The sequence below is a fragment of the Kitasatospora sp. NPDC059160 genome (assembly GCF_042755465.1).
Lineage (GTDB): Bacteria > Actinomycetota > Actinomycetes > Streptomycetales > Streptomycetaceae > Kitasatospora.
The window spans coordinates 1-55,389 of sequence record NZ_JBHZCN010000048.1; the positions used below are offsets into that span (position 1 = coordinate 1).

Annotated in this window: 54 protein-coding genes (1 of these 54 only partly in view); 27 read left to right on the plus strand and 27 right to left on the minus strand. The window is 75.1% G+C overall.

Annotated elements, in window-relative coordinates:
* Positions 1–374 precede the first annotated feature (374 nt).
* Positions 375–1,754, plus strand: a complete 1,380-nt coding sequence (locus ACFXOZ_RS21260; RefSeq protein WP_380592035.1) for a streptophobe family protein — start codon at positions 375–377, stop codon at positions 1,752–1,754.
* A gap of 32 nt (positions 1,755–1,786) precedes the next feature.
* Here the strand turns inward: ACFXOZ_RS21260 and ACFXOZ_RS21265 are convergent, their stop codons facing one another.
* The 4 genes from ACFXOZ_RS21265 to ACFXOZ_RS21280 all read right to left on the minus strand — a co-directional run bounded on the left by ACFXOZ_RS21265 (position 1,787) and on the right by ACFXOZ_RS21280 (position 6,335).
* A complete protein-coding gene (locus tag ACFXOZ_RS21265; protein ID WP_380526417.1) occupies positions 1,787–2,161 on the minus strand; it encodes a DUF1304 family protein in 375 nt (124 codons plus the stop codon).
* Entirely contained in the window at positions 2,158–3,231 is a 1,074-nt protein-coding gene (locus ACFXOZ_RS21270) for a serine/threonine-protein kinase (RefSeq protein WP_380592037.1), read from the minus strand. The genes ACFXOZ_RS21265 and ACFXOZ_RS21270 overlap by 4 nt, the downstream gene beginning before the upstream one ends.
* On the minus strand, positions 3,228–3,824 hold the full coding sequence (locus tag ACFXOZ_RS21275; protein WP_380592039.1) for a hypothetical protein: 597 nt from the start codon (positions 3,822–3,824) through the stop codon (positions 3,228–3,230). The genes ACFXOZ_RS21270 and ACFXOZ_RS21275 overlap by 4 nt, the downstream gene beginning before the upstream one ends.
* A gap of 108 nt (positions 3,825–3,932) precedes the next feature.
* Positions 3,933–6,335, minus strand: a complete 2,403-nt coding sequence (locus ACFXOZ_RS21280; RefSeq protein ID WP_380592041.1) for an FHA domain-containing protein — start codon at positions 6,333–6,335, stop codon at positions 3,933–3,935.
* 137 nt (positions 6,336–6,472) lie between these two features.
* Here ACFXOZ_RS21280 and ACFXOZ_RS21285 point away from each other — a divergent pair, with 137 nt between their 5' ends.
* On the plus strand, positions 6,473–7,822 hold the full coding sequence (locus ACFXOZ_RS21285; protein ID WP_380526425.1) for an acyltransferase: 1,350 nt from the start codon (positions 6,473–6,475) through the stop codon (positions 7,820–7,822).
* Between the two features lie 186 nt (positions 7,823–8,008).
* On the opposite strand, the gene ACFXOZ_RS21290 is transcribed toward ACFXOZ_RS21285, so the two are convergent.
* The 11 genes from ACFXOZ_RS21290 to ACFXOZ_RS21340 form a co-directional block, all read right to left on the minus strand.
* Positions 8,009–8,977: an alpha-ketoacid dehydrogenase subunit beta gene (locus tag ACFXOZ_RS21290; RefSeq protein ID WP_375886904.1), complete on the minus strand. Its 969-nt coding sequence runs from the start codon at positions 8,975–8,977 to the stop codon at positions 8,009–8,011.
* On the minus strand, positions 8,974–9,963 hold the full coding sequence (locus ACFXOZ_RS21295) for a thiamine pyrophosphate-dependent dehydrogenase E1 component subunit alpha (RefSeq protein ID WP_375887049.1): 990 nt from the start codon (positions 9,961–9,963) through the stop codon (positions 8,974–8,976). The genes ACFXOZ_RS21290 and ACFXOZ_RS21295 overlap by 4 nt, the downstream gene beginning before the upstream one ends.
* A gap of 56 nt (positions 9,964–10,019) precedes the next feature.
* Positions 10,020–10,934, minus strand: coding sequence for a phytanoyl-CoA dioxygenase family protein (locus ACFXOZ_RS21300; RefSeq protein WP_375886906.1), 915 nt, complete (start codon positions 10,932–10,934; stop codon positions 10,020–10,022).
* Positions 10,935–10,960: 26 nt separating this feature from the next.
* The gene (gene hppD, locus ACFXOZ_RS21305; protein ID WP_380526430.1) at positions 10,961–11,971 is read right to left on the minus strand and encodes a 4-hydroxyphenylpyruvate dioxygenase; all 1,011 of its coding nucleotides are present in this window, start codon (positions 11,969–11,971) and stop codon (positions 10,961–10,963) included.
* Between the two features lie 81 nt (positions 11,972–12,052).
* Positions 12,053–13,318 (minus strand): beta-ketoacyl-[acyl-carrier-protein] synthase family protein, encoded by a 1,266-nt coding sequence (locus tag ACFXOZ_RS21310; protein WP_380592042.1) that lies wholly within the window; start codon positions 13,316–13,318, stop codon positions 12,053–12,055.
* On the minus strand, positions 13,315–14,946 hold the full coding sequence (locus ACFXOZ_RS21315; protein ID WP_380592044.1) for a class I adenylate-forming enzyme family protein: 1,632 nt from the start codon (positions 14,944–14,946) through the stop codon (positions 13,315–13,317). The genes ACFXOZ_RS21310 and ACFXOZ_RS21315 overlap by 4 nt, the downstream gene beginning before the upstream one ends.
* Positions 14,947–15,163: 217 nt before the next feature.
* A complete protein-coding gene (locus ACFXOZ_RS21320; RefSeq protein WP_380592046.1) occupies positions 15,164–15,682 on the minus strand; it encodes a hypothetical protein in 519 nt (172 codons plus the stop codon).
* 18 nt (positions 15,683–15,700) lie between these two features.
* A complete protein-coding gene (locus tag ACFXOZ_RS21325) occupies positions 15,701–16,897 on the minus strand; it encodes a beta-ketoacyl synthase N-terminal-like domain-containing protein (RefSeq protein WP_380526438.1) in 1,197 nt (398 codons plus the stop codon).
* Complete coding sequence (locus ACFXOZ_RS21330; protein WP_380526440.1) at positions 16,894–17,175, minus strand: acyl carrier protein; 282 nt, start codon at positions 17,173–17,175, stop codon at positions 16,894–16,896. Before ACFXOZ_RS21330 ends, ACFXOZ_RS21325 begins: the two co-directional genes overlap by 4 nt.
* Positions 17,172–17,447 (minus strand): acyl carrier protein, encoded by a 276-nt coding sequence (locus ACFXOZ_RS21335; RefSeq protein ID WP_360243150.1) that lies wholly within the window; start codon positions 17,445–17,447, stop codon positions 17,172–17,174. The genes ACFXOZ_RS21330 and ACFXOZ_RS21335 overlap by 4 nt, the downstream gene beginning before the upstream one ends.
* 55 nt (positions 17,448–17,502) lie before the next feature.
* Positions 17,503–18,936, minus strand: a complete 1,434-nt coding sequence (locus ACFXOZ_RS21340) for a class I adenylate-forming enzyme family protein (protein ID WP_380592048.1) — start codon at positions 18,934–18,936, stop codon at positions 17,503–17,505.
* A gap of 188 nt (positions 18,937–19,124) precedes the next feature.
* Between ACFXOZ_RS21340 and ACFXOZ_RS21345 the strand changes: the two genes are divergently transcribed.
* The 4 genes from ACFXOZ_RS21345 (at position 19,125) to ACFXOZ_RS21360 (ending at position 23,470) form a co-directional block, all read left to right on the plus strand.
* Positions 19,125–20,225 (plus strand): alpha-hydroxy acid oxidase, encoded by a 1,101-nt coding sequence (locus tag ACFXOZ_RS21345; protein ID WP_380526445.1) that lies wholly within the window; start codon positions 19,125–19,127, stop codon positions 20,223–20,225.
* A gap of 42 nt (positions 20,226–20,267) precedes the next feature.
* On the plus strand, positions 20,268–21,074 hold the full coding sequence (locus ACFXOZ_RS21350) for a class I SAM-dependent methyltransferase (RefSeq protein ID WP_380526447.1): 807 nt from the start codon (positions 20,268–20,270) through the stop codon (positions 21,072–21,074).
* Between the two features lie 114 nt (positions 21,075–21,188).
* Positions 21,189–22,124: an alpha/beta hydrolase gene (locus ACFXOZ_RS21355; protein WP_380526449.1), complete on the plus strand. Its 936-nt coding sequence runs from the start codon at positions 21,189–21,191 to the stop codon at positions 22,122–22,124.
* The gene (locus ACFXOZ_RS21360; RefSeq protein WP_380592050.1) at positions 22,121–23,470 is read left to right on the plus strand and encodes a PLP-dependent aminotransferase family protein; all 1,350 of its coding nucleotides are present in this window, start codon (positions 22,121–22,123) and stop codon (positions 23,468–23,470) included. The genes ACFXOZ_RS21355 and ACFXOZ_RS21360 overlap by 4 nt, the downstream gene beginning before the upstream one ends.
* 79 nt (positions 23,471–23,549) lie before the next feature.
* Here ACFXOZ_RS21360 and ACFXOZ_RS21365 read toward each other — a convergent pair whose 3' ends face one another.
* The 4 genes from ACFXOZ_RS21365 to ACFXOZ_RS21380 form a co-directional block, all read right to left on the minus strand.
* Positions 23,550–24,314, minus strand: coding sequence for an ABC transporter permease (locus ACFXOZ_RS21365; RefSeq protein ID WP_375886935.1), 765 nt, complete (start codon positions 24,312–24,314; stop codon positions 23,550–23,552).
* Positions 24,315–24,356: 42 nt separating this feature from the next.
* Positions 24,357–25,331 (minus strand): ATP-binding cassette domain-containing protein, encoded by a 975-nt coding sequence (locus ACFXOZ_RS21370; protein WP_375886937.1) that lies wholly within the window; start codon positions 25,329–25,331, stop codon positions 24,357–24,359.
* A gap of 161 nt (positions 25,332–25,492) precedes the next feature.
* Entirely contained in the window at positions 25,493–26,677 is a 1,185-nt protein-coding gene (locus tag ACFXOZ_RS21375) for a glycosyltransferase (protein WP_380592052.1), read from the minus strand.
* A complete protein-coding gene (locus tag ACFXOZ_RS21380) occupies positions 26,674–26,973 on the minus strand; it encodes a hypothetical protein (RefSeq protein WP_380526454.1) in 300 nt (99 codons plus the stop codon). Before ACFXOZ_RS21380 ends, ACFXOZ_RS21375 begins: the two co-directional genes overlap by 4 nt.
* 220 nt (positions 26,974–27,193) lie before the next feature.
* Between ACFXOZ_RS21380 and ACFXOZ_RS21385 the strand changes: the two genes are divergently transcribed.
* The 5 genes from ACFXOZ_RS21385 to ACFXOZ_RS21405 all read left to right on the plus strand — a co-directional run bounded on the left by ACFXOZ_RS21385 (position 27,194) and on the right by ACFXOZ_RS21405 (position 32,029).
* The gene (locus ACFXOZ_RS21385) at positions 27,194–28,126 is read left to right on the plus strand and encodes a 3-oxoacyl-[acyl-carrier-protein] synthase III C-terminal domain-containing protein (protein WP_375886944.1); all 933 of its coding nucleotides are present in this window, start codon (positions 27,194–27,196) and stop codon (positions 28,124–28,126) included.
* A gap of 92 nt (positions 28,127–28,218) precedes the next feature.
* Positions 28,219–28,509 carry a phosphopantetheine-binding protein gene (locus ACFXOZ_RS21390; RefSeq protein WP_375886946.1) on the plus strand — a complete coding sequence of 97 codons (291 nt, stop codon included), beginning with the start codon at positions 28,219–28,221 and terminating at the stop codon, positions 28,507–28,509.
* A 4-nt stretch (positions 28,510–28,513) separates the two neighbouring features.
* Complete coding sequence (locus tag ACFXOZ_RS21395; protein ID WP_380592054.1) at positions 28,514–29,344, plus strand: hypothetical protein; 831 nt, start codon at positions 28,514–28,516, stop codon at positions 29,342–29,344.
* Positions 29,341–30,018, plus strand: coding sequence for a 4'-phosphopantetheinyl transferase family protein (locus tag ACFXOZ_RS21400; protein WP_380592056.1), 678 nt, complete (start codon positions 29,341–29,343; stop codon positions 30,016–30,018). Before ACFXOZ_RS21395 ends, ACFXOZ_RS21400 begins: the two co-directional genes overlap by 4 nt.
* A gap of 100 nt (positions 30,019–30,118) precedes the next feature.
* Positions 30,119–32,029, plus strand: a complete 1,911-nt coding sequence (locus ACFXOZ_RS21405; protein ID WP_380592058.1) for a condensation domain-containing protein — start codon at positions 30,119–30,121, stop codon at positions 32,027–32,029.
* A gap of 29 nt (positions 32,030–32,058) precedes the next feature.
* On the opposite strand, the gene ACFXOZ_RS21410 is transcribed toward ACFXOZ_RS21405, so the two are convergent.
* Both ACFXOZ_RS21410 and ACFXOZ_RS21415 read right to left on the minus strand, forming a co-directional pair.
* Positions 32,059–32,727 (minus strand): hypothetical protein, encoded by a 669-nt coding sequence (locus tag ACFXOZ_RS21410; RefSeq protein ID WP_380526463.1) that lies wholly within the window; start codon positions 32,725–32,727, stop codon positions 32,059–32,061.
* 95 nt (positions 32,728–32,822) lie between these two features.
* The gene (locus tag ACFXOZ_RS21415; protein WP_380592060.1) at positions 32,823–33,371 is read right to left on the minus strand and encodes an RNA polymerase sigma factor; all 549 of its coding nucleotides are present in this window, start codon (positions 33,369–33,371) and stop codon (positions 32,823–32,825) included.
* 306 nt (positions 33,372–33,677) lie between these two features.
* Between ACFXOZ_RS21415 and ACFXOZ_RS21420 the strand changes: the two genes are divergently transcribed.
* From ACFXOZ_RS21420 to ACFXOZ_RS21445, 6 genes are all read left to right on the plus strand, one after another.
* Positions 33,678–34,481 (plus strand): SAM-dependent methyltransferase, encoded by an 804-nt coding sequence (locus ACFXOZ_RS21420; RefSeq protein WP_380592062.1) that lies wholly within the window; start codon positions 33,678–33,680, stop codon positions 34,479–34,481.
* 177 nt (positions 34,482–34,658) lie between these two features.
* Positions 34,659–35,546, plus strand: a complete 888-nt coding sequence (locus ACFXOZ_RS21425; protein ID WP_380592064.1) for a hypothetical protein — start codon at positions 34,659–34,661, stop codon at positions 35,544–35,546.
* A 79-nt stretch (positions 35,547–35,625) separates the two neighbouring features.
* Complete coding sequence (locus ACFXOZ_RS21430) at positions 35,626–36,432, plus strand: SDR family NAD(P)-dependent oxidoreductase (RefSeq protein ID WP_380526470.1); 807 nt, start codon at positions 35,626–35,628, stop codon at positions 36,430–36,432.
* Positions 36,429–37,208: a polysaccharide deacetylase family protein gene (locus ACFXOZ_RS21435; protein ID WP_380592066.1), complete on the plus strand. Its 780-nt coding sequence runs from the start codon at positions 36,429–36,431 to the stop codon at positions 37,206–37,208. Before ACFXOZ_RS21430 ends, ACFXOZ_RS21435 begins: the two co-directional genes overlap by 4 nt.
* A 65-nt stretch (positions 37,209–37,273) precedes the next feature.
* Positions 37,274–37,465 (plus strand): hypothetical protein, encoded by a 192-nt coding sequence (locus ACFXOZ_RS21440; RefSeq protein ID WP_380526474.1) that lies wholly within the window; start codon positions 37,274–37,276, stop codon positions 37,463–37,465.
* Positions 37,466–37,660: 195 nt separating this feature from the next.
* Positions 37,661–38,164: a hypothetical protein gene (locus ACFXOZ_RS21445; RefSeq protein WP_380592068.1), complete on the plus strand. Its 504-nt coding sequence runs from the start codon at positions 37,661–37,663 to the stop codon at positions 38,162–38,164.
* A 7-nt stretch (positions 38,165–38,171) separates the two neighbouring features.
* Here the strand turns inward: ACFXOZ_RS21445 and ACFXOZ_RS21450 are convergent, their stop codons facing one another.
* The 3 genes from ACFXOZ_RS21450 to ACFXOZ_RS21460 all read right to left on the minus strand — a co-directional run bounded on the left by ACFXOZ_RS21450 (position 38,172) and on the right by ACFXOZ_RS21460 (position 41,422).
* Positions 38,172–39,251 carry a hypothetical protein gene (locus ACFXOZ_RS21450; protein ID WP_380592069.1) on the minus strand — a complete coding sequence of 360 codons (1,080 nt, stop codon included), beginning with the start codon at positions 39,249–39,251 and terminating at the stop codon, positions 38,172–38,174.
* 13 nt (positions 39,252–39,264) lie between these two features.
* Entirely contained in the window at positions 39,265–40,209 is a 945-nt protein-coding gene (locus tag ACFXOZ_RS21455) for an NAD-dependent epimerase/dehydratase family protein (protein WP_380528584.1), read from the minus strand.
* 88 nt (positions 40,210–40,297) lie between these two features.
* Positions 40,298–41,422: a DegT/DnrJ/EryC1/StrS family aminotransferase gene (locus ACFXOZ_RS21460; RefSeq protein ID WP_375886979.1), complete on the minus strand. Its 1,125-nt coding sequence runs from the start codon at positions 41,420–41,422 to the stop codon at positions 40,298–40,300.
* A 390-nt stretch (positions 41,423–41,812) separates the two neighbouring features.
* Between ACFXOZ_RS21460 and ACFXOZ_RS21465 the strand changes: the two genes are divergently transcribed.
* The 4 genes from ACFXOZ_RS21465 to ACFXOZ_RS21480 all read left to right on the plus strand — a co-directional run bounded on the left by ACFXOZ_RS21465 (position 41,813) and on the right by ACFXOZ_RS21480 (position 47,180).
* Positions 41,813–44,029 (plus strand): MMPL family transporter, encoded by a 2,217-nt coding sequence (locus tag ACFXOZ_RS21465; RefSeq protein ID WP_375886981.1) that lies wholly within the window; start codon positions 41,813–41,815, stop codon positions 44,027–44,029.
* Positions 44,030–44,280: 251 nt separating this feature from the next.
* A complete protein-coding gene (locus ACFXOZ_RS21470) occupies positions 44,281–45,744 on the plus strand; it encodes a sensor histidine kinase (RefSeq protein ID WP_380592071.1) in 1,464 nt (487 codons plus the stop codon).
* On the plus strand, positions 45,741–46,415 hold the full coding sequence (locus ACFXOZ_RS21475) for a response regulator (protein WP_380592073.1): 675 nt from the start codon (positions 45,741–45,743) through the stop codon (positions 46,413–46,415). Before ACFXOZ_RS21470 ends, ACFXOZ_RS21475 begins: the two co-directional genes overlap by 4 nt.
* 111 nt (positions 46,416–46,526) lie before the next feature.
* Positions 46,527–47,180 (plus strand): hypothetical protein, encoded by a 654-nt coding sequence (locus tag ACFXOZ_RS21480; protein ID WP_380406600.1) that lies wholly within the window; start codon positions 46,527–46,529, stop codon positions 47,178–47,180.
* Between the two features lie 86 nt (positions 47,181–47,266).
* On the opposite strand, the gene ACFXOZ_RS21485 is transcribed toward ACFXOZ_RS21480, so the two are convergent.
* Positions 47,267–48,016 (minus strand): DUF4097 family beta strand repeat-containing protein, encoded by a 750-nt coding sequence (locus ACFXOZ_RS21485; protein WP_375886988.1) that lies wholly within the window; start codon positions 48,014–48,016, stop codon positions 47,267–47,269.
* 177 nt (positions 48,017–48,193) lie between these two features.
* Positions 48,194–49,024: an SAM-dependent methyltransferase gene (locus tag ACFXOZ_RS21490; RefSeq protein WP_380592076.1), complete on the minus strand. Its 831-nt coding sequence runs from the start codon at positions 49,022–49,024 to the stop codon at positions 48,194–48,196.
* A 244-nt stretch (positions 49,025–49,268) separates the two neighbouring features.
* Between ACFXOZ_RS21490 and ACFXOZ_RS21495 the strand changes: the two genes are divergently transcribed.
* The 6 genes from ACFXOZ_RS21495 to ACFXOZ_RS21520 all read left to right on the plus strand — a co-directional run bounded on the left by ACFXOZ_RS21495 (position 49,269) and on the right by ACFXOZ_RS21520 (position 54,766).
* Positions 49,269–49,616, plus strand: coding sequence for a PRC-barrel domain-containing protein (locus ACFXOZ_RS21495; RefSeq protein WP_375886992.1), 348 nt, complete (start codon positions 49,269–49,271; stop codon positions 49,614–49,616).
* 99 nt (positions 49,617–49,715) lie between these two features.
* A complete protein-coding gene (locus ACFXOZ_RS21500; RefSeq protein WP_030553044.1) occupies positions 49,716–49,982 on the plus strand; it encodes a metal-sensitive transcriptional regulator in 267 nt (88 codons plus the stop codon).
* A gap of 311 nt (positions 49,983–50,293) precedes the next feature.
* Positions 50,294–51,727 (plus strand): endonuclease/exonuclease/phosphatase family protein, encoded by a 1,434-nt coding sequence (locus tag ACFXOZ_RS21505; protein ID WP_380592078.1) that lies wholly within the window; start codon positions 50,294–50,296, stop codon positions 51,725–51,727.
* Positions 51,728–51,741: 14 nt separating this feature from the next.
* The gene (locus ACFXOZ_RS21510; protein WP_380592080.1) at positions 51,742–53,742 is read left to right on the plus strand and encodes a phosphocholine-specific phospholipase C; all 2,001 of its coding nucleotides are present in this window, start codon (positions 51,742–51,744) and stop codon (positions 53,740–53,742) included.
* A gap of 96 nt (positions 53,743–53,838) precedes the next feature.
* Positions 53,839–54,312, plus strand: coding sequence for a VOC family protein (locus ACFXOZ_RS21515; RefSeq protein WP_380528569.1), 474 nt, complete (start codon positions 53,839–53,841; stop codon positions 54,310–54,312).
* A gap of 4 nt (positions 54,313–54,316) precedes the next feature.
* On the plus strand, positions 54,317–54,766 hold the full coding sequence (locus ACFXOZ_RS21520) for an SRPBCC domain-containing protein (protein WP_375887002.1): 450 nt from the start codon (positions 54,317–54,319) through the stop codon (positions 54,764–54,766).
* Positions 54,767–54,822: 56 nt separating this feature from the next.
* Here ACFXOZ_RS21520 and ACFXOZ_RS21525 read toward each other — a convergent pair whose 3' ends face one another.
* Positions 54,823–55,389 carry the 3' end of an aromatic acid exporter family protein gene (locus ACFXOZ_RS21525; RefSeq protein ID WP_380592083.1) on the minus strand. It continues 672 nt past the right edge of the window, so the window shows 567 of its 1,239 coding nt (coding positions 673–1,239); its start codon lies off the right edge, out of view; the stop codon is at positions 54,823–54,825.

Below are 55,389 nucleotides of genomic sequence, written 5' to 3' on the forward strand. Positions count from 1 at the left end.
CCCGCCCCGCGCCCGGCCGCGCCGGGGCGCGGGGCCGCGCGCGGGGGCGGGGGGGGGGGGGACTCGCCCGCCGCCGCGCTCCCCGCCCCCCCCGACGGGGGGCCGGCCAGCGGGCCGGACGGGGGACCGGAGGGCGGGCCGTAGGGCGGCTCGCTCGGCGGGCCGGACGGGGGCGGTTGGGAACTCATCGAGGCTCCGTTTCGCAGGTGGCCGACAGGAACGGTCGGCACGGGAAGCTCCTGCCACTGGGTTCCATTTCTCCCCCGGTGCCCCGTTCGCCGCAACAGCAGGTGGCCCCGCCGTCGCCGAGCGTGCCCCGCGGCGGTCGGTCACCCTGGGAACGGACCAGGCCCGTTCGAGCAGAGGGAGGCGGCATGCAGCAGCCCACCACCGGGGCCGCCGGCCCGCCCGGAGCCGTCCGCGGCTGGCTGGACGCGCTCGCCGTGGTGCTGGCCGGACTCGTCGCGATGGCGGCGGTGGCCGCGCTGGGCCTCTGGCTGGCCGGGGCGAGCGACCTCCCGGAGGGCGGCTTCCCGCCGGTGCTCGCCGCGACGCTGGCGCTGGCCGTCGGCGGCTCGGTCCAACTCGACGGCGGCGCGGGCAGTTTCGCGGCGGTGGACGCCGGGGTCAGCGCGATGCCGCTGAGCGTCTCGCTGGTCGGCGCGGTGGTGATCGCCGAGGTGTTCCTGCGTCAACTGCGCTTCCGCGCGGTCGCGGGAGGCGGTGAACTGCTGGGCCGGATCGCCCGGACGGTGGTGCTCTGGCTGATCGCCCTGGTGGTGATCACCGTCACCGCCAAGCACACCTTCGTGATCCAGCTCGGCGGCAGCCTGGTGGAGACCATCGGCGGCGCGCTCGGGCTCACCCCGGAGGTCGGCTTCCACGCGGACGGCGCCACCACCATCGGCGTCGGGCTGGCCTGGCTGCTGCTGGTGTTCGCCGCGGTCTTCGCGGTCTCCCGCCGGGCGCCGCTGCCGCGCGGCCTGTTGCGCTACCAACTCGCCGTCCGCCCGGCCGCGTTCGCGCTCTGGACGGTCCTGCTCGGGTACGTCGCGATCGGCGCGGTGGCCGGGGTCGTCACCGCGCTCGTGCACGGCAACGCCCGCTCGACCATGGCGGTGCTGCTGCTGGCCCTGCCCGACCTGGTCTGGCTGGCCTTCGGCCTCGGCCTCGGGGCCGTCTGGCACGGCCGGCTGGTCGGCGCGCTCGGCCTGCCCGTGCCCCAACCGCTCAGCGCGGTGCTGCGCGCCCCCGGTGGGGGGTCGGCGACCATCGACCTCGGCACCCTGGCCGAGCACGACGCGCGCAGCTGGTGGCTGCTGCCGGTGGCCGCCGTGCTGCTGACCGCCGCCGCCTTCCTCGCCGCCCGCCGCTCACCGCGCCGCGTCCGGCTCTGGCAGCACTCCGTCCGCTTCGCGCTGGCCACCGCCGTCACCGTGCTGCTGGTGGGCCTGTGGACCCGGATGGACGCCGACTACGGGCTGTCCGTGCTGGGTGTCGGCCTCGGCCAGGGCGGACTGGGGGACCTGCTCGGCGCGGTGCTCGGCGGGGACAACCCGGTGTCGGCGCTGGGCAGCGGCAGCCTGACGCTGCGCCCGGAGCTGTGGACGGAGGTGCCGCTGGCGGCCGGTTGGGGACTGCTGACCGGACTGCTCGGGGCGCTGTTGGCGGCCCGGGTGCGGCACCCCGGGGAGGTCACCGGGGAGCTCGCCGGGGAGGGCGCGGAGAGTACCGGAGCGGGCACCGGCGGCTGAACCCGGAGCGGGCACCCGTACCCGCCCCGGGCTCAGAGCAGTTCGGCGAGCAGGACGGCCGCCGCCGGGACGGCCTGGGCGAGCGCGCCGCGCCACAGCTTCGGCTCCGAGACGAACAGGGTGGTCCCGCCGGCCACCAGGAAGGCCGCGATGTAGAGGATCACCGGCCGCCCCGCCCCGGAGTGCCCGGTGTGCAGCAGGACCAGCCCGGCGACCAGCCCGAGGGCCAGGAACAGGTTGTAGAAACCGACGTTGAACCGCCACAGCCGGACCTCCGGGGCGTCCGCCGTGCTGCCGGTGAGCAGGTAGCGCACCCTCGGGTGCCCGTACAGGTAGCTCTCCAGCGGCCACACCACGAGGTGGATCGCGGCGGCGAGCATGGCGAAGACCTGGCTCACGGCGTTCATGGTCGACGGCTCTCCAGAGCTTCCTGGGACGGGCCCTGACGGTCCCGGTACGGCGGGTGGACGACCGGGCCGGCCCAGGCGGGCGGGTCCGGCACCGGGGTGGGGCCGGAGGCGCGGGCGACCGCGGGGACGACCCGGGTGGGCGGGCCGTCCGCCGTCCAGGGCGCGGGCCCGGTGGACGCGCGCAGCTCGGCGACGAACTGCAGGCAGCTGTCGTACCGCTCCCCGGGCGTCTTGGCGAGCGAGCGGGCCACCACGGCGTCGACCGCCTCGGGGAGGTCGGGGCGGTGCCGGCGCAGTTCGGGCGGCGGGTCGTTGAGGTGGGCCCAGAGCAGTGCGAGGTCGCTCTCCCGGCGGAACGGCGGGGTGCCCGCGAGCATCTCGAAGACCACGCAGCCGAGCGCGTACTGGTCGCAGCGCCCGTCCAGCGGCCGGCCGGAGATCTGCTCGGGCGCGGCGTAGTCGAGGGTGCCGACGATCTGGCCGACGCTGGTCAGCCCGCTGAGCGAGAGGGACTTCTTGGTGAGGCCGAAGTCCGCCAGGTAGAGGTGCTCGGGGTGCTCGCTGTCGGTGCCGGCGGCGACCAGGACGTTGCCGGGCTTGACGTCCCGGTGCACCAGGTCGTGGTCGTGCGCGGCGTCCAGGGCGGAGGCGATCTGCAGGGCCAGCCGGGTGGCGCGCTCGATCGGGAGCGGGGCGTCCCGGTTGATCAGCGCGCGCAGGTCGCCGCCCTCGACGTAGCGCATCGCCAGGTAGAGGATGCCGTCGTGCTCCCCGGCCTCGAACACCGGGACGATGTGCGGGTGGTCGATGCCGGCGGCGGCCTCGGACTCGTGCATGAAGCGCTGCCGGAACACCTCGTTGCGGGCCAGCTCGGGGGCCAGCAGCTTGACCGCGACGGTCCGGCCGAGCCGCAGGTCCTTGGCCCGGTAGACCACGGCCATCCCGCCGCGCCCGATCTCCTGCTCCAGCCGGTAGCCCGCCACCCTCCGCCCGACCAGGCCGGCGGGCAGCCCGACGGTCGAGGGCGAGGACGGGTCGGAGGCCGGGGGTGGCTCGGCCGGGGTCACGGCTCACCCGTCCGGGTGGGCGCGTACGGGCCCTGCGTCTGCGGGTCGGGCACCGGTGCCGCTCCCGGCGCGCCCGCGGACCCGACGGCTGCCTGCCGGTCGGTGGCCGGTGGCCGGTCGATGGCCGCGTACGTCTGCAACTGGAGCCCGTCGCAGTAGCACCAGCGGTCGTGCACCGGGTCGAACACCCAGAGCGCCTCGCCGTCCGCGACCAGGCCGATCCGCAGGCCGCGGGTCCGCTCCCGGAAGGACTCCAGGTCCAGGGCGCCCGTGGCGAGGTCCTCCAGCAGGGCGCTGTGCCGGGCGAGTGCGGCCCCGGCCTCGGCGAGGGCGGGCCGGGGGTCGGCGGTGCGGGCGGGCGGTCCGTCCGCGGCGGGGGGCGGCTGGGGGAGCACGACCAGCAGCCGGGCGTCCACCCAGGCGGTCCAGCCGTTGGAGCAGAGCACCTGGGCCCAGTCGCCCTGCCGGGCGATCAGCCGGACCGGGAGCAGCGGGTCGATCCGGGCGGAGGGCCGTGCCGGGTCCGGCGCCGTCCAGGTCGCCAGGCCGTCCGGCGGGGCGACGTGGGTGGGGCGGAACGCGAACTCGTCCATGGGCGGGTACATTCCCTCCGCCGCGCCGACCGGTGCCGGGGGGCAGGGGTCGCGAGCGGCATTCGCACCGCAGTTCGTCTCCCACTCTACCGGCGGGGCCGGGGGCGGCTACTTGCGCATGACGCTCGGCTCGTGCCGCCGCAGCAGGGCGAGCACCGCCAGCCCGTACGCCGCCGCGAGGGCGGCCAGCGCGCCCATGGAGACCAGCCAGCCGGTGCGCTCGGGGCGGAACATCGGGTCCGCGGTGATCGGGCTCGGTACGGTGAGCCGGTTCAGGTCGACGGTGCGGGCCATCGCCGACAGGCCCCACCGGGACGGCACCAGCCAGGCGAACTGCTCCAGGCCGGGCACGCCGTGCAGCCGGAGCATCAGGCCGCTGAACACGACCTGGACGATCGCGAGGAGCACCAGTAGCGGCATGGTGGTCTCCTCCTTGGCGACCAGCGCGGACACCACCAGGCCGAGCATCATCGAGGTGAACGCCAGCAGCGCGACCGCGATGATCAGCTCCGGCAGCTGGGGCATCAGCACACCGGTGGTCACCGGCGGCGGGGCGTTCGGGCGGGGCTGCGCGGTGAGCGCGACCCCGGCCAGGCCGGCCACCGTCAGCACCGCGGCCTGCGCCACGGTGACCGCGCCGAGCACCACCACCTTCGACACCAGGTACGCCGACCGGGACAGGCCGACCACCCGCTCCCGCCGGTAGATCGCGCGCTCCTTGACCACCTCGCGCACCGCGTTGGCCGAGCCGGTGAGCACCCCGCCGAGACAGAGCGTGAGCAGGCAGTTGATGGCGTTCTCGTCGGTGAGGCGGCTGCCGGCCATCGCCCGGCACATCAGGCCGATGACGAACGGCAGCACGATCATCACGGTCAGGAACAGCCGGTCGGCGGCGAGCACCGCGGCGTAGCGGCGCACCAGCGTGCCCAGCTGGGAGAACCAGCCCTGCGGCTTCTCCCGGCCGACGGGCCGCGCGGCCGCCCCAGCCGCCCTGGCCGCCCCGGCCGACTCCGGCGGGCGGGCCGGGGGCACCGGGTGCGCCGCCTCGGCCGCCACGTACCGCTGGTACTGCGGCGAGGCGCGGAAGCGCTGCCGGCAGAGCCCCTCGGCGTCGTTCTCGAAGGCCTCGAAGGCCTCCGGCCACTCCGCCTCGCCGAAGTACGCCAGCGCCTCGGTCGGCGGCCCGTAGTAGGCGGTCCGCCCGCCGGGGGCGAGCACCAGCAGGCGGTCGCACACGTTGAGGCTCAGCACGCTGTGCGTCACCACGACCACCGTGCGGCCGTCGTCGGCCAGCCCGCGCAGCAACTGCATCACCGAGCGCTCCATGCCCGGGTCCAGGCCGGAGGTCGGCTCGTCCAGGAAGAGCAGCGAGGGCTTGGTGAGCAGCTCCAGCGCGATGCTGACCCGCTTGCGCTGGCCGCCGGAGAGGCTGGCGATCACCTGCTGCTCCCGCGCCTCCAGGCCCAGTTCGCCGATCACCTCGGAGACCCTGCCCTCCCGCTCCTCCTTCGCGGTGTCCCCGGGGAAGCGCAGTTCGGCGGCGTACGACAGGGCGCGGCGGACGGTCAGCTGGGTGTGCAGGATGTCGTCCTGGGGGACGAGGCCGATCCGGCGGCGCAGCTCCGCGTAGTCGCGGTAGAGGTCGCGCCCGTCGTACAGCACGGTGCCCTCGTCGGCGGGGCGCAGCCCGGTGAGGGCGTTGAGCAGGGTGGACTTGCCGGCGCCGCTCGGGCCGGCCACCGCGAGCAGGGCCTTCTCGGCGAGCGGGAAGCCGACGTCGTCCAGCAGCACCCGGTGGTCCGGGCCGACCCGGACGACCAGGTGCTGGACGTCCAGCGAGACCTCGCCGGTGTCGGTGTACTCGACCAGCCGGCCGTCGGCCAGGCAGAGCGAGGAGTGGCCGATGCCCACCAGGTCGGCCGGGCCGACCGGGGCGCGGCGGACCGGGCGGCCGTTGAGGTAGGTGCCGTTGTGGCTGTCCAGGTCGACGATCTCGTGCCCGCCGTCGGGCAGTTCGCGCAGCTCGGCGTGGTGCCGGGAGACCACCAGGTCGTCCAGGACCAGGTCGTTGTCGGGGGCGCGGCCGATCCGCAGGGCGCGGCCGGGCAGTTCCAGCACGGCGCTCGGGCTGCGGAAGGTGCCGGAGCTGCGCGGGGCGAGCAGCACCGTGCGCTCGCCGGGGGCGGGGCCGGGCAGGCCGGCGAAGGTCGCGGACGGGCCGGTGGCCGGGTCGCCGAAGCGCAGCCGGGTGCCCGGGCCGACGTCCTCGTGGTCGATCCGGTGGCCCTGGTCGTAGGTGCCGTTGGTGCTGCCGACGTCCTCCAGCAGCCAGTGGCCGTCGGTGGCGCGCAGCACCGCGTGGTGCCAGGAGACCCGGGGGTCGTCCAGCACGATCTCGCTGGTCGGGTCCCGGCCCAGGTGGTAGGCCCGGGTGGGGTCGATCAGCCGGGATTCGCGGTCGGTGACCAGGACGAGGGGCGGCGCGGTGGGTGCGCCGGGGCGCTGTCCCATGCTCGGCATTCTATCGTCGGCGGGCCCGAACGGCCTTTCCGGATCCTGACATTGGACTGGACCACTGCCTCGGCGCAGCACTATCGTTCGGCGTGCCCGCAGGCCGGACCACCGGCCGGACCACCGGATGGGAACCCATGACGATCTGGCCGCATCCGCGCAGCTCCCGGACCGTCCGCGCCGGCCGGGCCGACGGCCGGGTGCTGCGCCTGGGCCTGATGGACACCATGCTCGCCGACCTCGCCGTCTCCGTCGTGCTCTGCTTCGACCGGCCGCTGGACGAGGACCGGCTCGCCGCAGGCCTCGCCCTCGCCCTGGAGCGGGTGCCGGTGTTCGCCGGACGGCTGCGCACCGAGGACGGCGCGCTCCGGGCGGTCTGCGACGACTCCGGGGTGCCGCTCGCGGTCTACACCGTGGACGGCACCCTCGCCGAGGCGATGGGCCGGGTGGTGGCGGCCGGCTCCGAACTGGTCGACCCGGTGGACGCCGTCGCCGCGCGCACCGGCGGTGCCCCGCTGTTCACCGTGCGGATCACCCGGACCGCCGACGGCGGGACGGTGCTCGGCTGCTCCTGGCACCACGCGATCGGGGACCTGCACAGCTTCGTGCTGCTGCTGCGGATCTGGTCCGCGGCGGTCGAGGGCGAGCCGCTGCCGGAGGCCGAACTCGTCGACGACCAGGACGCGTTGCTGGCCGCCGTACTGCCGGCCGAGGACTGCGGACGCCCCGGCTTCCGGCTGCCGGAACCGGCGGAGGCGGAGCAGCTGGCCCGCGAGGTCGCGGCCGGACCGCGCGCCAACCGGACCGTCCAGATCGCCTTCACCGAGGCCGAGGTCGACCGGATGCGCGAGGAGTTCGGGGCGGCCGCCGGGCGCCGGCTCTCCGCCGGGGACGCGCTCTGCGCCCATGTGCTCGCCACCCTGCGGGAGTTGGACGGTGACCAGGCCGAGCGGATGCTCACCGTGCCGGTCAACGCCCGCCGCTGGCTGGGCCTTTCGCCCGCCCTGGTGGGCAACCTGCTGAGCGAGGTGCACGTGCCGCACCGGCCGAAGGACGGCCCGGCGGTGCTGGCGGCCGCGCTGCGGACGGCGGTCGAGGAGTTCCCGACCGCCCACCTCAACCTGCGCTCCAACCTGGACTTCCTGGCGGGGCTGGGCCGTTCACGGATGGGGGAGTGCGTGCCGCTGGGCTTCGACCCGCAGCAGCGCCGGTTCAGCTTCTCCAACTGGAGCCGCTTCGGCACCTATCGGGTGAGCTTCCAGGGCCGCTCCCCGGTGTTCGTCAGTCCGGCCGCGAACTACCCGCTCCCCTGGGTGAGTTGGACCATCGAGGGGTACCGCGGCGAGGGGTGGCTCAGCACCGTGGTGCTGCCCGCCCGGCTCGCCGCCCGGGTCCGCGGGGCGGACGGCCGGGCGGCGCTGCACCGGTTCCGGCTGGCGGGCGACGAGCCGCCCGCCTCGGCGGCGGTGCTGCCGAAGGTGCTGTGAGCCCCTCCGGTGCGGCCCGGAAGGCCTGCTCGATCGCCCGGCAGCGCCAGGAGGTCCGCCACCGGGCGGGGGTCGGCACCCGCCCGGCGCATGCCCTCGACCCGCCGTCACGGTGGTGGCCGGGGGAGCCGTGACGGCGGGTCGGGGGTGTCGTGGCCGTGGGGCCGCGGGTGTCGGGGGCGGCGGTCAGCGGGCCTTCACGACGGACCGCAGTGCGTGCCGCAGCTGCTCGCGGCCGGGCTGGACGGCCCGGTCGAGGGCGGGGGCGAAGGGCAGCACCGCGCCGTCCGGGCGGGTGATCCGGCGCGGCGGGGCGATCAGCCGCATCTCCTCGGCGGCGGTGGCGAGCACCTCGGCGCCGAAGCCGCAGCTGCGGTTGGAGTCGTCCACGACGACCAGCCGGCCGGTGCGCTCCAGCGACTCGGCGAGCGCCGGCCAGTCGAAGGGGTGGACGGTGCGCGGGTCGAGCACCTCGACCGAGAGCTCCGGTGCCAGCTCCTCGGCGACGGCCAGGGCGTCGTGCACCAGGTGCCCGAGGGCGACCAGGGTGACGTCCGTGCCGGGGCGGTGGATCCGGGCCCGGCCGAGCGGCACCGGGGCGAGTTCCCAGGTCACCGTCTCGCGCACCGCCAGGGCGGCCGCCGGGGCGAACACCACCACCGGGTCCGGGTCGCGGATCGCCGAGCGCAGCAGCCCGTAGGCGTCGGTCGGGGTGGCGGGCACCACGGTCTTCACCCCGGCGTGCGCGAACAGGCTGTACGGGTGGTCGGAGTGCTGCCCGGCCCAGCCGTCCCGGGAGCCCGAGCCGGGCACCAGGCAGGTCAGCGGGACGGCCGCCTGGCCGCCGGTCATCAGCGAGAACTTGTGGGCCTGGTTGACGAGTTGCTCGAAGACCAGGAAGAGCAGCGAGGGGATCTGGAACTCCAGCACCGGCCGCCGCCCGGCCAGGGCGGCGCCCATCGCCATCGCGGTGAAGGCCTGTTCGGAGAGCGGGGTGTCCACGATCCGCTCCGGGCCGAAGCGGTCCAGCAGGCCCAGGGTGGGGCCGGCCAGGCCGGCGCCGATGTCCTCGCCGAACACGCAGACCGCCGGGTCCTCGGCGAGTTCGTCGGCCAGGGCCCGGTTGAGCGCCTTGGTGTACGAGAGCCTGGTCACGCCGACACCCCCGCCCGGGGCCGAAGGCCGTCGGCGTACAGGTGGTCCAGCGCGCCGGCCGGGTCCGGGTGGGCCGAGGCCAGGGCGAACTCCTCGGCGGCGGCGAGTTGTTCGGCCACCGAGCGGTCCAGTTCGGCGACCGCGGCCCGGTCCAGCGGGGCGGCGGCCCGGGCCAGCGGGTCGCGCTCGCGCCAGGCCGCGACCTCCTCGGGGGTGCGGTAGCGCAGTTTCATCCGGCGTTCCATGGTGTGGTGGCCTTCGTAGCGGTAGGTGCGGCACTCCAGGAAGCCGGGGCCGCCGCCCGCGCGGGCCCGCTCGACCGCGCGCAGGGCGGCGGCCCGGACGGCCTCGGTGTCCATGCCGTCCACCTGCTCGGCGGGGATGCCGAAGGCGGCGGCCCGGCCGGTGGCGGTGCCCGCGACGGCGGTCGCGGCGGGCAGGGTGGTGGCGTAGCCGTTGTTCTCGCAGACGAAGAGCACCGGCAGCCGCCACATCGCCGCGAGGTTGAGCGACTCCAGCAGCACGCCCTGGTTGAGCGCGCCGTCGCCGAAGAAGGACACCGCGACCGGGCTGCCCTCGGTCCCGCTCTCGGCGTGCGTGGCGTGCGTGGCGTGCGTGGCGTGCGTGCTGTGCTTGGCGGCCCAGGCGGCGCCCACCGCGATCGGCGCCCCGGCGCCGACGATGCCGTTGGCGCCGAGGATGCCCAGCGAGAGGTCGGCGGCGTGCATCGAGCCGCCCCGGCCGCCGTTCAACCCGTCGACCCGGCCCGCGAGTTCGGCGAGCAGCCGGTCCGGGGCGGCGCCCCGGGCGAGCACGTGGCCGTGGCCGCGGTGGGTGCTGGTCAGCCGGTCGGCCGGGCCGAGCGCCGAGCAGACGCCGACCGCGACGGCCTCCTGCCCGATGTACGGGTGGATGCCGCCGGGGATCGCGCCGGACTTCACCAGGCCGAGCGCCAGCTCCTCGAAGCCGCGGATCAGCCGCAGCATCCGGTAGCGCTCGGCCGGGGCGGCCAGCGGGGCGATCGCGGCCGCGGGCGGTGCCGTCACAGCGTTCCCCGCCAGACCGTCGGGCAGAACGCCGGGTCGGCGTAGTCCGGTCGGCCGTCGGCGGTGCGGCGCACCAGCACGTCGTGGTTGTACACCACCGGGCCGCCGTCCGGCCCTTCGTGCCGCCGGTACTCGTTGGCGCCGTCCTGGAGGTGCAGCGAGACGGCCCGGCGGGGGAAGGAGGCCAGGTTGGGGCCGCTGCCGTGGTAGGTGCGGCAGTGGTGGAAGGACATGTGGCCGCGCGGGATCAGCATCGGGACCTTCCGCACCCGCTGCCCGTTGAACGCGGCGTTGGCGTCCAGGATGGCGTCCAGCTCGGAGTTGTCGCGGTCGGCGAAGTGCCGGGTGGAGTCCTCGCCGGAGGGCATCTCCCGCCAGCGGTGGCTGCCGTCGACCATGGTGATGGTGCCGTTCTCCTCCCGGCAGTCGTGGAACGGGATGAAGGCGGTGAGCATGGACTGGGAGGTCGAGGTCTGCCAGTAGTGCTTGTCGAAGTGCCAGGGCACGTGGTTGCTGGGCTCCCCGGGCACCGGGGGCTTGTAGATCAGGGTGGCCTGGAAGATCCGGATCTCCTCGGCCCCGGCGAGCAGTGCGGCGACCGCGCCGACCAGCGGCTTGCGCAGGATCGCGCCGATCGCGTCGCTCTCGTGGTGGACGTAGTCGTTGTGCCGCTGGACCGGCCCGTGCGAGGGCTCCCAGGCGGCCAACCGGGGCGGGCGGACGGGCAGTTCACGGTCCCGGTGGCCCGCGTAGTACAGCTCGGTGGCGGCCTGGAGGGTGTCCAGCTCCTCGTCGGTGAACAGCCGGCGGGAGAGGTACCAGCCGTGCTCGCGGTAGTGCGCCACCTCCTCGGGGGTGGGCAGCAGGGCGTGCTCGGCGTCGGTGAGGCGGAACTCGGTGGCGGTGGTCATCGGTGGTGCTTCCCTTCTGGGGGCGGTCAGCGGGCGGCGGCGGAGGTCTGTCGCTCGACCGCCTCGTAGAGCGCCTTGATGTTCGCGGTGCCGAACGTGCCCGCGCCCTGGCGCTCGATCAGTTCCAGGAAGGAGGTGCGCCGCGGGTGGGTCGAGCGGGCGAAGATCTGGAACAGCTGGCCGCCGTGGTCCTGGTCCACCAGGACGTGCAGGTCGCGCAGGGTCTCCACCGGGATGGCCGTCCCGCCGAGCCGCTCGGTGAGCGCGTCGAAGTAGGCGCCCGGGGTGGTCAGGAACTCCACGCCGCGGGAGCGGGCGGTGCGCACGGCGGTGGCGATGTCGTGGGTGCTGAACGCCAGGTGCTGCACCCCGGCGCCGCCGTGGGCGGACAGGAACTCGTCGATCTGGCCCGGGCGGCGGGCGGTGTCGGGCTCGATCAGGGTGAAGGTGACCAGGCCGGAGGAGCTCTGCACCACGGTGGAGTCCATGGCCTGCTCGCCGACCTCGATGTACTCCTCGAAGATCGCGTGGAAGCCGAGCGCGGCCTCGCAGAACCGTACGGCGTCGGCGAGTTCGCCGCCGGGCAGGCAGATCGCGACGTGGTCGAGGGCCTCCAGCAGCCCGGGGCCGGTGCTCCCGGTCGCCCCGTCGGCCCGGTCCGCCCCGGCCGCGTGCATCGAGGTGAACCGCAGGGCGGTGTCGCCGAATCCGGCGATCAGGCAGGCCTCCCGGTCCAGCACCCGGGCGCCGTGCCGTTCGGCCCGCTCCAGGGCGGCCCGCGGGTCGGTGCAGCCGAGGGCGAGCGCGGCGACGCCGTCGCCGTGCCGGGCGACGTAGGCGGACACCGGGTGGCCGGGGTCGGCGGCGGCGGTCAGGCGCAGCCGGATCGAGCCCTGGGCGAGGTCGATGGTGCGGGTGCCGTCCGCCGAGGTGGTCGGGGGTGCGGCGGTGAAGTCGTAGTCGGCGTGCAGTTCGGCGGCGGTCTTGTCGGCGTCCGCGCAGTGGAACTCGACGCGGGCGATGGTCTGGATGGACAACGGGATCTCCCCCCCGGAGGGATGGTGGTTCGAGGAGCGGCGCGCTGCCGGGCGGCGCTGCCCGGCGAGGACCCGCGGGAGCTAGCGCGTGGCGTCGACGGGGCGGACGGAGGCCGGGCCGAGGATCAGGCTGAGGTTGTGGCCGCCGAAGGCGAAGGCGTTGCTCAGCGCGGCGCGCACCGGGGTGGACCGGGCGGCGCCCCGGACGTGGTCCAGGTCGCAGGCCGGGTCCGGGTCGACCAGGTTGAGCGTCGGCGGCAGCGTCCCCCTCGCCACCGCCAGGGCCGTCACGGCCGCCTCCAACGCGCCTGCGGCGCCCAGGAGATGGCCGGTGGAGCCCTTGGTGGAGCTGACCGCCGGCCGGTGCGCGCCGAAGACGGCGTGCAGGGCGGCGGTCTCCGCCACGTCACCGAGCTTGGTGCCGGTGCCGTGGGCGTTCACGTAGTCGATGTCCTCCGGGGCCAGGCCCGCGTTGGCGAGCGCGGCGCGCATCGCGTCGGCGGCGCCGGCGCCGTCCGGGCGGGGCATGGTCGGGTGGTGGGCGTCGGTGGAGGCGCCCCAGCCGAGCACGTCCGCGTAGCCGGTGGCGCCGCGCGCGGCGGCGTGGCTCGCGCTCTCCAGGACGAGGACGGCGCTGCCCTCGCCCAGCACGAAGCCGTTGCGGCGGCTGTCGAAGGGCCGGCTGGACTGTTCCGGATCCTCCCAGCCCTGCGCCAGGGCACGGGCGTTGGTGAAGGCGGCGGCGATGGTCGGGTGCAGCGAGGACTCGGTGCCGCCGCACACCACCACGTCGGCGTCGCCCGCGCGGATCAGCCGCAGCCCCTCCGCGATCGCCTGGGCGCCGGCCGCGCAGGCCGTCACCACGGCCGAACTGTAGCCCCGGATGCCGTACTTGATGGCGATCCGGGCGGCGGCCATGTTGGAGAGCATGCCGGGCAGCAGGTACGGGCTGACGCCGGGGCGGCCGCGCTCCAGCCGGCGGTGCGACTGCTGCTCGAAGGTCTCCAGGCCGCCGCCCCCGGTGGCCAGCACCACGGCGGTGCGGTGCGGGTCGGCGTCACGGCCGACCACCAGGGCGGCGTCGGCGAGCGCGTCGTCGGCCGCGGCCAGGGCGAGCAGCACGAAGCGGTCCACGCAGCGGGTCTCGGTGGGCGGCAGCACCTCGCGGCCGTCCACGGCGGGGGCGATCCCGGCGGCGGGCAGCCAGCCGTGCGCGGGGTGGTCCTCGGGGACGGCCCGCAGGCCGGAGCGGCCGGCGGCCAGCGCCTCGAACACCTCGGCGGGCCCCCGGCCGAGCGGGGAGACCAGGCCGATGCCGGTGATGACGGCGGCTTCGCGGTCGGTCATCGGGCGCTCACCGCCGCCAGGTGGCGCTCACGCAGCAGGACCTTGCGGACCTTGCCGGTCGGGCCGAGCGGGATGTCGTCCCCGGTGACCACCAGGACCTGGCGGACGGTCGCGGCGGTGGCCTCGTCCAGGGCGGCGACGACGGCCTCGGCGCGGTCGGCCTCGGCGGCGGCGCCCCGGTCGGCGTCCTCGCCGAGGAGCAGCAGCACGTCGGTGACCACCTGCTCGCCGTCCCGGACGGCGACCACCGTGCAGTCCAGCACCTCCGGGCGGGCGGCCAGCACCCGCTCCTCCGACATCGCGGTGAACAGCCGCTTGCCGTCGGCGAGTTCGAGCGAGTCCACGGCCCGGTCGACGTGGTAGTAGTAGCCCTCCTCGTCCCGGTACATCAGGTCCCCGGTGAGGAAGCGGCCGCGCAGCCGGGTGCGGAAGGTGGTGGCCGAGTCGTTCCAGTAGCCGAGGGCCAGGGTCGGTGAGGCGGTGGCGAGTTCGCCGACCTCGCCGGGGCCGAGCGGTTCGCCGTCCGGGCCGACCACCTCGCAGTCGACGAAGGCGTGCGGGCGGCCGACGCAGCGGCCGTAGCGGTCGGTGCCGGGGCCGTGGGTGATGAAGAAGTGCGAGTGGCCCATCTCGGTGGAGCCGAGGCCGTCCACGAACAGCGAGCCGGGCTGCCGGGTGCGGCCCTGCCGGGTGACGGTCTCCCGGCTGCCGGTGGCGATCAGTCGGCGGATGTGCACCTCGTGGGCGCAGTCTCCGGTGTTCCACCAGAGTGCGACGGAGGCCAGGTCCCGTGCGGCCAGGTCGTGGTGGGCGAGGTCGGCCCAGGTGGCGGCGAAGCCGATCACCCCGGTGGGGTGCCACTGCTCGATCGCGTCCAGCACGCCGGCGCCGGACTGGCCGGACAGGCAGGCCAGTTCGGTGTGCGAGCTGAGCGCGAGGTTGAGCGCGATCAGGGTCGCGGCGTGCGGGGCGGGCAGGGCGCTGAGCATCCGGTCCTGGCCCTGCGGGCGGGGCAGCCGCAGCCGGTGGCGGATCGCCGCGTACAGGCCGGCGTGGGAGTGCACGACGGCCTTCGGCATGCCGGTGGTGCCGGAGGAGTGGGTGATCGCCACCGGGTCACCGGACCAGTGCCGGTAGGGCTCCGGGGCGGCGTCCGGGTCGCCCGCGCCGAGGGTGGAGATCTCCGGCAGCAGCGGTGCGCCCGGGTCGTACTCGGCCAGGGCGGCCAGGTGGGCCGGGTCGGCGAGCACCCCGACGGCGCCGAGCCGGGCGATGTAGCGGGCGGCGCGCTCGGCGTCCAGGTTGGGGTTGAGCAGCGCGGGGACGGCGCCGAGCCGGGCCAGGGCGAGGAAGGCGAGCACGTGCTCGGCGGCGTCGCTCGCGTGCACCACGACCGGGTCGCGCCGGGTGATGCCGAGGCCGTGCAGGGCGGCGGCGCGGGCCCGGACGGCGCGGTCGAGCTCGCGCAGGGTGAGCGGCTGCCAGGCGGGGTGGCCGTCCACCGGGGTGTCGAAGGTGAGCAGCGGCTCGTCGAGCCCCTGGCCGAGGGCGATCCGGGCGGTCAGCACGTTGCCGGCGCCCACGTCGGGGTCGTCCGCGAGCTGGGTGCGGAGACTGCGGATGGTCACGGGGGTGGATCCCTCCCTCGGGGCCGGGGCGGCCCGGGCGGCTGATCGGGTGTCGGGGTGCGGCCGGCGCGGACGGCGGCCGGGCGGGGGTGGGGCGTCGGCCGTGGCGGGGCGTCGGCGGTGCGAGGGCGGGCCGGGCGGGTCGCTGGTGTGCCGGGTACGGCTGCGTCAGGCGGCGGGCCTCATCGATGGCTACGGGCGCCGCCGGCCCGCGGGTTCAGTCGGCGGGCCCGGCGAGCAGCACGGCCAAGGCGTGGTCACCGTCGGGGCCCTGCTCGGCGGCGATCACCAGGACGTGGTCGGCGTCCCCGTCGGCCAGCAGCAGCGCGGCCAGCTCGTAGGCGTCCGCGGGGACGGTGCCGGGTACGGCCTCGACCGGGCTGATCGCCACGACGGGGCCGGTCAGGCCCCAGCGGGCGGCGATGTGCCCGAGGACGGCGTTGGGGTTGGACTGGAAGAACAGCAGCGGGGCCGGGCGGTGTCCGGGCTCCGCGCTCCGGTCGATGGCGCGCGCGGTGGCGAGGTCGCCGCCGGCGCTGGCGAGCAGCAGGGCGGTGCGCCCGGGGGCGGGCGGCGGGCCGTGGTGGGCCCGCAGGCAGTGGTCGGCGGTGTCGGCGATCAGCGGGGCCAGGCCGGCGGGGGTGAAGCCGGGCAGCGGTGGCGGGGGCCCGGGGAGGTCCGGGCCGGGGCGGCGGGCCTCGGCGAGGACGCGCGGGGCGGCGGCAGGGGTGGTCATGGTGTGTGGGTGTCCGGGTCAGGCGGCGGCCAGCAGCAGGGCGGTGTTGGCCCCGCCGAAGGCCGAGTTGAGGGTGAGCGCGTAGTCGGGGCGGGTGGTGTGCGGGCCGTCCAGCACGAGGTCCAGCCGGACGTCGGGGTCGGGGCCCAGCCAGCCGGCGTTGACCGGGGTCATTCCGCTCTCCAACGCTCCGACGGTGACGGCGAGTTCGAGCAGGGCGGAGGCCTCCAGCGCGTGGCCGTGCACCGATTTGCTGGAGCTGACCGGCAGTCGGTCGGTGTGCGGGCCGAACACCGTGTGCAGGGCGGTGGCCTCGGCCCGGTCGGCGAGCTCGGAGCCGGTGCCGTTGGCGTTGACGTAGCCGACCTGGTCCGGGGTGATGCCCGCGCGGCCCAGTGCGGCCTCGATCGCCCGGGCGACCCCGGTGCCGTCCGGCTCCGGTCGGCAGACGTGGTGGGCGTCCCCGGTCCGGCCCCAGCCGGCCAGCCGGGCGAGTGCGGGAGCCGAGCGCCGTTCGGCGGCCGGGGCGGACTCGACCAGGACGGCGACGGCCGCGTCGCCGAGCAGGGTGCCGGTGCGGCCGGCGCTGAACGGGCGCAGTTCGCCGTCCCGGGCCAGGGCGCGTCCGGCGTCGAAGACGGCGAACACCCCGGGCTCGACCAGGTGGCCGGCCGCGACCAGGACCCGTTCGTGCCGACCGGCGGCGACCAGGGCGGCGGCGTCGGCGACCGCGGTGGCGGCCGCCACGCAGGCGCCGGTGTACACCCGGGTGACGCCCGGCGCGCCCCAGTGCGCCCGGACCCCGGCGGCCACCGCGTCGGCGGTGGCGCGGGTGCGCCCGTCGCTGTGCAGGGCGAGCAGGACGGGCATCGCGGCGCCCTCGGCGGCGGTCAGCCCGGCCTGCCGGCCGGCCTGTCCGATCGCCTCCAGCACGGCCCTGGCCAGCGGGAAGGTGCTGGCCAGCGGTACCGTCCCGGGCAGCAGAGCGGCCCGGGTGGTGCGCCGGCCGGTCACGTCGAAGCGGGTCACCTCGGTGAACGCGGCCTTGCCGTGGGCGGCGGCCTCGGTCAGCGCGGTGAGCCCGCGTCCGGCGGCGCTGAGCACCCCGACGCCGGTGACGACCGGGCGGGCGGCGACCGCCACGGGCCCGGGCGCGGCGGGCCGGGGCGGCGGGCCGGGTGTGCCGGTGCCGGTGTCAGTGTCGGTGCCGGTCACGGCCGCGCTCCGGCGCGGGCGGCCAGCACCGTCGAGCGCAGCAGCTCGGTGGCGTCGTCGACCGTCCGCACGGCGCCGAAGTGCTCGTCGTCCAGGTCCAGCTGGATTCCGTAGCGCTGCTCGAACTCGGCGATCAGCCAGGTCAGTTCGAGCGAGCCGAGTTCCTCGGGCACGGTGTCGGCGGCGCGCTGCCCGAACGCCGCCAGCATCGTCAGGACCTCGGCCCGGTCGGGGAGCGCCCCGGGGGCGGAGTCCGCGGGGCGGGCGGAGTCGGTCACGCCGCGCTGCCGGTGGCGGCGGGGAGGGCGTCGATCCGCTTGACCACGTCGGCGGTGAACTCGTCCAGGGTCATCATCGCGGTGGTCTCCATCTCGTCCAGGTCGAACTTGATCCCGAACTCGTCCTCGACCTGCACCGAGAGTTCGGCCAGGGCGAGCGATTCGAGGTCCAGTCCGGCCGGGCCGAGGTCGGTGTCCCCGGTGACCTCGGAGACGTCGTACTGCATCTCGGTGAGGGCGGCCAGAACGAACGCGCGGATGCGGTCCTGCATGAGTGGGCTCCTTGTCGGGGTTGTCCGGAGGGTGTCCGGCGGGTGGTGCGTCCGGTCAGCGCACGGCGGCCGCGGCGGTGTCGCGCAGGGCGGCCGGGTCGCGCAGCAGCTTTCCGGTGGCGGTGCGGGGGAGGGCGGGCAGCAGGACGAGGCGGCGCGGCCGCTTGTAGGCGGCGAGCCGGCGGGCCAGCCCGTCCTGGACGAGGGCGGGTTCGGCCCCGGCCTCGACGGACAGGTACGCCTCGATCGCCCCGTCGTCGAAGACGACGACCGCCTCGCGGACCTCGGGCAGCGCGGCGAGGGTCTGCTCGACCTCGGTGAGGTCGACCTTCAACCCGCCGATCGAGACCTGGGAGTCGAGCCGGCCGTGCACGGTGACCAGGCCGGTCGCCTCGTCCAGGGCGGCGGCGTCGCGGGTGTGCAGCCAGCCGTCCGACCAGCGGCCCGGGTCGTCCAGCCCCGGGTACGGGGAGGTGGCGGCGCCGAGCTGCAGCTCGCCGGCGACGAGCCGCATCCGCATGCCGTGAACGGGGCGCTTGGCGGGGTGCAGCGTTCCGTCGAGGTCGGTGGCGATGACCCCGGTCTCGGTCATGCCGTACATGGTGCCGAGCGGTACGCCGTACCGTTCGGTGAACAGCGCGGGCAGGCCGGGGCGGACCAGTTCGCCCGCGACGACCATCCGGCGCAGCTGCGGCAGCGCCGGGGGAGTGACCGTCCCCGCCAGCAGCTCGGCGTGGAAGGGCACTCCGACGACGGTGGTCGGCCGCTGGTCGGCGGCGACCGCGGCGAGGATGCCGGCCGCCGTCATCCGCTCCGGGACGGTGAGCACGGCCCGGGCGTGCAGGGCGTTGAGCAGCCCGCCGACCAGCCCGAGCACGTGCACCACCGAGGACAGCAGGACGACCCGCTCGCCCTCGCCGGGGAACTCCACCAGCTTGCGGTAGCAGTCGAGTTCGCGCAGCAGGTCGGTGGCGGTGCGGGCGATGACCTTGGCCGGGCCGGTGGACCCGGAGCTGAGCTGGATCAGGGCGTGCCCGGTGCGGGCCGGGAGCCCGTCCGGCAGCGGGACGGCGACCGGCTCGACCTCGGAGAAGCCGCGCAGCGCCGCGGCGGGCCGGTGGGCGGAGCCTACCAGCACCTGCGGAGCCAGCCGGGCCACCGCCGCGTCCACTTCGTGGTCGGTCAACCGGTGGTCGAGCAGTGCGACTTGGGCGCCGAGCCGCCAGCAGGCCAGCAGTACGGCGACGAAGGCCACCGAGGGCGGCAGCCGCAGCGCGGCGGTGCCGCCCGGGCCGAGCCCGGCGGCGGTCAGTCGGTCGCACTGGTCCTCGACCAGGGCGCGCAGGGCGTCCCGGTCGAGGAGTGCGCCGAAGTGCAGGCACTCCTCGCCGCCCGGCCCGGCCAGCAGCGACCGTTCGACCCAGTCCTGCGGGGCGTCGGCGTGCGGCGGGGCGGAAAGCGGAAGGGAAAAGCGGGAAAAGCCGGTCAACGCGGCTCCACAACAGGTGAGGGGATTTGACATGGACGCAATGGGCGTCGTTCTCAACCAATACGGTCAATTCCGTTGCCAGACCTTGGCACAGACGTTTGGTCAAATCAAGGTCTATACCAATGTGCTCGTTGCTCCTACGCTGCCGAACCGGGACCGGCCCGCGCGTGGCCGTCCGGGAAACGAGGATGCCCGTGGGAGCACTCACGCTGGCCGGGATCGAGCACGCCGCACGCGACCGACTCCCCCCGGAAATCTGGGACTTCATCGAAGGCGGCAGCGGTGCGGAACGCACTCTGACGGCGAACCGGGAGGTGTTCGGGCACTATGCACTGCGCCCGCGCACCCTGGTCGACGTCTCGGCCTGCGACCCCGCGCTGACCCTGCTCGGCGCCCCGCTGCGGATCCCGCTGGGCATCGCCCCGATGGCCTACCACCGGCTGGTCGACCCGGAGGGCGAGACCGCCACCGCGCGCGCCGCCGGGGCGGCCGGCGCCCTGCTGGTCGCCGGGATGTTCGCCAGCCGCACCCTGGAGGAGATCGCCGGGGCCGCCACCGGCCCGCTCTGGCTCCAGCTCTACTGGCTGCGCCGCCGCGACGCCCTGGCCGCCCTGGTCGAACGCGCCGAGGCGGCCGGCTTCCGGGCCCTGGTGCTGACCGTGGACGCGCCCAGGATCGGCCGTCGGCTGCGCGACCTGCGCAACGGCTTCGCCGTCCCGCCCACCGTCCGCGCGGTCAACCTGGACGAGACCCTGATGTCCGCCAGTCACCGCGCCACCGACGGCGGTTCCGGCATCGCCGAGCACGCCCGCGAGCAGTTCGACCCCACCCTGAGCTGGTCCGACCTGGCCTGGCTGCGCGAGCGCACCCGGCTGCCGCTGGTCCTCAAGGGCGTGCTGACCGCCGAGGACGCCCGGCTGGCCGTCGAGCACGGCGTGGACGCCCTCCTGGTGTCCAACCACGGCGGCCGCCAGCTCGACGGCGCGCTGCCCGCCCTGGCCGCCCTCCCCGAGGTGGTCGACGCGGTGCCCGCCGAGCTCCCGGTACTCCTGGACGGCGGCGTGCGCACCGGCACCGACATCGCCGTCGCCCTCGCCCTCGGCGCCCGGGCCGTGCTGATCGGCCGCCCCGCCCTGTGGGGCCTCGCCGTCGACGGCGAGGCCGGGGTGCACCGGGTACTCCGCCTGCTGCACGAGGAACTCGACCACACCCTGGCCCTTTTGGGCCGCCCCCGGCTCGCCGACCTGGGCCGCGACGCCCTCGCGCGCTGGCCCCGCCCGGTCGGCTGAACCGCGCCGTACCCGCAGCCCGTTCCTCCAGAAGGAGAACCGATGACCGAACCGACGAGCAGGACCGACGACCGCTTCCCCGGCTGGGACTGGGACGACCCGGACGGGCTGGAGACCCGCCTGGACGCCTTCAGCGCCCAGGTCGCCACCTGCAAGACCCTCGAAGCCCGCCCCGGCGCCCTGCCGCACGACCACCACGACTTCCGCGAACTCGGTCTCACCGGCATCGAGTTCGCCGCCTTCCGGACCGCCCACCCGGAAGGCCTCGGCACCGACCTGGCCACCCTGCGCGGCGCCGCGGCCGACGGCGGGCCCGGCCCCGCCACCGAGCCCGGCACCCTCTACCGGGTCGACGGCGACCGCTGGTTCACCCAGCTGGACGTCTCCCGCCCGCTGCCCTTCGCCGACGCCAGCGTCGACTGGGTCTACGCCGAGCACCTGATCGAGCACGTCACCCTGCCGGTCGCGGTCGGCTGGCTGCGCGAGGCCCGCCGGATCCTGCGCCCCGGCGGCGTCCTGCGCCTCACCACCCCCGACCTCGCCCGCTACCTGGTCGGCTACGCCACCGGCGACGGCTTCCTCGGCAAGCACCGCCGCCGGCTCGGCACCCTGGGCTTCGGCCCGCCGATGCCCGCCCGGCCGGCCTTCCTGGTCAACCAGATCTTCCGGTACTACGGCCACCAGTGGATCTACGACCTGGACGAACTGCGGCACGTGCTGACCCTGGCCGGGTTCACCCCCGACCAGATCCGGCACTGCGCCTACCGCCAGGGCCTCCGTTCGGACGTCGCCGACCTCGACACGGCCTTCCGCACCGACGAGACCGTCTACGTCGAGGCCGACCGCTGAACCGGGGCCGAACCCCTGGCCGACCACAGCCCGCCGCAACCCCGCCGCAACCCCGCCGAACCCCCGCCGAGCCGCCGTCCGGCCCCGGCCGGGCCACCGAACGGACCGCCACCCATGCCCCTGCACCCCCAGGCCGAGGCCTACCGCGCCCACCGCGCGCGCAGCGGCGCACCGCCGCTCTACACCCTCACCCTCGCCGAGGCCCGCGCCGCCGACCTCGCCGACATCCGCGCCGCGTCCGGTACCCCCGAGCCGGTCGCCGCCGTCGAGGAGCACCGCATCCCCGGCCCCGGCGGCGAACTCGCCCTGCGGCTCTACCGGCCCGAGCCGCCCGGCCGCCCGCTGCCCGCCCTGCTCTACCTGTTCGGCGGCGGCTGGACGCTCGGCTCGGTCGACACCAGCGACGCGATCTGCCGCCGCCTCACCAACGCCGTCGGCTGCGTCACCGCCTCCGTCGGCTACCGCTCGGCCCCCGAGCACCCCTTCCCCGCCGCCCTGCACGACTGCCGCGCCGCCCTGGAGCAACTGGTCGCCGGGGCCGCGGACTTCGGCATCGACCCGGACCGCCTCGCGGTCGGCGGCGACAGCGCCGGCGGCAACCTCGCCGCCGCCCTGACCCTGCTGCTGCGCGCCGAGGGCGGCCCGACGCTGCGCCACCAGCTGCTGGTCTACCCCAACACCGACCACGCCGCCGACACCCCCTCGCTGCGCGAGCACGACGACCCGCTGCTGTTCAACCGCCGCTCGGCCGCCTGGTACTGGGGCCACTACCTGGCCGACCCGGCCGACGGCGCCTCCTCGTACGCCTCCCCGCTGCGCGCCGCCGACCTGTCCGGCCTGCCGCCCGCGACCGTCCTCACCGCCGAGTACGACCCGCTGCGCGACGAGGGCGAGCGGTACGCCGAGGCGCTCCGCGCGGCCGGGGTCCCGGTGGACCTGCGCCGCTACCAGGGCATGCCGCACGGCTTCTTCGCCATGACCGGCACCCTGGACGCCGCCGCCGAGGCCCAGGCCCACGCGGCCGCCCGCCTCCGGGAGGCCCTGCGGTGACCGACCACGACCCGACCGGCGTCGACCGGATCGCCGACGACAGGATCGCCGACGACCCGACCGACCTGGCCCTCGCCGACCTGCACGGCTCGCTCGCCGACCCGCTGCTGGACGCGATGACCTTCCTCAACGAAGTCACCACCCGCTACCCCGGCGCCGTCTCCTTCGCCCCGGGCCGCCCCTACGAGGGCTTCTTCGAACCCGAGGACGTCCCCGCCTACCTGGACGGCTACCTCGACCACCTGGCCGACCGCGGCCTCGACCGCGACGCCGTGCGCACCGCGCTGTTCCAGTACGGCCCCACCAAGGGCATCATCGCCGACCTGGTCGCCCGCACCCTCGCCAACGACGAGGGCCTCACCGTCGACCCCGCGGCCGTGGTGCTCACCGTCGGCGCCCAGGAGGGCATGCTGCTGGCCCTGCGCGCCCTGTGCGCCGGCCCGCAGGACGTGCTGCTGGTCAGCTCGCCCTGCTACGTCGGCGTGACCGGGGCGGCCCGGCTGCTCGACCTGACCACCCGGCCGGTCCCCGAGGGCCCCGACGGCGGCCCCGACCCGGCGGCCGTCCGCGCCGCCGCCCGGGAGGTGCGGGCCGAGGGCCGCCGCCCGCGCGCCCTGTACGTCGTCCCGGACTTCGCCAACCCCTCGGGCACCAGCATGCCGGTCGCCGCCCGCACCCGGCTGCTGGACGCCGCCGCCGAGGAGGGCCTGCTGGTCGTCGAGGACAACCCGTACGGCTTCTTCGCCCGCACCCCGGGCCCGCGGCCCACCCTCAAGGCGCTGGACCGCCGCCGCCAGGTCGTCTACCTGGGTTCCTTCGCCAAGACCTGCTTCCCCGGGGCGCGGGTCGGCTACGTGGTCGCGGACCAGCGGGTGGCCGGCCCGGGCGGGCGCCGCAGTCTGCTGGCCGACGAACTGGCCAAGGTGAAGAGCATGACGACGGTCAACACCCCCGCGCTCAGCCAGGCCGTCATCGGCGGCATGCTGCTGGCCCACGACTGCAGCCTGCGGGCCGCCAACGCCCGTGCCACGGCCCACTACGCGGCCGGGATGGACACCCTGCTGCGGGAGCTGGACCGGCACTTCCCGGCCTCCGAGCGGCGCCGGCTGGGGGTGGACTGGAACCGGCCCGAGGGCGGCTTCTTCGCCGTGCTGACGGTGCCGTTCCGGGCCGACGACGCGGCCATGGAGCGCTGCGCCCGGGAGTTCGGGGTGCTCTGGACGCCGATGGCGCCGTTCTACCCGGCGGGCGGCGGCGAGCACCGGCTCCGGCTCTCGATCAGCTCGCTGACGCAGGCCCAGATCATCGACGGTGTCGCCAAGTTGGCGGAGTTCATCCGCTCCTGAGCGGGGCGGAGACAGCAGCGGGGCCCGGCTCGCGGGTGCGAGCCGGGCCCCTTCCGTACCTCCGGTCGGCGTACCCGCGTCAGCGCACCCGGGTGGAGAACAGCCGGGCCGACCAGTACACCGCCAGGACGGTCATCAGCACGACCACCAGCAGGCCCTGCCAGACCGCGGGGTCCCCGGCGTGCCCCGAGAACAGCGCGCGCATGCCCTCCACCGCCCAGTAGAAGGGGTTCCACCGGGCGAGCTGCTGTTGCCACTGCGGCGCCAGGGTGAGCGGCAGCAGCACCCCGGAGAGCAGCGCGATCGGCTGGGCGATGGTGTTCACCACCGGCGACATGGCGGCGTCGGTGGGCACCATCAGCGCGATCCCGTAGGAGATCGCGGAGGTCATCAGGGCCAGCAGGGCCAGCAGGACGTAGGCGAGCAGCAGGTTCAGCGGGCTGACCCGCAGGCCGAACGGCAGCGCGATCAGGGTGATCAGCACGGCCTGCACCAGCAGCGCCACCATCTCGCGCAGGGCCCGGCCGAGCAGCAGCGCCAGTCGGCTGACCGGGGTGACCCGGGAGCGCTCGATGATCCCGGCCCGCAGTTCGCCCAGCAGGCTGAAACCGGTGAACAGCCCGCCGAAGATGCACAGCACGGCCAACAGGCCCGGTACGTAGACCTGGTAGGTGTCGGCGTAGCTGCCGGAGCCGTCCGGGGTGAGCACCTTCTTCAACAGCGGGGCGAACAGCACCAGGTAGAACAGCGGCTGGATGATGCCGACGGCGATCCAGATCGGGGTGCGGATCATGAGCAGCAGCTGGCGCTGGAGGATCAGCCAGGTGTCGCGGGCGAGCTTCACGGTCTCCCCAGGGGGTCGGGCAGGCAGGGCGGTGGGGCTGGATCAGGACTGCTGCAGCGAGCGGCCGGTGCGGGCCAGGAACACGTCGTCCAGGCTGGGCCGTTGGAGCTGCACGGTGCCGGGGGTGACGCCTGCCGCCTCCAGGGCGCGCAGCAGCCGCGGGATGGCGGCCGCGCCGTCCTCCAGGTAGAGCCGCAGCCCCTCGTCGCCGTTGGCCTCCAGCCGGTGCAGGTACGGCTGCGGGCGGAGCACCGCCGCGGCGCGTTCGGCGACGTCCTCGCCCGGGAGGAGCCCGAGCAGCACGACGTCGCCGGAGATCTCCCGCTTGAGCGCCTCGGGCGTGCCCTCGACCACCACCTGGCCGTGGTCGACGATGGCGACGCGGTCGCAGAGCGCGTCGGCCTCGTCCAGGTAGTGGGTGGTGACGACCACGGTCATGCCCTCGGTGCGCAGCCGGCGGATCTCCTCCCAGACGTACGCCCGGCTGGCCGGGTCCAGCCCGACCGTGGGCTCGTCCAGGAACAGCACCTGCGGCTGGTGGATGACCCCGAGGGCGATGTCCACCCGGCGGCGCTGGCCGCCGGAGTAGGTGGCGCACGGCCGGTCGCCGAAGTCGCCCAGGTCGAAGGCCTTGAGGGCGTCCTCGGCGGCCTGTACGGCCCGGGCCTTGCCCGCGCCGTACAGCCGGGACTGGAGCACCAGTTCCTCGCGGGCGCTGACGGTGTCGGTGGTGCCGCCGCCCTGGGCGACGTAGCCGATCCGGCGGCGGACCCCGGCGGGGTCGGTGAACAGGTCGGCCCCGGCGATGGTGGCCCGTCCGCCGTCGGGGCGGATCAGGGTGGCCAGCATGCGCAGGGTGGTGGTCTTCCCGGCGCCGTTGGGGCCGAGGAAGCCGTAGATCTCGCCGGCGGCGACGGACAGGTCGATGCCGCGCACGGCGTCGACGGTGGAGTCCTCGCCGCTTCGGCGGGAGGTCTTCTTGCGGTAGGACTTGCGCAGTCCCGCGGTCTCGATCAACCGGAACTCCCGTACGGGGATGGGCTGCCACGGCACCCGGGAAAGGGCGGGCTCGGCGCCTGGGAAAGGCGGTGTTGCTGCGACACCCTAGAGGCGGACCAGGCCCGGAGACAATGGCCTAGACCAATGGACGTGTGATCACCTGTTCTGCTAAGGGGCGGTCACGGGGCGGTCGCCGGGGGCTGAGGCCGAGGGCCCAGCGCCTCCAGCCGGTCCGCGGCCGCCGTCGCGCCGCCGCCCGCCAGCAGGTCCCGGCCGACCTGAACCGCGCGGTCCCGGTGCTCCGTGGAGTCGAGTACGGCGGTGAGCGCCGCCGCCAGCCGCTCGGGCGTGACCCGGGCGAACGGCACCCGCAGGCCCGCCCCGGCCGCCGCCACCTGCGCGGCGACGAAGGGCTGGTCGTGCCGGATCGGCGCGGTCACCAGCGGCACCCCGTGCGCCAGCGCCTCGCCCACGGTGTTCATCCCGCCGTGGCAGAGCACCGCGTCCAGCTCGCCGCGTGCCAGCAGCTCCAGCACCGGCGCCCGGTCCACCGCCACCGCGTGCGGGGGGAGTTCGGACGGCGGGGGCAGCAGCTCGCGCGGCGCCGCGAACACCGGCTGCACCTGCGGGCCGCACAGCTCCAGCGCCCGGACGGCCCGGGCGAGGAAGTCGGCGCCCAGCTCTCCGGCCAGCGTGCCCATGGTGACCAGCACCCGCCGCCGCCCGGGCAGCAGCCGCTGCCAGGGGAAGTCCGGATCGTGCGGGCGCGGCGCGAGCACCGGCCCGACCTGCGCGTGGTGCGGCGGCGCGGCGCTCCCGGTCAGCGCCGGCCCGGTGGTGGCCAGCACCAGGGCGGGGGAGAAGCGCGGGTCCAGGTACTCCTCGGCGGGCAGCCCGGCCCGCTCCCACAGGCCGCGCAGCAGCCCGGTCATCCAGGCCTCGACCTGCGGCAACGCCCGGTAGGGGTGGCCCAGTTCCATCGCCCCGGGCGCGAAGGACGCCCAGGGCAGGCCGTGCCGGTGCGCGACCAGCGCGCCCGCCGGGGTGTGCTGGTCGACCAGCAGCACGTCCGGCCGGTACTCCCGCACGAGGGTGTCCAGCGGCTTCGCGGTGAACCGGGCGTACGGGACGATGAAGCCCTCCCAGAGCGAGCGCAGCGCCGCCAGGCCGTGCCCGCCCTGGGCCCGGAAGGCCCGGGTGCCGGTGCCGAGCACCCGCGCGTCCGGGCCGAGCAGCGGGCGCAGCACCGACTCCGTGCCGGTCCAGGCGACTTCGTGACCGCGTGCGGTCAGTTCGGCGGCGATGCCCGCGGCCGGGTTGACGTGTCCGGTGAGCGGCGGCATCACCAGCAGGAACCGGGTCATCGGCGGTCCTCCTCGGGGAGCAGGGCCTGGAGGTCGGCGACGGTCAGCGCCTCCAGGGCGGCCAGGTCCAGTCCGGCCCGCAGGGCGGCCAGGTCGGCGGCGGGGCCGAAGCGTGCGGGCAGCCGGACGGCCAGCTCGGCGAGTTCGCACTCGTCCAGCAGCAGGTCGCCGTCCAGGCGGGCGTCCGGGGCCAGCCGGTCCGCCCAGGCGGGCGGCGCGCCGGCCACCTCGGCCAGCAGGGCGGCCAACACCCGGTTCAACGGCTGCGCGGGGAGGGCTGGTTCACGGTCTGACATGGGAGGTTCTCCCGTCCGGTCGACGGTACGGAGTGGCGTGCGGGGTGACGTGCGCAAGGGCGGTGCGGAGTGGGGTGGCGCGGCGGCCCCGGTGGAGCGGCCCGCGCGTGGCGCGGGGAGCCGGGGAGGGCGGCTCCGAGGGCGCCCGAGGAGGCGGTCGCGCAGGAGAAGCGCCCGAGATCACTTGTGCGACCAGGCGGGCGTCGGAATACTAGCCCGGGTGACCGCACTGGAGGCAGTGGCCGTTCACCTCCCCCCACACGCCGTGCCCATCGAGGCGGTGGGCGAGCGCATCGGCCTGACCCCACGTCAACTCCGTCTCTTCCGCCGCTTCCACGGCCTGGACCAGCTGCGGCTGGATCCGGGCGGGACGCTGCCCGACCTGCTCGACGCAACCCTCGACGACCTGCCGGAGCTGCGCGGACGCGAACAGCACGTCCGCTTCGTGATCCACGCCCGCAGCATGCCGGTGGCCGTGCCCTACCCGCTCAACCCCCTGCACGAGGTGCTCGCCGGCCGTGGGCTGGCGCACGCGAGCGCCTTCACGGTGACCCACCACGCCTGCGCGGTGGGCCTGTTGGCCATCGACCTGGCGGGCCGACTGCTGGCCGGCGATCCCGACCCGCAGGCCCTCGCCCTGGTGCTGGCGGGGGAGAAGACCTTCACCAAGGACGCCCAGGTGGTGCCGGAGACCGGGATCTTCGCCGAGGGCGCGGCCGCCTGCCTGGTCAGCGCGGACGGGCCGCAGCACCGGGTGCGCTCCTTCGCGGTGCGCCAGCGCCCGGAGTTCGACGGCCGGCTGGCCGAGGACGCGGAGCTGCTCGCCCGCTACCAGCGGGAGTACCCGAACGTCATGGTGGAGGCGATCGAGGCCGCCCTCCAGCAGGCCGGTCTGGACCTCTCCGACCTGGCCGCGGTGCTTCCGCACAACGTCAACCAGGCGTCGTGGCGGATGATAGCGCGGCGGATCGGCTATCCGCTCGACCAGGTGGTGCTGGACAACGTGCTGTCGGTCGGGCACAGTTTCGCTGCGGACAGCCTCATCAATCTTCACACCGCCACCACGCGGGGGCTGATCCGCCGCGGCGACCACTACCTGATCGCCGCCGCCGGTATCGGGGCCACCTTCTCCGCGATGGTGATGCAGTACTGACGCTCCGTCAGTCGACCGCTCGAACCACCGGGCGCGTTCCCCACGTTGTCAATCCAGAGCACACTTCCCACGCACGACGGGACGGGACACCCATGTCAGAATCACTGGTCCAGACCACTGACCCCGAGCTGCGCGAGCGGATCCTGCACGGCATCGGCGAACTCCTGCCACGCGTGCTCAAGCGCGAGCTGCCCGAGATCCCCGCGGACGCCTGCCTGTTCGACGACCTCGGCCTCACCTCGGCCGGCACCATCGAGCTCATCCTGGAGCTGGAGGAGTCGCTCGACATCCAGGTGGACGTGGAGCAGATCACCGAGGACGACCTGCGGTCGGTCACCAAGCTGGCCGACTACGTCGCCGGGCACCTCATCGCCGAGGACTGACCGGGTGCCCGTCGGTCCCCCCGGTTCCCCTGTCGGCCCTGCCGCTCCGGCCGGTGCGCCCGCCCCGGCCGGACTGCGGATCACCCGGGTCCTCGCCCGGTGCTCCGACGGCCGTTCGGAGGCCTCGCTCGACCCCGACCTGCGGGTCTTCGTCTCGGACCTGGTCCGCCCGTACGGCCTGCCGCTGCGCGAGGACCTGCTGCGCGAGGGCGTCGGCCACTCCTACGAGGAACTGGCCGCCGGGCTGCTGCGCGAGGCGGTGGGCGAGGACGAGCCGGTGGACCTGCTGATCCTCGCCTTCGACACCCCGGACGTGCGCCCCGGCGCACCGTCCTCGCTCGCGCTCAGCCGGTCCGTCCCCGGCGGGCCGCTGGCCTTCGCGGTCTGCGACCAGGGCAGCGCCGCGGCCTTCACCGCCCTGCGGCTGGCCGCCGAGTACCACCGCACCGGAGCCTGCCGCCGGGCGGTGGTGGTGCTCGCCGAACAGACCGCGCTGCACTATGAGCCGGCCGAGCCGGTGGCGCTGCCCCGGCGGCACGCCGTGGTGGTGCTGGTCTGCGAGGAGGAACCGGGCGAGGGACTGACCGTGCGGCAGCAGCACCACCCCGCCGACCGCCCGGCGTCCGCCGTCCGGGCCCGGACGGCGGAGCTGGGCCCCGGGGCGGCGGTGCTGGACGCGACCGGCGCCGACGACGGGCCCGCCGCGCAGCCGTTCACCGGCCCGTGGGCGGAGCTCGCCGAGCGGCTGCCCGAGTGGCGGGCGCAGCGGCGCCCGCTGCTGGTCGCCGGGCTGGACCGCCGGCTCGGGGTGCTGAGCACCCTGGCCCAGCCGTGACCGCCGTCGACCTGCGGCTGATCGACGCCGATCAGCCGGCCGAGGTGGTCGCCCGGCTGTGGCGGACGCTGGACGCGGAGGAACGGGCCCGCGCGGTGCGGGCGGACGCCGTGCGGCGGAGCCGGTTCACCGTGGTGCGCGGCGCCGTCCGGGAGCTGGTCGCCGAGCGGCTCGGCATCCGCCCGGCCGAGGTGGTCTGGCGGCGGGGCCGGCACGGCAAGCCGGAGCCGGTGGGCGCGGGCGGGTTACGGGTGAACTGGTCGGCCGCGGAGTCGCTGGCGGTGCTGGCCCTGGCCGAGGGCCGGGCGGTCGGCGTCGACGTGGAGCGGCTGCGGGAGGCCCGGCTCGCCGAGCGGATGGCGGCCCGCTGGTTCCCCTTCGAGGAGGCGCGCTTCGTCGCGGAGGCGGCCGAGCCCGCCGAGCGGGCGGCCCGGTTCACCGTGCTCTGGTGTCGCCGGGAGGCTTGCGTGAAGGCGTACGGCGGGCGGCTGGTCCAGGCGCTCGGGGTGTCCGTGGCGGGCCCCTCCCCGCTGTCGGTGGCGGATCCCGGCCCGCTCGGGGCCGGTCCGGTGGGGCTGCGCGACGTGTCCGTCCCGGAGCCGTACCGGGCTGCCGTCGCTCTGCTCGGAGACTGTCCTGATCAGGTCAACGCCCTTTCCTGGTCAGCGAGTTGATTGACCGTCGGCTCGCCTGGACGATCACCGGCGGCCGCTGGTAGCGTCCGCCCGTACTCCCCGCTGAGACCTTCCCGGCGAGCCGAAGGGCACGTACGACGTGACTGCGCACCACGCTGCACCGCGAGCTGCCGACCCGCACGAGACCGACCCGCACCAGACCGACCCGCACGACGCCGATCCGCACGACGCCGACCCGTACGAGGCGGCACCGCACGGCCCGGCCCGGGCGCACCGGCGGATCACCGTCCGCTTCGCCGCGACGACCGGCGGCTCGGGGCCGCTCACCCGGGGCCAGGACAACATGATCCGGTGCATCCGGCGCGACGCCCCCGAGGCGATCAACAAGGAGTCGGTCTGGCCCGTGCCGCCCGGCGCCTCGCTCGCCGCCGGCCTGGACGCGCTGCGGCTGCTGGTCGAGCGGCACGAGTCGCTGCGCACCTCCTTCCCGCCCGGACCCGGTCCGGACGCCTTCCCGGTGAGCCAGGTGGTGCGCGGGGACGGCCGGTTCGCCGTCACCGCGGTCGAGGCGGGTGGTCTGGATGTCCGTGAACTCGACGCACTGGCAGCTGAGTTGGGTCAGGCCGACGTCGCGGTGCCGGTCCCTCTGGACATTGTGCCGAGGATCCGCTTCACCCTGCTCGTCGACGGGCAGCGGCTGCTCCGGCTGATCGCCGTGGTCTGCCACGCCGGTGCCGACGGCGCGGCCACCGCGCTGCTGATCCAGGACTGGTACGCCCTCGCGGCCGGGAAGGAACTCCCGCCCGTCAGCGCCCCGACGCCGATCCAGATCGCCGCCGCCGAACAGAGCCCGCAGGGCCGCCGCCGGGCGGCCGGTGCGTTGCGGCACTGGGCCCGGGTGCTGGGCAGCGGCCCGCAGGTAGTGTTCGCCGACTCCCGGATCACCGGCCCGCCGAGCGGCCCCGCCGCCCTGATGGTGCGCTCCCGCACCGCGGCCGCCGACCTCGCCGCGGTCTGCCGCCGCACCGGCGCGAGCCCCTCCGTCGTCCTGCTCGCCGCCTTCTCCGCCCTGGTCGCCCACCGGGCCGGGCGTGCGGAGCTGGCCGTCTCGGCGCTCTCCGCCAACCGCCAGCGCGCCGCGCTGCTCGACCACGTCGGCACCCTCGCCCAGGACGCCCTGATCCTGCTCGACACCGGCACCGCCGACCTCGACCAGCTGATCGGGCGCACCAAGTCGGCCTCGCTGAGCGCCTACTGGCACAGCGTGCTGGACGCCGAGCAGGTCTGGCAGCTGGTGGAGGACGCCGCACACGTGCGCGGCTCCCGGTTCGCCCGCCAGGTGGTCGTCAACGACCTGAGCCTCACCATCCCGGCCGCCGTCGCCGACGCCCAGCCGGCCGCCACCGCCGACCCCGAACTCACCCCGCTGCCCGCCCCGCCGCTGCCCGTCCGGCTGATGTTCACCATCCTGCGGATCGCCGGGAGCCTCGACTTCGCCCTGATCTCCTGCCCCCAGGTGCTCGACCCCGAGGAGACCGAGCGCTTCGCCCGGGCCCTGCTCGACCTGCTCGCGAAGGCCGCCGTGGGGCCCGTCCCGCTCGCCGAGCTGCACGCGGCCCCCGGCCCGCCCGCTGCTGCTGCCGGCGCCGACGCGAGCGGCGGTGACTGGCAACTCGTCGACGGGGCCCGGATCGACCTGGCGGCCGTCCGCGGCCTGGTCGGTGCCGCACTCGACACCGCCCTGGACACCGGCCTGGACACCGGCCCGGACACCGGACCCGGCGGCGGCCCCGACCCCGCTCCGGCCTTCCGCCCCGATTGTCGAGTCACCGTCGAGGACGGCAGGTTGACCGTCGACCTGACCACCGCCGACCCCCACCTGACCCCCGCCGACGTGCACCGCGCGGTGGTCGCCGCGCTCCCCGGCCGGGACACCGCGATGGCGCCGCAGCACTACCGGATCCACCACCTCGGCCCGGACGGCGAGCGGCTCGCCTCGGGCAGCGGCCGTGACCTGGAGGTCGTCGCCCGGTTCTCGGCACTCACCTGAACGTGGGACCGCGGGGCCGCCGGGGGTCGTCACCCCAACGGGTCCCGTCGGTCCTGCGGTTCCTCCTCGCCGAACGCCCGGGAGAGGTCCCAGGAGCACGCCGAGGTCGCGCCGGAGGTGAGCCCCCACGGGTTCGGCACCTCCTCCTCGTCCCCGTCCTGCAACGGCAGCCGGTCGATCACCGCGACCAGCGCGGGCGGCAGTTGCGGGGCCAGCCCCCGGTGCACCCGGGCGAGGATGTCCCGCCGCGCGTCCTCCGGCAGCAGCGGCCGGCTCATCCGCAACGGCCTTGGCCCGGGCGGGCGTTCGGTCGTCGAGAGCTGTTCGGACCAGGCCCGCCAGTAGTCGGCGTCGTCGGTCTCGCCGAGCATCAGGTGGTGCAGGTGGAGGCAGTACGCGGCCGTCCCGCTGCCCGAGCCGGCCGCGAAGCGCCACCAGAACTCGGCGCCCTCCTCCTTGCCGGTGGCGTACAGCAGGGCGCCGAACACCTCGGCCCCCTCGGGCTGGATCCGGCGGGCGTTGACCAGCAGGTCCAGCCCGCGGGAGGCACAGGGCGCACCCAGCACCAGGGCGACCACCAGGCCGAGTTCGAAGGCGGCCTGCTCGTGCTCGGTGGGCAGGTGGGCCGGTGCGGCGGTGATCCGGGCCTGCCGCAGGGCCGCGATCCGCTCGGCGTGGGCACGTTCGGACCGGGGCACGTGGAACACCGCGCGCCCCCCGTCTGCCGCACGCTCCCCGCTCACCCCGTCGGCCGCACCCGCCCCGTCCCGACGTCGCTCCACCCCGTCGGCGTTCACGCTTCGCCGCCGCGGTCCGGCAGTTCACCCACCCCGAGCCGGCGGGCCAACCGCTCCCGGGCGTGCCGCAGGTTGGAGTGCACCGTGGCCACCGGCCGTCCCAGGTAGGCCGCGATCACCTTGGCGTGCAGGCCCAGCAGGTAGCGCAGGATCACCACGTCCCGCTGCCGGTCCGGCAGTTCGAGGATCGCCGCGTACAGCCGTACCTCGTCCGCCTCGCTGTGCAGCAGCCCGTCGGCGACCTGCTTGAACGCCCCGATCACCGCCGCGAAGGTGACCGCCTCCACCTCGACCGGCTCCTCGGCCGACACCCAGTCCCCGACGTGCCGGTTCGCCAACCGCCAGGCGTACGCGGCCGGTTCCTCGAACCGCAGCACCTGGGGCCAGCAGCGGGCCAGGTCGGCCTTGACCGCCTCGACCACCAGTACGGCGTCGGTCTGGCTGCCTATCCTGGTCAACGCGAGGGCGTGCCAGGCGGGTTCGTGGGTCTCGCAGAAGGCGGCGTAGGTGAGGTCCAGTCGCAGGCCCGGCTCCATCACCGCCATCCGCTCCACCCCTGCGGCACCGGCGTGCTCCACTGCCGTCCCGCCCCGGTACCCGCGCGCGGGGCACCCCTGTCGATCGTCATCGAGCCTGCTTTCCGTGGCCGTCGGCTGCGCACCGGGCCACCCGAGGGTCGGGCTGTCCGCGCCCATCCTCATTCCATCAGGCCCGTCACTCCAGGCTGCAAAGCGAATACAGATTGTCATCCCATCCGATTCCATGCGAATTCGGGCCGGCCGGGGGACGATTGGCCCCCGGACGCGGTGGGCAGCAATCGGACGGTGTCCACGGAGCCGAGGGGGAGGGCCATGAGCCTCTACGACGGGGTCGACCTGCGGCTGAACGTGCCGCACTCGGCCCGGATGTACGACTACTACCTGGGCGGCTTCACCAACTTCGCCGCCGACCGCGAGGCCGCCGGCCACGTCCTCGCCATCGCCCCCTGGCTGCGCGACGCCGCCCGCGCCAACCGCTCCTTCGTGCACCGCTCCACCCGCGCCCTCGCCCAGGCGGGCATCGACCAGTTCCTGGACATCGGCACCGGCATCCCGACCTCGCCCAACCTCCACGAGGTCGCCCAGAGCGTCCGGCCCGGGGCCAGGGTCGTCTACGCCGACAACGACCCCATCGTCCTCACCCACGCCCAGGCCCTGCTCACCGGCACCCCCGAGGGCCGAACCGCCTACGTCGAGGCCGACGTCACCGACCCGGACAGCCTGCTCGCCGCACCCGGCCTGCGCGAGACCATCGACCTCACCCGCCCGGTCGCGCTCTCCCTCAACGCGCTGCTTCACTTCGTCCCCGACGCCCACGGCGCCCATGAGCTGGTCGACCGCCTCAAGTCCGTCCTCGCCCCCGGCAGCGCCCTGGTGATGACCCACGTCACGCCCGATTTCGCGCCCGAGGAGATCCGCCGGATCGTCGGCATCTACCAGGCCGCCGGCACCGCCGCCCAGGCCCGCACCCACGCCGAGTTCGTCCGCTTCTTCGACGGCTGGACCCTCCTCGAGCCCGGTGTCGTCCCCACACCGCACTGGCGTCCCCAGTCCGACGAACCGGCCGTCTCGGCCTCGGACGCCACCGCCTACGCGGGCGTGGCGCTGCGGCCCTGATCCCACGGTTCCGGTCCGCCGACGCGCACCCGTCCCGGGACGGACGCGCGTCGGCCCGGGGCGAGCCGGGAAGAACCGGCGTGAACCGGGACGGTCGGGACGCCGCCCACCCGTGCACCCCCGCCGCGCCGGGCCCAGACTGAGTGGTGAACCGCTGCCGCCCCGCGAGGGAGACGCATGCTGCTGGGACTCACCACCGCGCTGGTCGCCACCGTCTGCTTCGGCTTCGGGGCGGTGTTCCAGGCGCGCGGGGCGCGGTCGGCGCCGCGCGCGGACCGGGTGCGGGCGGGCCTGCTGGCCGCGCTGCTGCGGTCCTGGCAGTTCATCCTCGGGACGCTCCTGGACATCCTCGGCTTCGTGCTGAGCATCGTCGCCCTGCGCAGTCTCCCGCTGTTCCTGGTGCAGGCCGTCACCAATGCGAGCCTCGCCGTCACCGCCCTGGCCGCCGTCTGGCTGCTGGGCGCACGGCTGCGCCGCGGCGACGCGGCGGGCATCGCCGCCGTCGTGGTGGGCCTCGGCCTGCTGGCCCTGGGCTCCGGCAGGGAGGGCCGGGAGTACGCCCCGGCGGCCTTCCACTGGGCGCTGCTGGCGACCACCGCCGTGATGCTGCTCGCCACCCTGGTCCTGGTCCGCCGGGAGGGCACCCCGGCCGCGGCCAGCCTCGGCCTGCTGGCGGGCGTCGGCTTCGGGATCACCAGCCTCGCCGTGCGGGTCCTGGACGCCTCCACGCTCACCGCCGTGCTCACCGATCCGGCCGCGTACGCCCTGGCGGTCGGCGGACTGGGCGGCTACCTGGCGTACGCGCTGGCCCTGCAGCGCGGCACGGTGACGGCGGCGACGGCGGCCGGGACGGTGGCCGAGACCTTCGGCCCGGCCCTGGTCGGGGTGGTGTCGCTGGGGGACTCCGCGCGCCCCGGCTTCGCCTGGTGCGCGCTGACGGGCTTCGCGGTCGCGGTGGGCGGCACCTTCCTGCTGTCCCGCTTCGGCGAACTGGAGGGCGGCCCGGCCGAACTGTCGGCCCCGCACCCGGACGCCGAGGCCCAGCCGGCCGTACCGCCCCGGTAGCCCGGACGGCTCCTCCGTGCGAAGGTGACGTGCCGGACAAAACGGACGGCAGAACGCCCACGGACCCGGCAGGTGCGCGATGACGGAGGAAGCCGTGACGTCGGAGGACGCCCAGGCCCGGCCCCGGCGCTCGGGGTCGACCGACCGCCCCGTCGCCCTGATCACCGGCGCCTCCTCGGGCATCGGCCTGGCCACCGCCACCCGACTGGCCGACGCGAACTGGCGGACCCTGCTCTCCGGCACCGACCGCACCCGCCTGGACGCCCTCGCCGAACGCACCGGCGGCGTCGCCCTCCCCGAGGACCTGAACAAGCCGGACGGCGCCGCCCGCCTCGCCGAGGCCGCGCTCGCCGCCGCCGGGCGGGTGGACGTCCTGGTCGCCAGCGCCGGCCTCGGCTGGCGCGGCCCGTTCGCCGACACCCCGTCCGACACCCTCGACCGGATGATCGAGGTCAACCTGGCCGCCCCGCTGCGGCTGATCCGGCTGCTGCTGCCCGGGATGCTGGAGCGCCGGCACGGCCGGATCGTGCTGCTCGGCTCGATGGCGGGCCAGGTCGGCGTGCGCGACGAGTCCGGCTACTCGGCCACCAAGGGCGGACTGACGATGTTCGCCGAGAGCCTCTGGTACGAACTGCGCGGTACCGGGGTCGGCGTCCGCCTCGTCCTGCCCGGCGCGGTGGACACCCCGTTCTTCGACCGCCGCGGCACCCCGTACCAGCGCGATCGCCCGCGCCCGGTCTCGGCGGAGCGGGTCGCGGACACCGTGGTCGCGACCATCACCACCGAGCGGGACCGCCTCTACGTCCCGCACTGGCTCGGCTTCCCGGCCCGGATCCACGGGGTCGCGCCCGGCGTGTTCCGCCGGATGGCCGCCCGCTTCGGGTGAGACCCTCGGCTCCGCCGGCCCCCCTGGCGCCCCTGGCCCGTCGGGCGGGCACCGGCCTCGCCCTCGCGGCCGGCCTGGAGTTCCTCCACCTCGCCCCGGCAGCGGTCCGCCTCCCGCCGCTGCGCCGCACCCTGGCCCGCCGCACCGCCGGGTACGGCACCGCCCCGGGCCACCTCGCCCTCACCTTCGACGACGGCCCCGACCCGCGCAGCACCCCGTACGTCCTGGACGCCCTCGACGCCCTCGGCGCCCGCGCCACCTTCTTCCTGCTCGGCGGGATGCTGGAACGGGCCCCGGACCTCGGCCGGGACCTGGTGCTGCGCGGCCACGAGGTGGCCGTGCACGGCTGGCACCACCGGCAGCAGTGGTACCCGGCCCCGGCCCGCGACCTGCGCGAACTGCGCCGCGCCGCCGAGGCGGTGACCGACCTGTGCGGCGTCCGCCCGCACTGGTACCGCCCGCCGTACGGCGTACTGACGGCCGGTCCGGCGCTGGCCGCCCGCCGGCTGGGCCTGCGCACCGTGCTGTGGACGGTCTGGGGGCGGGACTGGACGGCCGAGGCCACCGGCGAGTCCGTCTACGCCACCGCCCGCCCCGGCCTCACCGCCGGCGCCACCCTCCTGCTGCACGACTCCGACTGCACCTCCGCCCCGGACTCCTGGCGCGCCACCCTGGCCGCCCTCCCGCTGATCGCCGCCCACTGCCGCGCCCGCGCCCTGACCCTCGGCCCGCTGCGGGACCACGCCGTCCCACCCCTTGCCCACGGCGCACGGTAGTTGGGACCATCGACGAGGTCGCGCCCACCACGGGGGCGGGCGCGCCGACAACGGGGGAGGCAGCCATGCCCGACTGGTCAGGCGGACTGGCGCACGCGATCGCGGCGGCCGGCATCGTCACGGCGGCCCTGAGCGGAGCCGTCGCGCCGGACGCCGACGCCCAGGCGGGCCCGGACCGCTACGGCACCGCCACCGTCACCGTCCAGGGCGCCCAGGACATCCGGGACACCCAGGGCCCGACCTACATCCCGGCCTAGGGTCCGCGCCCGGAAGCCCCCGGGGCCCCCGGAAGCGCCTGGACCAGGGCCTTGCCGACGCTTTACCCTCCCGTGAAGCCGTCCGACCGCACCCGATGCGGTCGGCAATTCCAGGTGGGGGTCGGAGAGTTGTCGAAGCGGTTCGGAATCCGTGTCGGGCCGGCGGTCCTGGCGTCCGTGCTGCCGGTGGCGGTCGTGGGGGTACTCGTTGCGGGGGCGCTCGTCTCGGGCTGCTCGTCGGCCGGCGGGGACGGTCCGGCCGCGACCGCCCCGACCCCGGCCCGACTGCGCTCGGACACCGAGCCGTTGCAGCGCCGCTTCCCGGAGCTGGGCCCGCTGTCCGGGGCGACGTGGGTCGGCGCGGTGCTGGGCGGCGGGCCCGGTGACGGCCGGGCGGCGGTACCGGGCCCGACCGATGTGCGCGTGGACGGCTTCGCGGGGATCGAGCCCGCCACGCTCGCCGCGATCACCGGGAGCGGGAGCGGGGGCGGCAGCTGGCAGCCGGGGCCGCTCGGCTGCCCGGGCCTCCCGGACGTGCTGGAAAGGGAGTTGGGCGACGGCCGGCAGGCGACCTGGCTGCACAGCGAGGACTACGACCGTTCGGTCACCCACGGCCGGTACACCGGGTCGTTCTTCTTCGACCGGGAGCGCAGCCGGGTCTTCTTCTGCACGGTGAACCCCGAGGCCCACGGCGGCTGAGGGCCGCTCACCCCAGCCCCACCCGTTCCAGGGCCGCGCCGAAGCCCTTGCTCCAGGCGTCCGGGGTGGCGCCGGGCGAGGGGTCGGGCTCGGGCCGGCCCAGCGCGGCCAGCGCGTTGCGGACCACCTCGGCCGGGCGCGCGGTGGCCACGTCGGCGTGGCCGAGCTCCAGTTCGTGCTGGAGGTTGTCCCGCCCGTGGCCCTGGACGACGTCGAGCAGCAGCAGCCGGCGCCCGAGGGCCCTGGCCTCGCTGCAGGTGTCGCCGGAGCTGGTGACGACCAGGTCGGCGGCGGCCATCAGGGCCGGGATCCGGTCGGTGTAGCCGAAGGCGTGCAGCCGCGGCTCCCGGCGGGCGGCCGCCCGCAGCCGCAGTTCGAGCTCCCGGTTGCGCCCGGCCACGGCGAGCACGTGCGGCCCGGCGGCGGCCAGCGAGGCGGCGGTGCGGGCGATCGGCCCGAGCCCCCAGGAGCCGGACATCAGCAGCACGCACCCGGCGTCCGCCGGCACACCCAGGTCGGCCCGGGCCTCGGCCCGGCCGGGCGGCCGGTAGAACGGCTGCCGCAGCGGCGCGGGCAGCACGGCGACGTCGGCGTCGGGCCGGTAGCGGCGCACGGCGCAGGCGGCGACCTCGGAGGTGACCAGGAACAGGTCGGTGCCCTCCTGCACCCAGAGCCGGTGCGGGGTGACGTCGGTGCAGAACACGAAGTGCCGGAACTCCCGCCCCGGCAGCCGGTTGACCGCCGAGCTGGCGGTGGCGAACACCGAGACCACCAGCTGCGGCCGCTGCGCCTCGACGAGCGCGCCGAGCGCCGGGACGAGTCGGCTGCGCGCGGCCGCGTCGGCGAGCAGGGCGAGCCGGGCGCCCGGGCGCAGCGCCGAGAAGTGGAACGCGTCGTAGACCCCGGGCAGGTCGAGCAGCCGCCGGAAGACGGCTTCCCCGGCGGCGCCCGACCGCTGCCCGAGCAGCGCCATCGCGTCCACGGTGGCGGTGCTCCAGCCGCGCTCGCGCAGGGTGTCGGCGCAGGCCTGGGCCATCACGTCGTGGCCCTGGCCGAGCGAGCCGGAGACCAGCAGGGCGTGCGGCATCGGGCGTTCCGGGTCAGCCGGCGGCGGGGGCGGCGGCGCCGGCCCGGTACCAGTCGGCGTAGCGGTGCACGCCGTCCGCGAACTGGGTCCTCGGCGACCAGCCGAGCAGCCGTTTCGCCTGGGCGGAGGAGATCCGCCGCCCGGTGTAGTCGGCCTTGCGCCCGTCGATGTGCTCGATGGTGACCGGCCCGAGCAGCCGGTCGACGGTGTCGGCGATGTCGCGCACCGAGACGGCCGTGGAGCCCTCCAGGGCGAAGGTCTGGTCCTCGGCGGCGGGGGAGAGGGCGCGGACGTGGGCGTCGGCGAGGTCCTCGACGTAGACGAAGTTGCGGCTCTGCCGGCCGTCCCCGGCGATGGTGATCGGCCGTCCCTCCAGCGCGGCCTGGACGAACCGGGCGACGACCAGTTCGTCGCGCATCCGCGGACCGTACGGGATGCCGTAGCGCAGGATGGTGAAGTGCTGCCCGTAGAGCTCGCGGTAGCTGTGCACCAGCATCTCGGCGGCGAGTTTGGTGGCCACGTACAGGTGCCCGCTGTGTTCCAGCTCGATCGGTACGTGCTCGTCCAACTCCTGTTCCCCGCCGTCGAGTTGGTCGTCGGTGAGGGCTGCTCCGTAGACCCAGACGGTGCTCGCCAGGACGGTGCGGCTCAGTCCGCTGCGCCGGGCGGCCTCCAGGACGGCCTCGGTGCCGTCGATGTTGGTCCGCACCGCCCGGACGGGGTCGGCGGACACCTGCTCGACGTCGGCCATCGCGGCCAGGTGGTAGACCACCTCGCTGCCGGCCAGCGCCGAGGTCAGCGCGGGCAGGTCGAGGATGTCGAGGCGGGCGTGTTCGGCGTCGGGGTTGAGGTACTGGTCGGTGGTGTCCACGGCGAGCACCTCGTGGCCGGCCGCGATCAGGTGGTCCACGACGTGTGAGCCGATGAACCCGCAGCCCCCGGTGACGGCTATCCGCACGGTCTTGCTCCTTTCGGTCCGGCTGTCCGGCTGTCCGGCTGTCCGGTCTGTCCGGTCTGTCCGGCTGTCCGGCTACGCGGCAGGCCGGCTAGCCGGCCATCCGCCGGTGCACGGTGGAGACGGCCTCGACGACCAGCTCCGTCTCGTCCTCGGTCATGTCGGAGTGCACCGGCAGGCAGACCTGCCGGGCGCAGACGTCCTCGGCCACCGGCAGCGGACCGCCCCGGTAGGGGGCGAGGACGGGCTGGAGGTGCAGCGGCAGGTCGTAGACCTCGCCGGACATCCGCACCCCGTACTCCTCGGCCACCGCCTTCTTGAAGGCGGCGCGGTCGACGCCGGGCGCCAGCAGCGCCACGTACTTGTAGTAGTTGCCGCGGCTGCCGGGCGGTTCGAGCACCGGCCGCAGGCCGTCGACGCCGGCCAGTGCCGAGTCGTAGCGGCGGGCGACGGCCCGGCGGGTCTCGATGAACTCCTTGAGCCGGCGCAGGTGCACGGCGCCGACGGCGGCGTGCAGCTCGCTCATCCGCCAGGAGTACCCGAGCCGGACGTGGTGGTTGGTGCCGAAGGAGCCCTTGCCCTGGTCGCGGTGGATCCGGGCCTCGTCGCGCAGCTCGGGCGACTCGGTGAGGATCATGCCGCCCTCGCCGCTGGTGGTGACCTTGGTCGGGTAGAAGGAGAAGGCCCCGGCCAGGCCGAAGGTCCCGGCGGCCCGGCCGCCCAGGCTGCTGCCGTGGGCGTGCGCGGCGTCCTCGACCAGCGGGATGCCGCGCTGGTCGCAGAGCTCGCGCAGGGCGTCCACGTCCGGCGTGACGAGCCCGCCGATGTGGACGAGTACGACGGCTGCGGTATCCGGGGTGAGGGCGGCGGCCAGGGTCTCCGGGGAGAGCGCCAGGGTGGCCGGGTCGACGTCCGCGAACACCGGGCGGCCGCCCGCGTGCACCACGGCTCCGGCCGTGGCGTAGAAGGTGACGGCGGGGACGACCACGTCGCGGCCGCGCACGTCGACACCGCGCAGGACGATCTCCAGGGCCGCCGTGCCGCTGCTCACCGCGACGGCGTGCGAGGCGCCGTGCTCGGCGGCGAAGGCCTGCTCGAACCGCTCGGTCCACGGGCCGAGGGTGAGGGCACCGGTGGTGAGCATCTCGGTCACGGCGTCGGCGACGGCAGCGCGGTCGTTCTCGTCGAACACGATGCGGGCGGCTGGCACGCCCATGGGGCACCTCCGGCGGCGGGCTGGGGTCAGCACCGATCGGGACGGGTCGGCCCGGACCGGGGCAAAACGGTCGGGCCAGTGGCCCATCACGCTACTGGGCCGGGGCGGTCGCGGCCCGTCGTCACCCGCCGGCCGGGTGACCCGGGACTGCTCCCGCCGCAGGCCAACGGGCTGCTCCCGGCTGCTCCCGGTGCGGGGCGTGCGCTCCTCCGTACGGGGGAGGGCCCTACTGCGTCCGCAGTACGCAAACGGCCTGCGCAGGGACGACGACGGAGCAGGGGTCGGCGATCAAGGATTGGTCATGCTGCGAGCGGACCGCCTCCGGGGGCCCGTTCCCGCACCCGTCCCCTCCGCGCACCTGCTTCCGAATCCGAAGGAGCCCGTTCCCCCGTGGCAACGATCCTGTACCGCCTTGGCCGATGGGCCTTCGCCCGGCGCCGGCTGGTGACCCTGCTCTGGGTCGCCGTGCTGGCGCTCGCCGGAGTCCTGGCGGCGAAGGCGCCCGCCGCACCCGACGACGGATTCTCGATGCCCGGCACGGAGGCGCAGAAGGCCTTCGACCTGATGAACGAGCGCTTCCCCGGCGGCCACGCCGACGGCGCCTCGGCCCGCCTGGTGTTCGTCGCGCCCTCCGGGCAGAAGATCACCGCCGGGCCGAACCAGCAGGCCGTCGAGAAGACGGTCGCCGAGCTCGCCCACGGCGAGCAGGTCACGGCCGCGGTGGACCCGTTCAAGATGCCGGGCGCGGTCTCCAAGGACGGCTCGACGGCCTACGCGACGGTCAGCTACTCCGCCAAGGCGGGTGAGGTGTCCAAGGGCGCCACCGACGCCCTCCAGCAGGCCGCCCAGCACGGCCGGGACGCCGGGCTCAAGGTCGAGATCGGCGGCAACGCGCTGATGGCCAAGCCCGACGCGGGCGGCAGCAGCGAGGCGATCGGCATGGCGCTGTCCGCCGTCGTCCTGGTGATCACCTTCGGTTCGCTGGTCGCCGCCGGCCTGCCGCTGCTCACCGCCGTGATCGGCGTCGGCCTCGGCATGTCGCTGATCACCGCGTTCGGCAGCGTGCTCGGCCTCTCCTCGACCACCGGCACGCTCGCCATGATGCTCGGCCTCGCGGTCGGCATCGACTACGCCCTGTTCATCGTGTCCCGCTACCGGGCCGAGCTCGCCGAGGGCCGCACCCAGCAGGAGGCGGCCGGCCGGGCCATCGGCACCGCCGGCTCCGCGGTGGTCTTCGCCGGCCTGACCGTGGTGATCGCCCTCGCCGGGCTCTCCGTGGTCGGCATCCCGATGCTCGCCAAGATGGGCATGGCCGCCGCCGGGACGGTCGTCATCGCCGTGCTGGTCGCGCTCACCCTGGTGCCCGCGCTGCTGGGCTTCATCGGCCGCCGGGCGCTGCCCCGCAAGACCCGCAAGGCCCAGGCCGACGGCGACGGCGCGGCGCGGCCGGTCGGCGCCAAGGAGAACGGCGGCTCCCGCTGGGCCCGGTTCATCGTGCGCCGCCCGCTCGCGGTGCTGCTGCTCGGCGTGGTCGGCCTCGGCGTGCTCGCCGCTCCCGCGCTCGACCTGCGCCTCGGCCTGCCCGGGGACGAGGCCAAGCCCACCTCCACCACCCAGCGCCGTGCCTACGACCTGCTGTCCGAGGGCTTCGGCCCCGGCTTCAACGGGCCGCTGACCGTCCTGGTGGACGTCAAGGGCACCGCGGACCCGAAGGCCGCCGCCGGCGAGGTCGCCAAGAGCGTCTCGGCCGTGCCGGGCGTGGTCACGGTCACGCCGCCGATGTTCAACAAGGCGGGGGACACCGCCCTGCTCAACGCCATTCCGGCCACCGGCCCGGCCGAGAGCGCGACCAAGGACCTGGTCCACACCATCCGCGGCCAGGCGGCCGGCCTCAAGGCCTCCACCGGGGCGACGGTGCTGGTCAGCGGTACGACGGCGATGAACATCGACGTCTCGCAGAAGCTCAGCGACGCGATGCTGCCCTACCTCGCCGTGGTCGTCGGCCTGGCCGTCCTGCTGCTGCTGGTGGTCTTCCGCTCCGTCCTCGTCCCGCTCAAGGCGGCGCTCGGCTTCCTGCTCTCGGTGGCCGCCGCGCTCGGCGCGGTCGTCGCGGTCTTCCAGTGGGGCTGGCTGGCCGACCTGATCGGCGTGGAGCAGACCGGTCCGGTGATGAGCATGATGCCGATCTTCATGATCGGCGTGGTCTTCGGCCTCGCCATGGACTACGAGGTGTTCCTGGTCACCCGGATCCGTGAGGCCTTCGTCCACGGCGAGGAGCCGGGCGAGGCCATCGTCACCGGATTCCGGCACAACGCCCGGGTGGTCACCGCGGCCGCCTTCATCATGATCGCCGTCTTCGCGGGCTTCATCGGGATGAGCGAACCGATGATCAAGATGATGGGCCTGGGCCTCGCCGCGGCCGTCGCCTTCGACGCCTTCGTGGTCCGGATGACGATCGTCCCGGCCGTCCTCGCCCTGCTCGGCCGCCGCGCCTGGTGGCTGCCGAGCTGGCTCGACCGCCTGATACCCGACGTCGACGTCGAGGGCAGCAAGCTGCACACCGCCGCCCCCGAACCGGCACCGGCCAAGGAGCCGGTCACCGTCTAGGTCCTGTCCGGGCCTGGGCCCGGCGCACCCGGTGACACCGGGCCCGGCCCGAGCACCCCTCGGGCCGGGCCCGGCGCCACCCGGCTCGGACAACGGTTCGAGCCCCACCCGTTACCGTTGCTGTCGGGGCCGCCGTCCGCGCGCAGGCCCCGGCTCGGCGTTCCGCACCCCGCACCGGGGCGCGGCGCGACACCGACTGGCAGAACCCGGCGAGGGTGCCGCCAGGGCACCCCGACCCGGAGAACAGGACGATGAGCGACACCTGGCAGCGCCTGCGCCGTGAGCACCCCCGGGCGTTCGACATCGCCGGCGGCACGGCCCTGATCGGGATCACCGCCCTCGGCGCCACGATCGACCAGAACAGCGGGCGCTTCGCCCCGGTCGACCTGCCCACCGGCCTGCTCGCCCTGATCGCCGCGGTGGTCGTGTTCTTCCACCGCCGCCACCCGCGCGCCGTGGTCGCCGTCACGCTGCTCTGCACGATGCTGCTCGCCGTGGTCAGCCCCCGGCTCACCCCGACGCTGGCGACCCCGCTGCTGCTCGCGCTCTACTCCCTCGCCACCCGCACCGACCGCGCCACCGCGCTGCGCGCCTCCATCGTCACCGCCGTCCTGCTCAGCGGGATATCGCTGTTCCTCGGCCCCGGCGGCCCGCTCGGCGAGCGGCTCGGCGTCCTCGCCTGGGCCCTGCTGCCCGGCGCCCTCGGCGATTCCATCCGCAACCGCCGCGCCCACCTCGCCGCCATCGAGGAACGCGCCGAGCGCGCCGAACGCACCCGCGAGGAGGAGGCCCGCCGCCGGGTCGCCGACGAGCGGATCCGGATCGCCCGCGACCTCCACGACGTCGTCGCCCACCACATCGCCCTCGCCAACGCCCAGGCCGGCATCGCCGTCCACCTCATGGACAGCCACCCGGTGCAGGCCCGCGAGGTGCTCAGCCACATCACCGACGCCACCGGCTCCGCCCTCCAGGAGCTGCGCGCCACCGTCGGCCTGCTGCGCCGCGCGGAGGAACCCGCCCCGCTCGAACCCGCCCCCGGCCTCGACCGGCTGCCCGAGCTGATCAACGCCTTCGAACGGGCCGGCCTGCCGGTGCGGCTCGCCGTCGAGGGGGAGGCCCGGCCGCTGTCGCCCGGCGTCGACCTCACCGCCTTCCGGATCGTCCAGGAGTCGCTGACCAACGTCGCCAAGCACGCCCACGGCGCCGACGCCGAGGTCACCCTCTCCTACAGCGGCAGCCGGGTCGCCGTCAGCGTCGCCAACAGCCGCCCGACCAGACCCGGGCGCCCCCGCACCGCCCTGCTGCCGCCGCCCGCCCCGGGCGAGAGCGGCTTCGGCCTGATCGGCATGCGCGAACGGGCCGGTGCCGTGGGCGGCCGCCTCACCGCCGACCGGCAGTCGGACGGCGGCTACCTGGTCACCGCCGAACTCCCGCTGCGCACCGGTGCCCGGGAGGACGTCGCGCCCCCGGCGGTGGACACCGCCCGGGCCGTGAGCACGCCCGGACCGGGCCACCCGGCCGGGCCCGCCGCCAGGGACCGGCCCGCCCACGCCTTCTGGCGCGACTGCACCGTCCTGCCCGTCCGCCCCACCGGCTCCGGCCACCCCACGGACTCCGACCGCCCCACCGGCCCCGTCGGCTCCCCCGACCGGGCCGCCCCCGCCGACCCGACCCGACCCGATCACGCCATCCGGAAGGACAAGGACCGCGCATGACCATCCGCGTGCTGCTCGCCGACGACCAGGCCCTGCTGCGTGGCGCCTTCCGGATGCTGATCGACGCCGAGGAGGACATGGAGGTGGTCGGCGAGGCCGCCGACGGCCGGGAGGCGGTGGAACTCGCCCGGGCCACCAAGCCCGACCTCGTGCTGATGGACATCCGGATGCCCGGCGCCGACGGCCTCGGCGCCACCGCCGAGATCTGCGCCGACGAGGAGCTCTCCGGCACCCGGGTGCTCATCCTCACCACCTTCGAGATAGACGAGTACGTGGCCCAGGCGCTGCGCGCGGGCGCCGGGGGCTTCCTCGGCAAGGGCGCCGACCCGAAGGAACTGCTCGCCGCCGTGCGCACCGTCGCGGCCGGCGAGGCCCTGCTCTCGCCCGCCGCCACCCGCGCCGTGATCGAGCAGTTCCTCGCCCAGCCCGACCCGGCCGCCGCCGCGTCCGCCGAGCGGCTGGCCGTGCTCACCGCCCGTGAGCGCGAGGTGATGTCGATGGCCGCCACCGGGCTCACCAACGAGGAGATCGCCGAGCGGATGTTCGTCAGCCCGTTCACCGTCCGGACCCATGTGCACCGGGCGATGTCCAAGCTGGACGCCCGGGACCGCGCCCAGCTCGTCGCGATCGCCTACCAGTCCGGGCTGGTCCCGCCCGGCCGCCCGGTCTGACGCGACGTCAATCCTCCGTCGCGGAGGCCGTTCAAGATCCGGTCCTGGCCGAAAACCGACTCCGAACTGGTGTATCAGCGAGTAGTCTTCCGATGACTCAGAATGAGGAGGATGTTCGTGGAAACCAAGGACACGGCCGGCGAGGTGCGGATTCTCCAGCCGTTGCCCGAGCGCACGGGGGGCGGGTCGCAGGCGTTCGAGCTGCGGCTCGCACGTCTGCTCCGCGTGCTCGGGGCCGAGGTCGCGACGGGGGCGGACTACGCCGGTGCGGCCCGATGGGAGGTCCACAAGGCGCTCACCGGCCGGTCCGAGCTGCCCGAGGAGTACTTCGAGCCGCTGTTGGAGGCGGCGGTCCACGACCCCAACCCGAGCTTCAACCGCCGCTTCGTCGAGCCCGCCCTGATCGCCTTCGGCCAGCGCCGGGTCCGACTGGCCCTGCTCGACTACCTGCGGACCGGCACCAACCCGGAGCGGGCGGGCGCCGCCCGGGCCTGGTACTGGACGGCGCTGACGGTCCGCGGTGGCCGGCACGCGACCGCCGACGAGGGCGCCACGGTCCGCGACAGCTGGAACCGGGCCGCACTGCGGGAGTTCGTCGGCAACGAGGACCTGGACGTCCGCCGCTGCATCCTGCCCGGCCTGCCGCTGGTGCCGCGCGCCTACCCGGCCGACCTGCACGCCCTGGTGGAGGCGGCGGTCACCATCGCCCGCTCCCACCCCGACGAGTACATCCGCCACCGCGCCGAGGTCCAGACCGCCCTCTGACCCTCTGGCCCTCTGCCCCGCCCGCTCCGGGTGCGCGCGGACCGACACGCGCCCCCGGAGCGCCGGCGCCCCCGGCCCGGGGCCGGTCAGCCGGTCTTGACGGTGATGTCGCCGATGTCCGTGCCCAGGTCCAGCTTGTACTTGCCGTTGGGGTCGTTCTGGACGCCGATGTGCTTCTCGCCGATGTCCGTCCCGGCGCTCACGTGGTAGGAGCCGGCGGGGACGGTGACGTGGATCTCGCCGTTGGAGGTGCTGGCCTTGATGTCCTGGGCCTTGCCGGGGGTGAGGTTGATCCCGCCGTTGTCGGTCTTGGCCTGGATCCGGTCGCCCTTGAGCGAAGTTCCCTTGATCTCACCGTTGTTGGTGCGCACGTCGACCGAGCCGGCGGCCTGGTCGACGGAGATGTCCCCGGCGTCGGTGTGGACGGAGACCTCGCCGATCTGGGAGAGGTGGATCCCGCCGGCGGAGGTGCCGCCGCTGACCGGCAGTCCGGCGGGCAGCTCGACGGTGTAGTCCACCGAGCAGTTGTGCCCGCAGCCGCCGAGGACCAGCACCCCGCCGTCGACCCGGGTGCTCGTGCCGGGCTTGCCGCTGTGGTACGTGATCTTCCGGTGGACGGAGACGCCCCCGGTGCCGGTCCTGCCGTGGACGGTGACGTCCCCGGAGGAGTTGTCGAGCTTGACCGCGGTGACCTTGTCGGACACGGTCGCGTCGTCGCTGAACGAGGTGCCGACCGGATCGCAGGCGGTGAGCACCGCGGTGGCGAGCCCGGCGGCCAGGACGACCCCGGCGTAGCGGTAGGTGAGTCGGTGGACGTGGCGGCGGTCGTGGACCATGGTGGTTCCCCCCAAGTCATGCGCGTGCGTGGCGTGCTGACCCCGTGCGACCGCCCCGCTCCGGAGCCGTCCCGACGACAGTAGCCGGGGCCCCGGGGCCGGGGCGGTGGTAAAAACCCCCCAATCGGCACTCCGGCCAGCACCACCTCGTTCCACCGCACCGCATGTGACGTCGGGTCAGGTCTTGCGCGCCACCGCGCCGTACATGCTCACCCGCTCCGCGCCCGGGGCCGGTTCCCCCTCCGGCCGCCAGAGCGGAACGGTGACCACCCCGGGCTCCAGCAGCTCCAGCCCGTCGAAGAACTCCCGCACCTGCTCCCGGCTCCGCCCGACCAGCGGCGCGGTCGCCTTGTCGTACACGCCGGTGACCCGGTCCCGCACGGCGGCGGGGATGAAGTCGGCCGTGCCGTGCGAGAGCACCAGGTGGCTGCCGGACGGCACGGCGGCGAGCAGCGTGGCCACCGCCCGGTACGGCTCGTCCTCGTCGCGCAGGAAGTGCAGCACGGCGGCGAGCACCAGCCCGACCGGCCGGGAGAAGTCGAGCAGCCCCTCGGCCCGGACGGCCTCCAGCACCGCCGCCGGCTCCCGCAGGTCGGCCCGCAGCACGGTGGTGCGTCCGGGCCCGGAGCCCGCCATCAGCGCGCGGGCGTGGCTGAGCACGATCGGGTCGTTGTCGACGTAGACGACCCGGGCGGCCGGGTCCACGGCCCAGGCGATCTCGTGGGTGTTGCCGGCGGTGGGGATGCCGGTGCCGACGTCGAGGAACTGGTCGACGCCCAGCCCGGCGACGCAGCGCACCGCCCGGGTCAGGAAGCCCCGGTTGGCCCGGGCGGTGGAGCGGAACTCCGGGTTGGCGGCGAGCGCCTTCTCGGCGGCGGCGCGGTCGGCGGGGAAGTTGTCCTTGCCGCCCAGGTAGTAGTCGTACATCCGGGCCGGGTGGGGCGTGTCGGGCCGCAGGTCGGCCGGTATCCGGGGGTCGCCGGACTCCCACATGCTCGTGTACCCCATGCCTGCCGCCCCTCTGGCCGTCCCGGCCGGGGCGCTCCCCGGGCGGGCTGTTCCCGAACGTCGGCGGACAGCCTAAAGCCCAGGTCAGTGCCCTGGTGGCGGTTGGCCGGCTCGCCCCCGTATGTCCCTTTCGTGGTGCCCCGGCGGCGGTCCCGGCGGAGGATGGGAACTCCGGGGGCCGGCGGCAGGGGCCGACGGCAGTGGCAGCGCGTGACACGGGAGGTCCGGGTCCATGGGAATCGCTATGGCAGACATCCGCGAGTGGCGGGGCCAGGACGTGGTCGACGAGAACGGCAAGCGGATCGGCACGCTTGAGTCGGTCTACGTCGAGACGTCCACCGACGAGCCGTTCTTCGCCACCGTCACGATCGGCGTGATGGCCAAGCGCCGCCTGGCCTTCGTCCCGCTGGAGGGGGCGGTGGCCGGTCCGGCCTACCTGCGGGTGGCGCACCCGCGGAGCAAGGTCAAGGACGCCCCGGCGATCGGCACCGACGACATCCTGCCCGCCACCGACGAGCCCGAGGTGTTCGCGTACTACGAGCTGCCGTACGCGACGGGCGCCGCGGGCGAGCGGCGGCTGGCCCGGCGCTGATCCCGCCGCCCGCTGCGGGACGATCTTCGTCCGGTCGGGAATGAATACCCCACCGGGTACACTTGTCCATCGACAGTCGAGGTGAAAGGCGGCCCGGACATGCAGGTGGACGAGGAGGCGGTCGGCGCGGTCCTGAACCGACTGCGTCGGGCCCAGGGCCAGTTGGCCGGGGTGATCGCGATGATCGAGGCGGGGCGGGACTGCAAGGACGTGGTCACCCAGCTCGCCGCCGTCTCGCGCGCCCTGGACCGGGCCGGGTTCAAGATCGTTGCGAGCGGGATGCGCCAGTGCATGGCCGCCGCCGACGAGGACGGCGCGCCGATGAGCGAGGCCGAACTGGAGAAGCTCTTCCTCGCCCTGGCCTGATCGCCCGAGCCCGAGCCCCGGCCCTGGCCCGCGGGGCCGCACCGCGAGCCCGCCCCCGAGGGCCGCGACGGATCGCCCGTCGCGGCCCTCCGCGCATGTCCGGAGCGGGTCGCGCCACGGAGTTCCCGAACCGCCCGATGCCCCGTCACGCGCCGTTCACGTCCCGGTCGCTGACCTTCGGATGAATGAGCCCGCCCCTAGTTGTACAGCCAACTGCGGGCATCCTCCCTCCCAGCCTCCGTGACCAGCCGCGTGCGGCCCCGGCGCCGTCCCCCGGCGGACCGGGCCCGTCGGCGGCGGACAGGACAACCGTGGCCGCAGGCAGCGCCCTGACCCCGACCTCATCCGGCAGCCCCGCCGAAGGCGACCGGCTCACCTTCCACTGGACCACCGATGCCCCCGACGCCAAGAACTGGGTCGGCATCTACGACGGCAGCCGCCAGCCCGGCACCGGCTCCTCGCTGCTCTGGAAGTACACCCCCGGCACCTCCGGCGACGTCCAGCTCGACACCTCCGCGCTGACCGGCGGCCCGTACACCGCCTACCTGCTGGCCAAGGACGGTTACGGCATCCTGGCCCGGACCGCCCCGTTCGGCTTCCGCCCCAAGCCCCCGGTGGTCCGCCCGCACGCCGTCGTCGACTCCTTCACCGCCACCCCGGTCGCCCCCGGCGCGGCCGTGCGGATCCGGCTCGGCGGCCTCTGGTCCCGCCCGGCGGGCAACGCCCCCGGCTCGGCCGCCTACCGCAAGCTCGGCGGCGCGGCCTGGGCCTCGGTCGCCGCCGACGGCACGATCACCGGCACGGCGCCCGCCGCCGCCCGCAACCCCGAGCTGGTCGTGGTCGGCGTCAAGGACAGCACCGGCGCCACCGACACCGTCACCGTGCTCGTCCCCGTCGTGGACCAGGCCGCCCCGCCGCGGCTCAAGGCCGCCAGCTGGAACCTGCACGACGCCGGCAACGGCTGCACCGACGCGCTGGAGAAGCAGCTGCGCGTCGTCCTCGCCCAGGGGCTGGACGTGCTCGCCCTCCAGGAGACGGCCGGCGAGCGGGCGAAGACCCTGGCCGACGCCCTCGGCTGGTACTCCCTCCAGAGCCCGGGCAGCGTCGGCATCCTCAGCCGCTACCCGCTCACCGAACCGACCGCGGCCACCGCCGAGTTGCCCGCCGTCGCGGCCACCGTCCAGCTGCCCGGCGGCCGCGCCGTCCGGTTCTGGGCCGCACACCTCGACGAGGCGGGCTACGGCCCGTACGCCGTGCAGGACGGTGCCACGGCCGCCCAGGTGCTGGCTGCCGAGAACGCCTCGCTGCGGCTCAAGCAGGCCAAGGCGCTGGCCGCCGCCGTGCGCGCGGACGCCGCCCGGCGCCTCCCGGTGGTGCTGGCCGGCGCGCTGTCCTCGCCCTCCCACCTGGACTGGACGGCCGCCACCGCCGCCGCCCACCAGGGCGTCGGCGCGCTCGCCTGGCCGGTCACCAAGGAACTCCAGGCCGCCGGGCTGACCGACACCTTCCGCGAGGAGAACCGCGACCCGGCCAAGGCCCCGGGCGCGACCTGGTCGCCCACCCGCAAGCGCCGCGGCGACCGCCCCGAGCCGCAGGACCGGATCGACGTCGTCCAGTACACCGGAGCGCTGAAACTGGTCGAGGCGCACACCCTGGTCGCCGACTGGCCCCAGCCGGAGCCGAACACCGCCGCCAACGAGTGGCCCTCCGACACCGCCGCCGCCGTCGCCACCTTCCAGCTCTGAGAGGCCAGTTCGTGATGTCCGAGCTCTCCCGCCGCACCTTCGTCGGCGCCTCCGCGGCCGTCGGCGCCACCGCCCTGACCGGCCTGGCCGCCACCCGGGCCGACGCCGCTCCGGCGGCCCCCGCCCCGGCCGCCGCGCCTGCCACCGCCCTGACCGGCACCGTGAAGGACGTCAAGCACGTCGTCGTCCTGATGCAGGAGAACCGCAGCTTCGACCACTACTTCGGCACCCTGAGCGGTGTCCGCGGCTTCGGCGACAAGCAGGCGCTCCAGTTCCCGGACGGCACCGACGTGTTCCGCCAGCCCGATGCCCGCCGCAGCGACGGCGGGGCGATGCTGCCGTACCGGATGGACACCTCGAAGTACAACGCGCAGAACGCCGGCGGCCTCGCCCACGACTGGGCGACCGGCCACCAGGCCATCAACAACGGCGCGATGAACAAGTGGATCGCCGCCAAGGGCGAGCGCACCATGGGCTACTTCACCCGGGGGGACATCCCCTTCCAGTACGCCCTGGCCGACGCTTTCACCCTCTGCGACGCCTACTTCACCTCGCTGGCCGGCCCCACCGACCCCAACCGGCTCTACCTGTGGACCGGCACCTCCGGCCCCGGCCGCGACGGCACCACCGGCCCCTGGATCGACAACACCCCGGTCACGGACAACCCCGTCGCCGACTGGACCACCTACGCGGAGCGCCTCCAGACGGCCGGCGTCAGCTGGCGGGTCTACCACAACCCCAGCAAGGACGACCGCACCGGCGACTACGACGACAACGCGCTCTCCTACTTCAAGCAGTTCCACAACTTCCCGCAGGACGACCCGCGTTACGTCAACGCGATGACCAAGTTCGACCCCACCGACTTCGACCGCCACTGCAAGGACGGCACCCTGCCGACCATCTCCTGGCTGGTCGCGCCGTACCTGTTCTCCGAGCACCCGGAGGCCGGCCCGGCCTACGGCGCGCACTGGGTCAACCAGGCGCTGCAGTCGCTGATGTCCAACCCCGAGGTCTGGCAGCACACCGTCTTCCTGGTCATGTACGACGAGAACGACGGCTACTTCGACCACGTCGTCCCACCCACCCCCGAGCCCGGCACCCCCGAGGAGTTCACCCAGGGCCGCGCCATCGGCCTCGGCAACCGCGTCCCGCTCTGGGTGGCGTCCCCCTGGTCGCGCGGCGGCTGGGTCAACTCCCAGGTGTTCGACCACACGTCGGTGCTGCGCTTCATGGAGGTGGTGACCGGCGTGGCCGAGCCCAACATCTCCGCCTGGCGCCGGGCCGTCTGCGGCGACCTCACCAGCTGCTTCGACTTCGCCGCCCCGGACACCTCGATCCCGAAGCTGCCGGACACCAACGCCCTGATGGCCAAGGCCGACGCGGGCACCAAGCTGCCCGGTGTCGCCCTCCCCGCCACCGGCGCCCAGGCGATGCCCGTCCAGGAGCGCGGCGAGCGCCCGCACCGCCCGCTGCCCTACCAGCCCTGGGCCGACGTCGCGGTGGACCGCAGGAGCGGCAAGGTCACCTGCACCATGAGCAACGACGGTTCGGTGGCCTTCCCGTACACCGTCTACCCGAACATCCTGCTCCCGTTCGCGGGCACCCCGTACACCGTCGCCCCCGGCGCCAACGCCACCTACGTCTGGGACGCGGCCGCCACCGACGGCCGTTACGACTTCACCGTGCACGGCCCGGACGGCTTCGTGCGCCGCTTCGCCGGGACGGTCGTCCGGGACGGGCAGGACGGCCAGAACGACATCGGCGTGCCGATCGTCACCGCCGACCTGCACGGCAGCCTCAAGCTCACCCTCCAGGTGGCCAACGACGGTCTGACGGACGTGGCGTTCACCGCCGCGCCCAACGACTTCGCGGGCAGCCCGCAGACCGTCTGGGTCAAGCCCGGCAGGCAGGTCGACCTGTCCTGGCCGCTGGACAAGCAGGGCCGTTACGACGTCGTGGTCACCGCCCACACCGGCCAGCGCTTCGTCCAGCGCTACGCGGGCTGGGTGCACTGACCCAGGGGCGTGCCGAGACCGGCCGGGGGCGCCGAACCGGTGACCCCCGGCCGTGGCTCGGCCGCGCTGTCGGAGCCCGCCGCTACCGTCGGGCCCATGCAGAAAATCACCACCTTCCTCTGGTTCGACGACCAGGCCGAAGCCGCCGCCGCCCTCTACACCTCGCTGTTCCCCGGCTCCGCGATCACCAAGGTCACCCGCTACGGCGAGGGCGCCCCCGTGCCGGCCGGCACGGTGATGACCGTCGAGTTCGAACTCGCCGGCCGGCCCTACACGGCGCTGAACGGCGGCCCGATGTTCCGTTTCACCGAGGCGATCTCGCTCCAGGTCGAGTGCGAGGACCAGCGGGAGGTCGACGACCTCTGGACCAAGCTCACCGCCGACGGTGGCGAGCCGGGCCCGTGCGGCTGGCTCAAGGACCGCTACGGCCTCTCCTGGCAGATCACCCCGCGCATCCTGCTCGACCTGGTCGGCGGCGAGGACCGGGCCAAAGCCGACCGGGTGACGGCGGCCATGATGCGGATGGGGAAGATCGAGATCCAGCAGCTGCTCGACGCGGCCGGGGGCTGAGGCCGTGACCGCCTTCCGCCACCGCAGCACCGTCTACCTGCGCGCCACCCCGGAACGGGTCTGGCACGCGCTCACCAACGCCGACGAGTCCGGCCTCTACTGGGGCCACCGCAACGTCTCCACCTGGCTGCCCGGCGAGCCCTGGGAGCACCGGCGCACCGACGACTCCGGGATCGCCGACGTGATCGGCACCGTCGAGGTGGCGGACCGCCCGCACCGGCTGGTCACCACCTGGGGCGGACCGGAGGGCGAACGCCCCGGCGGGCCCTCCCGGGTCACCTTCGAGCTGCGGCACTGGCAGGACCTCACCCGGCTCACCGTCACCCACGAGGACCTCGCCGACGAGCCCGAGCGCGCCGACGCCGAACGGGGCTGGTCGGCGGTGCTGTCCAACCTCAAGACCTACCTGGAGACCGGCCACCCGCTGCCGCAGCAGCCCTGGCTGATGCCTTGACCGCAGCCGCCTCCCCGTCGCTCCCTTGCTCCCTCGCCGCCCCCCTCACCCCCCCATCAGCGCCCGGCCCCCGCCGCCGGGCGCTCCCGTTCCTCCCGCCGCCGGCCGCGGCGCAGCCCGGTGAGGCGGGAGAACCGCTCCCGGCCGGCCAGCGACGCCCGGTCCAGCTCCTCCATCAGCCGCCGACTGCGGTGCTCCAGGTCCAGTTCGTCCAGGATCCGGTCGACCTCGGCCAGCATCGCGCCGTGCAACTGCCAGGCCTCCGGGTGCTGCTGGACCTTGCGCAGCAGGACCTGGGCGACGTTCTCCCGGCACGTCCAGGCCGCCGCCAGCTCGGCGGTCAGCCGTTCCTCCGCCTCCTCGGCGTTGCGGCTCACCTGGGTGGTGACCAGCACCGCGAAGCTGACCATCGCCCCGCCGACGTGCGCCAGCAGTTCCTCCAGCCCGACCGCGACCTCCGGCGGGAACAGCCGCTCCGACGGTCCGCGCCGCTTGGCCAGGTCGGTGACCGAGCGGGCCAGCACCCGGATCACCACCACGCAGATCTCCAGGGTGTCCAGCCCGGTGCGCAGCACCAGCCGGGAGAGCAGGCCCTCGCTGATCCGGGGGTTGAGGCGCAGGCT

Coding starts and splice junctions, on each gene's coding strand:
- ACFXOZ_RS21375 (WP_380592052.1), bottom strand. CDS start 26,677: ATGACCCGGTTCCTGCTGGTGATGCCGCCGCTCACCGGACACGTCAAC.
- ACFXOZ_RS21355 (WP_380526449.1), top strand. CDS start 21,189: ATGCCCCTGCACCCCCAGGCCGAGGCCTACCGCGCCCACCGCGCGCGC.
- ACFXOZ_RS21335 (WP_360243150.1), bottom strand. CDS start 17,447: ATGCAGGACCGCATCCGCGCGTTCGTTCTGGCCGCCCTCACCGAGATG.
- ACFXOZ_RS21500 (WP_030553044.1), top strand. CDS start 49,716: ATGCAGGTGGACGAGGAGGCGGTCGGCGCGGTCCTGAACCGACTGCGT.
- ACFXOZ_RS21415 (WP_380592060.1), bottom strand. CDS start 33,371: ATGGCGGTGATGGAGCCGGGCCTGCGACTGGACCTCACCTACGCCGCC.
- ACFXOZ_RS21265 (WP_380526417.1), bottom strand. CDS start 2,161: ATGAACGCCGTGAGCCAGGTCTTCGCCATGCTCGCCGCCGCGATCCAC.
- ACFXOZ_RS21450 (WP_380592069.1), bottom strand. CDS start 39,251: ATGCCGCACGCCCTGCTGGTCTCCGGCTCGCTCGGCCAGGGCCACGAC.
- ACFXOZ_RS21510 (WP_380592080.1), top strand. CDS start 51,742: ATGTCCGAGCTCTCCCGCCGCACCTTCGTCGGCGCCTCCGCGGCCGTC.
- ACFXOZ_RS21490 (WP_380592076.1), bottom strand. CDS start 49,024: ATGGGGTACACGAGCATGTGGGAGTCCGGCGACCCCCGGATACCGGCC.
- ACFXOZ_RS21430 (WP_380526470.1), top strand. CDS start 35,626: ATGACGGAGGAAGCCGTGACGTCGGAGGACGCCCAGGCCCGGCCCCGG.
- ACFXOZ_RS21485 (WP_375886988.1), bottom strand. CDS start 48,016: ATGGTCCACGACCGCCGCCACGTCCACCGACTCACCTACCGCTACGCC.
- ACFXOZ_RS21275 (WP_380592039.1), bottom strand. CDS start 3,824: ATGGACGAGTTCGCGTTCCGCCCCACCCACGTCGCCCCGCCGGACGGC.
- ACFXOZ_RS21420 (WP_380592062.1), top strand. CDS start 33,678: ATGAGCCTCTACGACGGGGTCGACCTGCGGCTGAACGTGCCGCACTCG.
- ACFXOZ_RS21350 (WP_380526447.1), top strand. CDS start 20,268: ATGACCGAACCGACGAGCAGGACCGACGACCGCTTCCCCGGCTGGGAC.
- ACFXOZ_RS21380 (WP_380526454.1), bottom strand. CDS start 26,973: ATGTCAGACCGTGAACCAGCCCTCCCCGCGCAGCCGTTGAACCGGGTG.
- ACFXOZ_RS21260 (WP_380592035.1), top strand. CDS start 375: ATGCAGCAGCCCACCACCGGGGCCGCCGGCCCGCCCGGAGCCGTCCGC.
- ACFXOZ_RS21475 (WP_380592073.1), top strand. CDS start 45,741: ATGACCATCCGCGTGCTGCTCGCCGACGACCAGGCCCTGCTGCGTGGC.
- ACFXOZ_RS21470 (WP_380592071.1), top strand. CDS start 44,281: ATGAGCGACACCTGGCAGCGCCTGCGCCGTGAGCACCCCCGGGCGTTC.
- ACFXOZ_RS21320 (WP_380592046.1), bottom strand. CDS start 15,682: ATGACCACCCCTGCCGCCGCCCCGCGCGTCCTCGCCGAGGCCCGCCGC.
- ACFXOZ_RS21295 (WP_375887049.1), bottom strand. CDS start 9,963: ATGCTGCGGCTGATCCGCGGCTTCGAGGAGCTGGCGCTCGGCCTGGTG.
- ACFXOZ_RS21310 (WP_380592042.1), bottom strand. CDS start 13,318: ATGACCGACCGCGAAGCCGCCGTCATCACCGGCATCGGCCTGGTCTCC.
- ACFXOZ_RS21280 (WP_380592041.1), bottom strand. CDS start 6,335: ATGGGACAGCGCCCCGGCGCACCCACCGCGCCGCCCCTCGTCCTGGTC.
- ACFXOZ_RS21300 (WP_375886906.1), bottom strand. CDS start 10,934: ATGACCACCGCCACCGAGTTCCGCCTCACCGACGCCGAGCACGCCCTG.
- ACFXOZ_RS21480 (WP_380406600.1), top strand. CDS start 46,527: ATGTTCGTGGAAACCAAGGACACGGCCGGCGAGGTGCGGATTCTCCAG.
- ACFXOZ_RS21425 (WP_380592064.1), top strand. CDS start 34,659: ATGCTGCTGGGACTCACCACCGCGCTGGTCGCCACCGTCTGCTTCGGC.
- ACFXOZ_RS21440 (WP_380526474.1), top strand. CDS start 37,274: ATGCCCGACTGGTCAGGCGGACTGGCGCACGCGATCGCGGCGGCCGGC.
- ACFXOZ_RS21390 (WP_375886946.1), top strand. CDS start 28,219: ATGTCAGAATCACTGGTCCAGACCACTGACCCCGAGCTGCGCGAGCGG.
- ACFXOZ_RS21345 (WP_380526445.1), top strand. CDS start 19,125: ATGCCCGTGGGAGCACTCACGCTGGCCGGGATCGAGCACGCCGCACGC.
- ACFXOZ_RS21495 (WP_375886992.1), top strand. CDS start 49,269: ATGGCAGACATCCGCGAGTGGCGGGGCCAGGACGTGGTCGACGAGAAC.
- ACFXOZ_RS21515 (WP_380528569.1), top strand. CDS start 53,839: ATGCAGAAAATCACCACCTTCCTCTGGTTCGACGACCAGGCCGAAGCC.
- ACFXOZ_RS21285 (WP_380526425.1), top strand. CDS start 6,473: ATGACGATCTGGCCGCATCCGCGCAGCTCCCGGACCGTCCGCGCCGGC.
- ACFXOZ_RS21460 (WP_375886979.1), bottom strand. CDS start 41,422: ATGGGCGTGCCAGCCGCCCGCATCGTGTTCGACGAGAACGACCGCGCT.